Raw genomic sequence first — 57,671 nt, forward strand, 5'->3', positions numbered from 1 at the left:
CGGATAAATTTGCATCAAAAGCGGTCAAAAGAGCACGTTATTTCTACAGTTCTCTAAATTTATCTGCGAAAAGAGCCACTTTTTCCCAATTGGTGTACTCCACCTCTTTGGTCGTATCGGTTTCGCCACCCGTCATCGACATAATGAACCTAATCATAGTTCTGTCGAACCAGCTATAACGTGGGTAATAAAGTGCACCAGCAAAAACACCGATTAGCGTTGGTTTCCAAGGCGACTTAATTAGGAACTTGCGAATGTAGGCACTACCTTCAGGTGTATCCTTTCCTTGGTCCTCTTTACGAGCGGTTAGGTTTACGCAGAAAAATGCCACTTTATTTTGCTCCAATTGATTGAGGTTTCGCTCAATAAACTGGTATAGCTTTTTATTAAGATGGCCATAGCGAATAGAGGCGCCTATCAATACTCTGTCGTATTGGCTAAAGTCAATCGTCTCGACATTATGTAAATCCACCAGCTCACAATCGAAATCTGGAAGTTGTTCATCTATATAGTGGAGAATTTTTTTAGTCTGCCCTTCGCGGGAAGAGTATAGAAATAATGCTTTTGCCACGATTTCCCCTTAGCTACGCCAAAACGTCGGCGTAAGTAGAATAAGTAAGGTAAAGATTTCCAAACGACCAAACAGCATAGAAACTATTAATACCCATTTTGCTTTGTCGTTAACATCACCAAAGTGAAGCGCCACTTCTCCCAAGCCAGGACCGAGGTTGTTCAGAGTCGCAGCCACCGCCGAGAACGCACTGAGCTCATCCATTCCTGTTGCAATCAACCCCAACATACAAACCACAAATACCAATGCGTATGCAGAGAAGAAACCCCAAACCGCATCGACAACACGTTGCGGTAGGGCACTGCCACCTACTTTGATGGTGTAAACCGCGCGTGGATGGACTAAACGTTTTAGTTCACGCGCACCTTGTAAGGTAAGAAGCAGGATACGGATCACTTTCATGCCGCCGCCTGTTGAACCAGCACAACCACCTATAAAGGAAGAGAACAATAACAGCACAGGTAAGAAGAGCGGCCAATCCGCAAAACCTGTTGTCGTAAAGCCCGCTGTTGTGGATATTGATACGGTTTGGAACAGAGCCTGATCGAAAGCATCGTATGTCGATGTGTAAGAGTGATGTTTCAGTAATAATAGAAAGCAAATGATAAATAGCAGCACTTGAATGAACAAGAAGGCACGAAACTCAGGATCTTTCCAGTAATACTTGGGATGTACGCCACCTGATGCAAATGCAGCAAAGTGCAGTGTGTAGTTACATGCAGATATAAGCAGAAAAACCACGGTAATAAGATTAATCGCGTAACTATCAAAGTATCCGATGCTGGCATCGTGGGTAGAGAAGCCACCAATGGCAATGGTTGAAAAGCTGTGACTGATGGCGTCAAATGGCGTCATACCAGCTAACCAAAAAGCCGAAGCACAGGCGATAGTCAGGCTCAAATAGATGTACCAAAGCGCCTTAGCAGTTTCTGCTATGCGCGGCGTCACTTTAGTGTCCTTGACTGGACCTGGGATCTCGGCGCGGTAAAGCTGCATACCACCAATGCCAAGTACTGGCAAAATCGCCACCGCTAATACGATGATTCCCATACCGCCGAACCACTGCAGTAACTGTCGATAGAATAGAATCGCTTTAGGTAACTCATCCAAACCAACAATAACGGTCGCCCCGGTCGTCGTGAGAGCAGAAAACGATTCAAAAAACGCATCTGTCACTGAGACGTTCGGGTTGTCAGCAATGAGAAAGGGGATCGAGCCTGCACTGCCAAGTACTGTCCAGAATAAGACGACAATAAGAAAGCCATCTCGAGCTTTAAGCTCGTGCTTATACCTGCGGTTTGGGTACCAACAAACGGCCCCACAAAACAGCAGAACAAAAAATGTCGTGACAAAAGGCACACCAGCACCATCTCGATAGATCAGCGCAACGAGTGCTGGCGCAAGCATAGTGACACTAAAGAGTGCGAGCAGTAGCCCGACGATTCGAATAATTGAACGAAATTGCATGGATAAATTGACTAGCGAAGCTGTCCCTGTTGCTTCCTGTTTTTCATTATTGTCCGTCTAGCGGAGTGACAATTGCCTTTGCCCCGCTTTTATTGATGATTGCTTGGGTAAACGCGCTCACTTCTCGAAGCTCAATTTCCACCACTAATACCACCTGATCGCTGTATTCAGCCTCGACTTCTATTGCACCAAATTGCGGCATGATTGACTGTGCGATCGGCATAAACCCATAGTCTAACGTTAGTCTGAGCTTTGTGGTTATTTTTTTCTCAATAGTTTGAAGCAGCTTGAGCGCTTGTTGAACCCCACCCCCATACGCTTTAACCAAGCCGCCTGTACCTAACTTGATTCCACCAGAGTATCGCGTGACCACAGCCGTGATCTCCCCCACCCCAGATCCAGACAGCTGCGCCAGGATTGGTTTGCCTGCTGTTCCGGACGGCTCCCCATCATCACTAAAGCCCCATTTCATTGAATCTTCCGGGCGACCAGCAACAAAGCCCCAACAGTTATGTCTGGCATCAGCGTGTTTAGCTTTGATTTGATCAACAAATGCTTTTGCAGCTTCGATACTTGGCGTGTGTGCCAAATAAGTAATGAAGACGCTCTTTTTAATTTCTTCTTCAAATTGAGCGGGCTCTGCTGGGATCAGATAAGGCTTGTCATTCATAGGATTATGGATTCATGTCTATTTGCCTGAAGTCTATCACGAGTGTGATTTACCCGTCGCATAAGATCTGCCACAGCGCACAATGTTAAACACTTGTTTAAAAAATGTATTGAAATTAGACAATCCACGATCCAAACTAACTTTACTGGTCAAACCAGAACAAAAATAAAACGACTTCCTCGATACCTATTTGCCGAGGTACACGGCGTCGTTGAAATAGGTATACAGACAATCCACGATTGTATGTCATGGAGATAGACAATGATTTACCAAGCCGAAACCCTACAGGTAAAGGAAATACAAGATGGTATTGCAGAGCTAAGCTTCTGCTCTCCAAAATCCGTCAACAAACTCGACCTAGCGACATTAGAATCGCTAGATAAAGCTCTTGATGCGCTCATTGCCCATCAAGGCCTCAAGGGGTTGTTGCTCACTTCAGATAAAGACGCATTCATTGTAGGCGCAGACATTACCGAGTTTTTAGGTCTGTTTGCTAAAACGGATGCCGAGCTCGACCAATGGCTGCAATTTGCTAATAGCATCTTTAACAAATTAGAAGACTTACCCGTTCCGACCATCTCAGTGATCAAAGGCCACGCTCTTGGTGGCGGTTGTGAATGTGTGCTAGCAACAGACATGCGTATTGGTGACAAAACCACCAGCATCGGCCTACCAGAAACGAAACTGGGAATCATGCCTGGCTTTGGTGGTTGTGTACGCTTGCCTCGCGTTATTGGCGCAGACAGCGCAATGGAAATCATCACCCAAGGTAAAGCATGCCGAGCTGATGAAGCATTGAAAATTGGCTTACTCGATGCTGTTGTAGAGACTGATGCTTTATACGAATCAGCACTACAAACTCTTAACTCTGCAATTAACGAGAAACTTGACTGGCAAGCACGCCGAGCACAGAAAACATCTCCGCTAACGCTGAGTAAGCTTGAATCAATGATGAGCTTCACCATGGCGAAGGGTCTGGTGGCACAAAAAGCAGGTCCTCACTACCCTGCCCCAATGACAGCCGTTATCACGATTGAAGAAGGTGCTCGCTTTGCACGTAATGAAGCGTTAGACATTGAACGTAAGCACTTCGTGAAATTGGCTAAATCGGAAGAAGCAAAATCACTCGTTGGCCTATTCCTTAATGATCAATACATCAAAGGCATTGCGAAAAAAGCAGCGAAGTCAGCAAGTAAAGACACGCAACGTGCAGCCGTATTAGGTGCAGGTATCATGGGTGGCGGCATTGCTTACCAATCAGCGCTAAAAGGTGTGCCAGTCTTGATGAAAGACATCGCACAAGCGTCGCTCGACCTAGGCATGACTGAAGCATCTAAGCTGCTGAATAAACGCTTATCTCGCGGTCGCATTGATGGCTTTAAGATGGCGGGTATTTTAGCGTCAATCACACCGAGCTTACATTACGCAGGTATTGAAAACTCTGATGTGGTTGTTGAAGCTGTCGTTGAAAACCCGAAAGTAAAAGCAGCAGTTTTAAGTGAAGTTGAATCCCATGTCGGTGACGACACCGTTATCACCTCAAACACCTCGACGATTCCTATCAACCTATTGGCAAAATCACTAAAACGCCCAGAAAACTTCTGTGGTATGCACTTCTTCAACCCAGTGCATCGTATGCCTCTTGTTGAGATCATCCGTGGTGAGCACACCTCTGATGAAACCATCAATCGTGTTGTGGCGTATGCTGCAAAAATGGGCAAATCACCAATTGTCGTTAATGACTGCCCAGGGTTCTTCGTTAACCGCGTATTGTTCCCATACTTTGGCGGCTTCAGCATGCTACTTCGTGATGGTGCTGACTTTACGAAAATCGACAAAGTCATGGAGCGTAAGTTTGGCTGGCCGATGGGACCGGCGTACTTGCTTGACGTAGTCGGCATTGATACCGCGCACCACGCACAAGCTGTGATGGCTGACGGTTTCCCTGAGCGTATGGGTAAACAAGGTCGTGATGCGATTGATGCACTGTTCGAAGCAGACAAATATGGTCAGAAAAATGGTAATGGCTTCTACAGCTACACCATAGATAAAAAAGGTAAGCCGAAGAAAACCTTCTCCGAAGCGATCTTACCGGTACTTGCTGACGTTTGTGCCGATAAGCAGGACTTTGACGATCAGACCATCATTCAACGTATGATGATTCCAATGATCAACGAAGTGGTGCTGTGCCTACAAGAAGGCATCATCGCGACTCCGCAGGAAGCAGATATGGCATTGGTTTATGGTCTTGGTTTCCCTCCATTCCGCGGTGGCGTATTCCGCTATCTAGACAGCGTGGGTATTGCTGAATACGTTGAAATGGCAAAACAACACGCCGAGCTAGGTGCGATGTACCAAGTACCGCAAATGCTGATTGATATGGCGGCGAAAGGTGAAAGCTTTTACGGTGCACAACAGCAAGGTTCTATCTAAGGAGGGATTCTAAAATGACTAATCAAACAAGAAATGTTGTCGTAGTCGATTGTCTACGTACTCCAATGGGTCGCTCTAAAGGTGGTGCTTTCCGTCATACACGAGCAGAAGATCTATCTGCGCGCCTAATGAAAGGCATTCTTGCGCGTAACCCACAAGTGAACCCAAGCGAGATTGAAGACATCTACTGGGGCTGTGTACAGCAAACACTAGAGCAAGGCTTTAACGTTGCACGTAATGCCGCGCTACTCGCGGGCCTGCCGATTGAAATTGGCGCCGTGACTGTGAACCGCTTGTGTGGTTCATCAATGCAAGCGCTTCACGACGGTACACGTGCCATCATGACTGGCGATGCTGAAATCTGCCTAATTGGTGGCGTTGAGCACATGGGGCATGTGCCAATGAACCACGGTGTAGACTTTCACCCAGGTATGTCAAAGAACGTAGCAAAAGCTGCGGGCATGATGGGCTTAACGGCTGAAATGCTTGGTAAATTACATGGCATTAGCCGTGAGCAACAAGACGAGTTTGCCGCTCGCTCTCACGCTCGTGCGCACGCAGCAACCGTAGAGGGTCGTTTTAAAAACGAAATTCTACCAATTGAAGGCCACGCCGCTGACGGCACCCTGTTCACTCTAGATTACGATGAAGTGATTCGCCCTGAAACATCCGTTGAAGGTCTATCTCAACTTCGCCCAGTGTTCGACCCTGCAAACGGTACAGTAACAGCCGGTACATCATCGGCTCTGTCCGATGGTGCATCAGCGATGTTGATCATGAGTGAAGAGAAAGCTAATGAACTTGGCTTGAAGATTCGTGCACGTATTAAAGGCATGGCCATTGCGGGCTGCGATCCTTCTATTATGGGTTACGGTCCTGTACCTGCGACGAAAAAAGCGCTCAAGCGTGCCGGTCTTTCAATTGAAGACATGGATGTGGTTGAGCTAAACGAAGCATTTGCCGCGCAGTCTCTGCCGTGTGCTAAAGACTTAGGCCTGCTTGATGTTATGGATGAGAAGGTCAACCTTAACGGTGGTGCGATAGCATTGGGTCATCCACTAGGCTGTTCTGGTTCACGTATCTCAACAACGTTGATCAACCTAATGGAAGCGAAAGACGCGAAATACGGTCTGGCCACCATGTGTATCGGTTTGGGTCAGGGCATTGCGACAGTATTTGAACGACCATAACAGTTCAAGACGTTGTTGTAGTGATCGAGCCAACAATCATAAGCAAATGAACTAGTACTAAAATTTTTAGTATTACACTTAAGGGCGACAATTGATGTCGCCCTTTTTGTTTTACATCAAACATGCATGAAGAGCATACATTAAATGCTCAAGTTTCATTTTATTCATAGACAAAGAAGACATACACTTAGACCAGTTGATATCTTGCTGCATGTGACCCAGAGTCATGCTACCGCACAATCGGAGAACCTTATGTTTAATGCTCTAGTTCTAAATCAAGAAGACAAACGTACTATCGCTAACATCGAGCAAATCGATGAAACACAACTGCCTGAAGGCGACGTTCTGATTGACGTTGATTACTCATCGTTAAACTACAAAGACGGCCTTGCGATCACAGGTAAAGGTAAAATCATCCGTAACTTCCCGATGGTGCCAGGTATTGACTTAGCAGGTACGGTAGTAAGCTCAGAAGACGACCGCTACCAAGCTGGTGACAAAGTTGTCCTTACTGGCTGGGGCGTGGGTGAAAACCACTGGGGTGGTATGTCTCAGCGTGCTCGTCTAAAAGCAGATTGGCTAGTACCACTACCAAAAGGTCTAGACAGCAAGAAAGCAATGATGGTTGGTACTGCTGGCTTCACTGGCATGCTATGTGTTCAAGCACTGTTTGATGCAGGCATCAAACCTGAAAATGGTGAAATCCTTGTAACTGGCGCAAGTGGCGGTGTAGGCTCAGTCGCAGTAACGCTTCTAGCACAGCTTGGCTACAAAGTTGCTGCAGTGACAGGTCGTGTAGAAAAAAATGGCCCGCTACTTGAAAAACTAGGTGCTAGCCGCATCATCGACCGTACTGAATTTGAAGAACCAGCACGTCCACTTGAAAAGCAAGTATGGGCAGGTGCGGTTGATACTGTAGGCAGCAAAGTACTGGCTAAAGTATTGGCGCAAATGGATTACAACAGTGCAGTTGCAGCTTGTGGTCTTGCAGGTGGTTTTGATCTACCAACCACAGTGATGCCGTTCATCCTACGTAATGTTCGCCTACAAGGTGTGGACTCAGTAATGTGCCCAACAGAGAAACGTATCGCAGCATGGGAAAAGCTGGTCGAGCTACTACCAGACAGCTACTTCGAGCAAGCGTGTACTGAAGTTGCTCTTACTGAAGCACCGAAATATGCAGAAGACATCACCAACGGTCAAGTAACGGGTCGTGTGGTTATCAAGCTATAAACACTGACTCAGTGTAAACAGACGAAGAGTCGGCATTGCTGGCTCTTTTTTGTTAGCAGTTCAGTCCCATATCTTCGATACGTTTAGCTATCAGACGGCTACACTCTTCACGCACAATCGTTCTTAACCATTCTTGAGCGGGAGAATGCTCGCAACGCGCATGCCAAATCATCGAGTATTCAAACGGCGTGAATTGGAATGGTAACGGTTTCACCACCAAGTCATAACGCTCGGCAACCAGATACGCCAAGTCCGCTGGCACTGTGATGATAATTGGCAAGGTATCCATGATCGCCAATGCGGCTTCTAAATGATAAGCCCGCAGAACCATTTTACGCTTAGGTTTCTCCATCAAAGCTTGTTCGATCAGTGCCTTAACACCATCACTGATGGCGATCATGGCATGTGGATGACTCAGATAATCATCCAAGCTCATTTCTTTATTCGCTAATGGATGCTGTTTTGAAAGCATACACAGCACCCCCACTCGCCCCAACACTTCACTGCGTAGAGGCTCCACCGGGCCTGTCGGGCGACAAATCGCTAAGTCTGCACCTTCATAAGTGAGCTGATCTGATAAACGGTCGTGTTGCAGTGGTAAGAAGTTGAAAGACACATTTGGTGCTTCTTGGTAAATTCTCGGCAAAGCGAACGGTAATATCGTTTGCATGGCATAATCGGTGGTCACGATGTTGAAAGTCTGTACGCATTGCAATGGGTCAAACTCAACCGGAGATAACAACTGACGTAAAGACTCTAATGGCTCGCCCAATGAGCGATCGATCTCTAACGCTTTCTGAGTTGGGATCAAATGCTGTCCCTGACGAGTAAACAGCGGGTCTCCCAATAAGTCGCGTAGACGACCAAGCACACGACTCATTGCCGATTGACTCAAGTTCAGACGTGTTGCCGCCTTACTGACACTGTTTTCTTCTATCAGTACTCGCAACGCAACCAGTAAATTTAAATCTCGGCGATAGATATCTTCCAGTTCCACGAATTAGCCACTTATTTTGTATGTGTTTGGGTAAATTGTACTCTTTAGGCAAAAAAAATCCCGCCTTTCAGCGGGGAAGCCCAAGAAAAATGGGGATAGTGTCGGAATGAAGTGTCGGTAAAAAATAGGTGAGCGTTATTAAAAGCATTCTGATCCAAGCAAGAAGCGCTAATTTTCTTGCTCAGATGCGCCAGACCATCTGCGCATCTCGATCCAAATCCCAATAATAGTGGCAACCATGCCTACGAGAGGCGTCAAAGAGGTGTCAGCTGGCGTCCTAAGTACCAATGCACAGAACGAGATAAAACACAGCACTGAGTAAATCGTAAGTCTGTCTAACGCTGTTAACATTGCCTCTCCCTTGCCAGTTGTTACCAAATTGTTAATTTAAGGTAAAACAAAAAATTCGGTTTGCCAAGTGGTTATTGAATATTTTTTCAACGAAAGTAAAATTCAACGCTCAGTTAGTTACGAGAATCACACTATGAGCTTTAATCCTGAACTGGCAAACAAGACATTAGAGGCGCAAGGACTGCGCTGCCCAGAGCCAGTGATGATGGTCAGGAAGACAATTCGCAACATGCAAGATGGTGAGATTTTGCTGGTCAAAGCAGACGATCCATCCACGACTCGAGACATTCCGAGTTTCTGCCGCTTTATGGACCACCAATTAGTTGCGGCACAAACGGAGCAAGTTCCGTATCAGTACCTGATCAAGAAAGGATTGGAATAATCTGGTCGAACTAAAAACGGCAGCCAATATTGGCTGCCGTTTGTTTATTCGTCGTATTCGAGTGTGCGAACTTCTGATTGGAGCTTGTTAAGTTGTTTCTTCATTGCCCGCATCTCTTCATGCATAGGAATGATGTGAGCGACACGAATCCACGCTTCTACTGTCAATCCAGTAAGGACGAACGATCCTGCTACAATCGGTAACCACATATCAGTTAGCACCATCGCTAGTAAACACAGCGCTAAACCAAAAGTGAATAAATAACTCTGACTCTTCGGGGACATCCCCATGTAACGTGTAAGCATAAACTTGCCCTCTCGCTATCATTCACACCATTAAACTACCATGACAAGTATGACACTTATATGTCATCCGTCACGCAACGGAACGATTTAGAGTCAGAGTTTGAACTCGCGCAGCACGCCACTAATGATTGATAACTCACATCATTTCACGTGCAAAAAATCAGAACAGTGCAGCCCCTATTGCCAGAGCAATAAACAAAAATGCGGTGATTTTACGGATCAGCCCTAAAGGCATCTTGTCGGCCGACAATTTACCAATCAGGACCACAGGTACATTCGCCAGCAGCATACCGATTGTGGTACCGATAATCACCAAACTTAACGCATCCGCGTATTGCGCCCCTAAGATGGAAGTGGCGATCTGAGTTTTATCGCCTATCTCCGCAACGAAGAACGCGATAAAGCTGGCAATAAATGGGCCTCGATTAGAAATCTGCTCGTCATCATCCAGTTTGTCCGGGATCAGAACCCAAGCCGCCATCGCGACAAAACTGACCACCAGCACCCACTTTAAAATCTCAGGTGATAGATAGTCTGCGACAACCACACCTAACCATGCAGCCAAAGCGTGGTTGGCAATAGTTGCCAAAAAGATTGCTGCAATAATTGGGATTGGTTTTCGGTAACGACTTGCAAGTAATAGAGATAGCAATTGGGTCTTATCGCCAATTTCTGCTAACGCTACAGTAGTAATTGAAATAGCTAAAACGCTCACGACATGCTCATTGGGGCAGGGATTATTATTTTTAACCGAAGACAAACCTCACGCCCCTACCCCGGTTCGTGATGATTTGTCTAAGGTCTTGCTAAACTTGAAAGGCTTCAAGTCTCGAACGCCATGGTGATTTTGCACCAATTATGTTGACGGACGAACCAGATGAAACAGAAACTTCATCAGGTAAGCTACTCCCCAAAGACAGGCGCAATTCTAGCCACCTTTGTTGCGCTTCTCAAGAGCCAAAGCAGGCAAAAACTCCCTTTTAGGAAAAATACAGCAGATAACGCGGTAAAAATTCATTAAAGGAGAAAATCGCCCACGAATTAATCAAGATTAGCTCTACTCCCATGCTCAATATCTGGTTATACTAGATTGTTAATTTATTCAACCGTAATTACTCTTTATCGCCGTTGTTAGAGTTGAAAAACTCGGCATAGATGACGAATTAACGAGTAACAAGAGAATCGCGCGAACCTGACTTATGCAAAAATACGATATCAAAACCTTCCAGGGAATGATCCTCGCGCTGCAGGATTATTGGGCTCAAAATGGTTGTACCATTGTTCAACCGCTAGATATGGAAGTGGGTGCGGGTACCTCTCACCCAATGACCTGTCTACGAGCGCTTGGCCCAGAGCCAATGTCGACAGCTTACGTACAACCTTCACGTCGTCCTACTGATGGCCGTTACGGTGAAAACCCTAACCGTCTTCAGCACTACTACCAATTCCAAGTAGCGCTAAAACCATCGCCTGACAATATTCAAGAGTTGTACCTTGGCTCCCTTGAAGTTCTTGGTATTGACCCTCTTGTACACGACATCCGTTTCGTAGAAGACAACTGGGAAAACCCAACACTAGGCGCATGGGGTCTGGGCTGGGAAGTTTGGCTAAACGGCATGGAAGTGACCCAGTTTACTTACTTCCAGCAAGTTGGTGGTCTTGAGTGTAAACCAGTAACTGGTGAAATCACTTACGGTATCGAACGTCTAGCAATGTACATCCAAGAAGTAGACTCTGTTTACGACCTAGTTTGGAACATCGCACCAGACGGCAGCAAAGTGACTTACGGTGACATCTTCCACCAAAATGAAGTAGAGCAATCGACTTACAACTTCGAGCACGCAGACGTTGAATTCCTATTTGGCTTCTTCGAACAGTGTGAAAAAGAGTGTAAAGAGCTACTTGAGCTTGAAAAGCCACTGCCACTACCTGCTTACGAGCGCATCCTAAAAGCCGGTCACGCATTCAACCTACTAGACGCACGTAAAGCGATCTCAGTAACTGAACGCCAACGTTACATCCTACGCATCCGCAACCTGACGAAAGCAGTTGCAGAAGCATACTACGCATCGCGTGAAGCTCTTGGCTTCCCAATGTGTAAGAAAGAACAAGCGTAAGGGGTAGAGTAACATGGCAAAAGAATTTCTAATCGAGCTAGGTACAGAAGAGCTACCACCAACGCAACTTCGCACTCTAGCTGAAGCATTCGCAGCAAACTTCGAAGCAGAACTAAAAGGCGCTGAGCTTGCTCACGAAGGCGTGAAATGGTTCGCGGCACCTCGTCGTCTTGCACTTAAAGTAGCAGCACTAGCAGACAGCCAGTCTGACAAAGTTGTTGAAAAGCGTGGTCCTGCAGTTTCTGCAGCGTTTGACGCGGAAGGCAACCCAACAAAAGCAGCTCAAGGCTGGGCACGCGGTTGTGGCATCACGGTTGACCAAGCAGAACGCATGGTTACAGACAAAGGCGAATGGCTACTGTTCAAACAAGAAGTGAAAGGTCAGCCAACGTCTGAGATCGTCGTTGAACTTGCAGCGAAAGCACTAGCAAACCTACCTATCGCAAAACCAATGCGCTGGGGTAACAAAACAACTCAGTTCATCCGTCCAGTTAAGACGCTAACCATGCTAATGGGCAGCGACCTAATCGAAGGCGAGATCCTTGGTGTTGCTTCTGACCGCACTATCCGTGGTCACCGCTTCATGGGTGAGCAAGAGTTTACTATCGATTCTGCTGAGCAATACCCTGCGATCCTAGAAGAGCGCGGTAAAGTAATGGCAGATTACGAAGCGCGTAAAGCAATCATCCTAGCTGACGCACAAAAAGCGGCAGCAGCGGTTGGCGGTATCGCTGACCTAGAAGATGACTTAGTAGAAGAAGTAACGTCTCTGATTGAATGGCCAGTAGTACTAACAGCGAAGTTTGAAGAAGAGTTCCTAAAAGTGCCTTCTGAAGCGTTGGTTTACACCATGAAGGGTGACCAGAAGTACTTCCCTGTTTACGATGAAAACAAGAAGCTACTACCTAACTTCATCTTCGTATCGAACATCGAATCAAAAGAGCCTCGTTACGTAATCGAAGGTAACGAGAAAGTGGTTCGTCCTCGTCTTGCTGACGCAGAATTCTTCTTCAACACAGACCGTAAGCGTCCGCTTATCGACCGTCTGCCTGAACTAGAGCAAGCGATCTTCCAAAAGCAACTGGGTACGATCAAAGACAAAACAGACCGCATCACAGAGCTTGCTGGCTACATTGCTGAGCAAATCGGTGCTGACGTTGAGAAATCAAAGCGTGCTGGTCTACTAGCAAAATGTGACCTAATGACCTCAATGGTATTCGAATTCACGGATACTCAAGGTGTTATGGGTATGCACTATGCTCGCCACGACGGTGAAGCAGAAGAAGTTGCAGTCGCACTGAACGAGCAATACATGCCTCGTTTCGCAGGTGATGAACTGCCATCTAACGGTGTTTCAACTGCAGTTGCAATGGCAGACAAGCTAGACACTATCGTAGGTATCTTCGGTATTGGTCAAGCGCCTAAAGGCAGCGACCCATTCGCACTACGCCGCGCATCTCTAGGTGTACTACGTATCATCGTTGAATACGGCTACAACCTAGACCTTGTTGACCTAGTAGCGAAAGCGAAGTCACTGTTTGGCGATCGCCTAACCAACGACAACGTTGAGCAAGACGTTATCGAGTTCATGCTTGGTCGTTTCCGTGCTTGGTACCAAGACGAAGGCTTCAGCGTAGACATCATTCAAGCAGTTCTAGCGCGTCGCCCGACGAAACCAGCAGACTTCGACCAACGAGTTAAAGCGGTTTCTCACTTCCGTGAACTAGAAGCAGCAGAGTCTCTAGCAGCAGCGAACAAACGTGTAGGTAATATCCTAGCGAAATTCGACGGCGAACTAGCAGCAGACATCGACCTAGCACTTCTACAAGAAGACGCAGAGAAAGCACTAGCAGAAAGCGTTGAAGTAATGACGGAAGCGCTAGAGCCAGCATTTGCTACAGGTAACTACCAAGAAGCCCTAAGCAAGCTAGCTGACCTACGTGAACCAGTTGATGCATTCTTTGATAACGTAATGGTAATGGCAGACGACGAAGCACTTAAGAAGAACCGTCTGACACTACTGAACAACCTGCGTAACCTGTTCCTACAGATCGCAGACATTTCTTTGCTTCAAAAGTAATTCATTACTCTTCGAAGTGATTAAGAAATAAGTAAAAGGGAAGCAGATGCTTCCCTTTTTTGTTGCCTTCAAACCGATGAAGGTGACGCTTATTATTCATTTTGTGAACAAGACTAAAATTTGTAGGGTGAGACGCGTTTAACTTGTTGGTGTAGAGCTCGGATTGTAGAGGCACAGTTTTGCTATAACTGGACTGTTTATTCGGGGGAAGGACACAATGAAAAAAACAATTCTCGCACTCTCTATCGGTCTACTGAGCGCCTGCAGCCAGATACCAGAAAATGCCATCGTATTAAACGTTGGTGATGACACCGCTGTTTTTGAGGAAAACTCACAAGGCTTACTTGTCGCTGAGCAAAAACTCGAAAAAGGCAGTTATACCTTTACCATTGCTGACAGCAAGCAAAGCTGTGGCAGTAGCTTTGCCCTAGCAGAAGAAGATCGCATCAAATTCAATCGTCCATTAAAAATGGATAATTGCGCCACTGATGCACAAATGCCGCTGCGCATCTTCAAAGCCAATACCTATCAATTTACGCTCAATCCAACCACCAACGAACTGACGGTAAAAATTAAACCAAAACAAAGTCAGGACATCACCTACTCTTGCCCTGTCGCAACTGACACGCCAAAAACCATCAACGTTGCTCAAACTTTTAATGATGGCACTGTCGTTCGTGATGCCTTAACCGAACAAGAAACCACTGTCGCCAATGGCAGCGTCACCATGCAACCGGGTCCTATGAGCCAAGGTCTATTGCTGCTAGAAGAAGTTGAACAGCAAGCCGACAAACCGTTCAGTTGGGACAATGCGACGGTGTACTTCGTCATGACCGACCGCTTCTACAATGGCAACCCAGACAACGACAACAGCTACGGTCGCAGCAAAGACGGAAAATATGAGATTGGTACCTTCCACGGTGGTGACTTAGCGGGTCTGACGAAAAAACTCGATTACATCGAATCACTTGGTGTCAATGCTATCTGGATAACCTCACCACTGGAACAAATCCACGGCTGGGTTGGCGGCGGCGATAAAGGCGACTTTAAGCACTACGGCTACCACGGCTACTACCACCAAGATTGGACCAAGCTTGATGCCAACATGGGTACCGAAGATGAACTCAGAACCTTCGTCGATACCGCCCACAAGAAAGGCATCCGCGTGATTTGGGATGTAGTCATGAACCACACTGGCTACGCAACATTAGCAGACATGCAGGAATTCGGCTTTGGTCAGCTTTACCTTGATGACCAAGAAGCCAAAGAAGTCCTCGGTGAAAAATGGACCGACTGGCAGCCAAAATCAGGACAAAGCTGGCACAGCTTCAACGATTACATCAAATACGGTGATAGCGAAGCGTGGGATAAATGGTGGGGCAAAGATTGGATCCGCACCGACATTGGTGACTACGATGCTCCGGGCTACAACGATATCACCATGTCTTTGAACTACCTACCGGATCTCAAAACCGAATCGACTAAGAAAACCGGATTACCAAACTTCTTCCGCAATAAAGACACCAATGCGCAAGATGAGCTGCAAACCCCACGTGAACACCTGATTACCTGGTTATCCGATTGGGTACGTGACTACGGCATTGACGGCTTCCGTGTCGACACGGCCAAACACGTTGAAATGGAAGCGTGGGCAGAGTTGAAAGCCAGCACCACTCAAGCGCTTGCCCAGTGGAAGCAAAACAATCCAGACAAAGCACTAGATGACCTGCCATTTTGGATGACAGGTGAAGTGTGGGCACACAGCGTAGTGAAGAGCCCGTATTTCGATAACGGCTTCGATTCCATCATCAACTTCGAGTTCCAATCTGATGTGGCACCAAAAGCGCTGAAGTGTTTCGCTCAACTTGATAATGATTACCGCCGCTATGCAGAGCGCATCAATACCGATCCTGAGTTCAATGTGTTGAGCTACCTGTCTTCACACGATACACAACTGTTTTGGTCGGCACGCAGCCGCAGCTTTGATGACCAAGCACGTGCGGCAAATGCTCTGATGCTGGCTCCGGGTGCAGTACAGATCTATTACGGTGATGAGATAGCTCGTGATTTTGGCATTACTGGTTCAGACGCCCACCAAGGCACACGCTCAGATATGCCATGGGATAAGATTCATGGCGAGCGTGAAGATCTGCTGCAACATTGGCAAAAATTGGGTGAATTCCGTAAACGCCACCCAGCGGTTGCTCAAGGTAAGCACATCACTCGCAATCAAGAAGGTTACTACGCGTTCGAACGCCAATACCAAGACGACAAGGTACTGATTGTTTACACCGGTGAGTAAATCACACTCTCTCCACCAGCAAGGGAAGCATAAGCTTCCCTTTTTTATTGTTCTTTTTGCCATTTAGTCTCGTCCCTCTGGTCTGATGACGCACTTTTTTCTTTTTCGGCTTAATTCACACTTTGCGTTAATTACACATTGAGGTAAGGTCAAGGATTACTCGATAAGCCGATAAAACATCGGCATAAACATACACAAAGCAATCACAATGAATTAGGTATAAGTCAGCATGCAGTTCTCAAAGTTTGGTGAAAAATTTAATCAGTATTCAGGTATTACGCAGTTAATGGACGATTTGAATGATGGTCTGCGCACACCAGGTGCCATCATGCTCGGTGGAGGTAATCCTGCCGCCATTCCTGCCATGCTCGATTACTTTCACCAAGCCAGTGAGGAAATGCTCGCCAGTGGGGAGCTCGTCGCCGCCCTCGCCAACTACGATGGCCCGCAGGGTAAAGACGCGTTCGTCAAAGCGCTAGCTCAGTTATTCCGTGAAACTTACGGCTGGGATATTTCCGAAAAGAACATCAGCCTAACTAACGGCAGCCAAAGTGGCTTCTTCTACTTGTTCAACTTGTTGGCAGGTAAACAGCCAGATGGTTCGCATAAGAAAGTGCTACTACCTATCGCACCTGAGTACATCGGTTATGGTGATGCAGGCATTGATGAAGATATCTTTATCTCTTACCACCCAGAAATCGAGCTGTTAGATAACGGTCTGTTTAAATACCACGTCGATTTTGAGCAACTAACCGTCGACGACTCTGTTGCGGCAATCTGCGCGTCTCGTCCAACCAACCCAACGGGTAATGTACTGACAGACGAAGAAGTACGTAAACTGGACAAGCTAGCACGTGAGAACAACATCCCGCTGATCATCGATAACGCCTACGGTCTACCTTTCCCGAACATCATCTTTGAAGATGTCGAACCGTTCTGGAATGAAAACACCATCCTATGCATGAGCCTATCTAAACTTGGCTTGCCAGGTGTGCGTTGTGGCATTGTGATTGCGAGTGAAGAAATCACTCAAGCGTTAACCAATATGAACGGCATCATCAGCCTAGCGCCGGGCAGTGTTGGTCCAGCGCTGGCAAACCATATCATTGGCAAAGGTGATCTGCTTAAACTGAGTTCAGAGGTGATTAAGCCGTTCTACAAGCAAAAATCACAACGTGCGGTTGAACTGCTCCAACAAGCAATTACCGATGAGCGATTCCGCATCCACAAGCCGGAAGGCGCTATCTTCTTGTGGTTATGGTTTGATGAACTGCCAATCACAACAATGGAACTGTACCAACGCTTGAAAGCGCGTGGCGTATTGATTGTCCCTGGTGAATATTTCTTTATTGGTCAGCAAGACGAGTGGGATCACGCGCACCAATGCCTGCGTATGAACTACGTTCAAGATGATGAGATGATGCAAAAAGGCATTGCGATTATCGCTGAAGAAGTGGAAAAGGCTTACCGCGAAGGTAAATAGATGGATTGAACTCAGCCGTTCTTCTCTTTGAAATTACGGCTTTAAAATAGCGGATTTGAAAACCCCAAACTAAAAAGAGCGCCCATATGGCGCTCTTTCTCATTCTATAACTGGGTGGTTAACTGATTAGTTGTTCTCAATCAGGTTGTTACCACCGATAGCAATCTTACGTGGTTGCATGGCTTCAGGGATTTCACGAACTAAATCGATATGAAGCAGACCGTTTTCCATTGATGCACCCACGACTTTTACGTAATCCGCTAGCTGGAATTTACGTTCAAAATCACGTTCTGCAATACCTTGGTAAACGTAGTTTTTGCCTTCTTCGGCTTTACGTTCGCCCTTCACAATCAACATGTTTTCGTTTTGAGTCAGATCGAGCTGTTCTTCAGCAAAGCCAGCAACGGCCATAGTAATACGGTAGTTGTGCTCGTCTTTTTGCTCAATGTTGTATGGAGGGTAACCGCCAGAAGTATTTTTCGCTGTATTCGCTTCCATCAGGTTTAGCAGACGATCAAAGCCAATTGCATTACGGTATAGTGGTGAGAAATCTACATTACGCATAAATCTATCCTCTTAATTAAGCAATAGTCTTAGTTCAGATGAGTTCAATCCTACTGGCGTGTTTATGCAAAAACCAACGCCGAACTAAGAGATTCTTATCATTCCACTGGCCTTGGTTTGGCTCGGAGACATGATATTGAATCTAAAGGTTTAAGTTGTGTGCTAAAACGCCATATCCTCTTCTGAGCGATCTCGTTTTAGCGATTTCAGAGGGCTGGTCTTCTAGTCTCTAGCAAGCCAGTCACCCTCTTCATAACTAGATATAAGGTCGTCAAAAATGACTTTCAAGGGAAAAAACAAAAAATTTTTAAAGCATCCACTATCCCCTTGAACAGCTTAGTTCCTCATCACTTCGCGATCAGTGATAAAAAGCCCGCCGTTCTGGAGGGCTCAATCTACACTTTACTTGCGGGAGGATTTACGCGCTTTTACAACGCCCTTTTCTGCCGCCTTTTCCTGCTTTAGTTTGCGCTTTTCTTTTAGACTCAACTGCGGTTGTTTCTTTTCTTTCTTACTCATGACTTCACCTCTATTTATTGGCACAACAGACAACCACACAGCATTTTCTGAGCTGGTGGTTGCGATTGATGAACAATTTCAGTAATCACAAAGCAGCGTCGCTGATTAAAAATTTCCACTTCGAGCGCATCATTTTTAGCTCGACCTAATAGTCGAGACCCCAAATAAGAATCGACCGCGAGCATACCTGTCATGGGTTGCCCCTTGCGCGAGCTGACCAATGTCATGCGATATTGATAGGCGCGTTCAACATCCACTAAGCGAACCGTGTCCCCAACCGCAATACGAGTTCGGTTACGGCAATGGGCTTGTTGCTCGCAGGTTTCAAATAGCGATAACAACCTTAGTGGTGATTGATAGGTTAAAAAGCGACTGGTTAACCACCAAGTTCGCAGCGCCAAGCAGTACGCTGAGAACCAGCGTTCAAACATGATTATTTCCTTCTTAATGCCTTGTCTTACAAATAAATTCAGTGCATTGAACCGGAAGTGCATCACTTCCGGCTTAGTTCAGGAAAGTCATCACCATTTTCTTAGTCTCCTTATTCATCAGCTCTTCAGCACTATAGCGAGCAGAAAAAAGAAAGCAAAAACGCTCAAGCGAACAAAATGGCGAGAAAAAAAGAAAACAGAAATAAAATGGCAGGCTTGATCGGGTTGTTGGCAGTTAGTACCAGAAAAACATCCGCTTTAGCAGAAAGTGGCGATTTTAGCTGGTGGTAAAACAAAAAAAGCAGCGATTTCTCGCTGCTTTTTACTATCACGAACAGTGTCGTTATACGTCTAGGTTCGCTACTTTCAGTGCGTTCTCTTCGATGAAGTTACGACGAGGTTCTACTTGGTCACCCATTAGCGTAGTGAACAGTTGATCTGCGCCTACCGCATCTTCAATCGTTACCTGCATCATACGACGAGTTTCTGGGTCCATGGTGGTTTCCCAAAGTTGGTCTGGGTTCATCTCACCTAGACCTTTGTAGCGCTGACGGCTTAAGCCACGCATTGACTCTTTCACTAACCAGTCAAGCGCTTCTGCAAAGTTTGCCACTGGCATAGTACGCTCACCACGTTTGATGTACGCGCCTTCTTCCAGAAGTCCATCAAGTGCTTCTGATAGATCAGCCAACTTGCCGTACTCTTTCGAGTTTAGGAAGTCGATGCTAATTGCATGTTCGTGCGTCACGCCGTGAGTACGAACCACAATCTTAGGCAAGTTTAAGCCTAGCTCTTCGTGCTGCTCAACTTCGTAGCTGTACTGGCTTGCACCCACTTCTTTCGCATTCAGCTGTTCAATAAGCTGCTTCGTCCACGCTTCCACAACTGATGCGTCATGGCATTGCTCTGGCGTTAGGCGAGGAGTGTAAATCAACTCGTTTACCAAAGCACTTGGGTAACGACGGCTCATACGTTCCGCCAGTTTGATACCCGCATTGTACTGTTGAACAAGCTTCTCTAGTGCTTCACCAGCCAATGCTGGTGCTTCTGCGTTTACGTGTAGCGATGCATTGTCCAGAGCCAATGATACTTGGTATTGGTTCATCGCTTCTTCATCTTTGATGTACTGCTCTTGTTTGCCTTTTTTCACTTTGTATAGTGGTGGCTGAGCGATGTACACATAGCCACGCTCAATAAGCTCTGGCATTTGACGGTAGAAGAAGGTCAACAGTAGCGTACGGATGTGCGAACCATCGACATCGGCATCGGTCATGATGATGATGTTGTGGTAACGAAGCTTGTCCGGGTTGTACTCGTCACGACCGATACCACAACCTAGTGCGGTGATCAGTGTTGCTACTTCTTGAGAAGATAGCATCTTGTCGAAACGTGCTTTTTCTACGTTAAGAATCTTACCTTTTAGCGGTAGGATTGCTTGGTTCTTACGGTTACGGCCTTGTTTTGCGGAGCCGCCTGCCGAATCACCCTCCACTATGTATAGTTCAGAGAGTGCCGGATCTTTTTCCTGACAGTCTGCAAGTTTACCTGGAAGGCCAGCTAGGTCTAGTGCACCTTTACGGCGCGTCATTTCACGAGCTTTACGCGCTGCTTCACGAGCACGTGCTGCATCGATGATTTTCGAACAAACCATCTTCGCTTCTGTCGGGTTCTCAATCAAGAACTCAGACAGTTTTTCACCCATTGCAGACTCAACAGCTGATTTCACTTCAGAAGAAACCAGTTTGTCTTTTGTTTGGCTTGAGAACTTAGGATCAGGCACTTTCACCGAAACAACCGCAGTTAGACCTTCACGCGCATCGTCGCCTGAAGTCGCTGTTTTCGCTTTCTTCGAGAAACCTTCTTTATCCATAAAGCTGTTCAATGTACGTGTTAGCGCAGCACGGAAACCAGCAAGGTGAGTACCACCATCACGCTGTGGGATATTGTTGGTAAAGCAGAAGATGTTCTCTTGGAAACCATCGTTCCATTGCATCGCCACTTCAACTGAAATGCCGTCTTCACGCTCAGAGTTAAAGTGGAAGATTTTTTCGATGATTGGCGTTTTGTTGGTGTTTAGGTGATCAACGAACGCTTGAATACCACCTTCATACATGAAGTGATCATGTTTGTCCGCTTCACGTTCATCAACCAATTTGATCGACACACCAGAGTTCAGGAATGACAGTTCACGCAGGCGTTTCGCCAGAATGTCATAGTGGAACTCAGTGTTAGAGAACGTCTCGGCACTTGGCCAGAAACGAATTTGTGTACCGGTTTTATCCGTATCACCCACAACGGCTAGTGGCGCTTGAGGCTCACCATGGCGGTAGGTTTGCGTATGGATATGGCCACCACGATGAATCGTTAGCTCAACTTTCTCTGATAGTGCGTTTACTACTGAAACACCTACCCCGTGAAGACCACCCGATACTTTGTATGAGTTATCGTCGAACTTACCACCCGCGTGAAGAACCGTCATAATTACTTCTGCTGCAGAGACATTTTCCTCTGAGTGGATTTCTGTTGGAATGCCACGACCATCATCGCTAACGGAAACCGAGTTATCCTCATGAATTGTCACAACGATGTCTTTACAGTGACCTGCCAACGCTTCATCAATTGAGTTATCCACCACCTCGAAAACCATGTGGTGAAGGCCGGTGCCGTCGTCCGTATCGCCGATGTACATTCCTGGACGCTTACGTACCGCATCCAGACCCTTCAGTACCTTAATACTCGATGAATCGTAATTTTCAGACATGAGTTTCTCTCTTCTAGTTTGACTCTATCCTGCCATGTTCCACATGAAACAATTTACCGTTATCGTCCAACATATCGGCGATTTGGCTTTCAGTGATAGAGCTTACAAATACTTGTGCGCCCGTCTCTTTTAAGCAGTCAGCAAGACGCTTGCGACGTTGGCTATCTAATTCCGACGCGAAGTCATCAATTAGGTAAATGCATTGTTTACCGGCCATCTCTGTCAGGTGTTGCCCTTGCGCTACACGCAATGCACACACCATGAGTTTTAATTGACCGCGTGACAGAACATCTTCAACGGGCGTTCCGTTCACTTTAATGCGCAAATCAGCTTTGTTTGGGCCACTAAAGGTGTATCCCAATGCCTGATCACGCTCAAAATTCTTTTCTAGTATCTCGTGGTATGGAGTGTCTTTATCCCAGCCACGATAATACTTCAATTGGATCTCAAATTCTGGCAAAAATGTCTGACAGATAGTTTCTGCGACGGTTTTCATCTGCTCGATGTAACTTGCTCGCCATTGGCTGATGTTTTCAGCCAATCCTGCCATTTCCTGATCCCAATAACTGAGCTCACGATAACTATTGGCGGTTTTCAACAACGCGTTGCGCTGCTTGTTCAGGCGCTTGAACCTTCCCCATGCTTGATAAAAAGCGGGCTCGGTATGAAACACGCCCCAATCAATAAACGCACGACGATGTTTAGGGCCATCTGTCAGTAAATCAAACCCTTCTGGGTGTATCAACTGCAGAGGCAGAACTTGTGCCAACTGCGCTAATTTTTGTCCAGATTGACCGCCTATTTTAACCTCTGTTGAGCCATCACGCTGCTTATTAATGCCGATAGGTAGCTCAAATTGATCCGAGTTCAAAAAACGGCCATGAACAAACAGTTCGTCACACTCATTTTGTATCACTCGTCCGGTGAGAGAGCTCTTGAATGAGCGGCCATGCCCGAGCAGATAAACCGCTTCTAAGACACTGGTTTTACCGCTGCCGTTCGGCCCGATAAGAAAGTTAAAGCCTGCTGATAACTCAATATCACAGGCTTTAATGTTTCGAAACTGCTGAATGATGAGACGAGAAAGAGGCATTCAGTTGGCTTATAGACGAATTGGCATCACCACGTACATGGCACTGTCATCGTCGGCATTTTCAATCAACGCGCTAGCGTTAGCATCCGACATCGACACTCGTACATTTTCACAACGCAACGTGTTCAGAACATCAAGCACATAGCTTACGTTAAAGCCGATTTCGATGGCGTCACCTTCAAAGGTTACATCAAGCATCTCTTCCGCTTCTTCTTGTTCTGGGTTATTCGCGGTTATGCGCATTTCAGTATCAGCCAGATTCACACGCACGCCACGGAATTTTTCGTTGGAAAGAATAGCAGCACGAGAGAAGGCTTGGCGCAACTCGTCACAACTTGCTATTAGTGTCTTATTGGTGCTCTGAGGCAATACACGGCGGTAGTCAGGGAAACGACCATCAACCAACTTAGAGGTAAAAGTAAAGTTATTCACCTCAGCACGAACATTGGAGCTACCGATCTGAAGTACTACGGGCTGCTCTGGCGCATCCATCAACTTTACTAATTCTTGCACACCTTTGCGTGGCACGATGATTTGCTTCTGCGCAAAGTCCGCACCTAGCTGAGTTTGCGATACCGCCATACGGTGGCCGTCCGTCGCTACGCTGCGTAGCGTGGTGCCGTCAATTTCAAACAACATGCCGTTGAGGTAGTAACGAACGTCTTGATTCGCCATCGAGAACTGAGTTTTGTCGATCAGCGTACGTAAATCAGCTTGGCTCAGTGATACTTCCACTTCACTTTGCCAGTCTTCAATATTAGGGAAATCGTTCGCAGGAAGCGTTGCCAACGAGAAACGGCTGCGACCAGAGCGAACTTGTACGCGATCACCTTCTAATACAAATGTGATGATCGCATCGTCCGGTAAACCACGACAGATATCGAGAAACTTACGCGAAGGAACGGTAATGCTGCCCGCTTCAAAATCACCTTCTAGCGTCACTTTGCTTACTAACTCTACTTCAAGATCGGTTGCCGTCATCGACAATACGTTCTCTTCTACTTTAAGAAGTAGGTTACCCAGGATTGGCAGAGTTGGTCGGCCACCTAAAGCGCCCGAAACCTGCTGTAGCGGTTTGATTAAATGACTACGTTCAATGGTAAATTTCATGCTTGGCTCTTTACGCTGTCAGCTCAATAAATGATTTGCTTAGAATACCGTTATTCTAACCGATTACGAAGACAGGGTGCGAATCAAGTTAGAGTAATCTTCTTTAATGTCGTGGCTCTCTTCACGCAGCTGCTCAATCTTGCGACAAGCATGAAGTACGGTCGTATGATCGCGGCCCCCAAACGCATCGCCAATTTCAGGCAAGCTATGGTTGGTTAGTTCTTTTGCTAACGCCATAGCCAGCTGACGAGGACGCGCTACAGAACGAGAACGACGCTTAGACAGCAAGTCCGCTACTTTAATCTTGTAGTATTCCGCCACGGTCTTTTGAATGTTATCGATCGTCACCAGCTTCTCTTGTAGAGCAAGCAGATCGCGCAGCGCTTCACGAACAAAATCAATCGTAATTGGACGACCAGTAAAGTTCGCGTTCGCGATAACACGGTTCAGTGCACCTTCGAGCTCACGAACGTTCGAACGCAGACGCTTGGCAATGAAGAATGCCACTTCATCAGCAAGGTGGATTTGGTGATCTTCAGCTTTTTTCATCAAGATCGCCACACGCGTTTCAAGCTCAGGTGGCTCGATCGCAACAGTAAGACCCCAACCAAAGCGAGATTTAAGACGATCTTCAACGCCATTAATTTCTTTAGGATAACGGTCAGACGTTAGAATGATCTGCTGATTACCTTCCAATAGTGCGTTGAAGGTATGGAAGAATTCTTCTTGTGAACGTTCTTTATTAGCAAAGAATTGGATGTCATCGATAAGGAGCGCATCCACGCTGCGGTAGTAGCGTTTGAATTCTTCAATCGCATTGTTTTGCAGCGCTTTTACCATGTCTTGCACAAAACGTTCTGAGTGCATGTAGACCACTTTTGCGTTCGGGTTGTTATCCACAATCGCGTTGCCCACCGCATGCAACAAGTGCGTTTTACCCAAGCCCGTGCCGCCGTATAGGAACAGCGGGTTGTATGCTGCACCAGGATTATCCGATACCTGACGCGCCGCAGCCAAACCCAGTTGGTTCGACTTACCTTCAACAAAGTTATCGAACTTGTGTTTTGGGTTCATGTTTGAGCGGTGATTGATAGCCGCAATCGCTTGAGCGTCGTCATCCCAGGTTTTGTGTACTGGCTTACGCGCCTGTAATTGCGCAGGTGCAGATGACTCGGCAGCCACATCTGCAGGCGTACGTGTCGGCGCTGGTTTTGGTGCAGAGACAGGTCGGCTCCCCACTTCAAAACGTAAGTTAGGAATATCGCCACCGCAGTATTCCTGCAGTAAGCGAGTAATATTGTTCAGATACTTATCACGCACCCAGTCCAACACAAAGCGGTTTGGCGCGAATAGAGTGAGAGTATTGTCATTGAGCTCCGCTTGTAGCGGACGAACCCACATGCTGAATTCTGTAGCTGGTAGCTCTTCTTGAAGCTGCTGCAAACATTGCAGCCAAAGCGAAGATGACACGGTGCCCCCACTGAGTAATTGAATTATCGGAAAAGACTGGCAATTTTACCTGTTGATAACCAAGATCGCCAGCGATTGATCGACGATCCAGTGAATAAGATCCAAGTTATTCACAATTATTTCTGCAAACTTGATGAGATCAACACACCTTGCCCCAAATTTGCCCACACAACGATCCACAATTGGGCAAAATTAACAAGATCGAGCGATTGGTGATAAGTCTGTGTATTATTTTATTCCCAATGCTGATTTTGTCGATCATTTCGCTAGGTTCAGTTCGCATTTTCGTCACATTTAACATTCTTCTTCTATTATCTAATAACTCACAGGTCTAGGTTATTGCTCTTGGTTATTTATTTAATTGAGCTAACTAACAGTAGTATTTCCAACCATAAAATTATGGAGATGTATTATGAAAAACTGGATTAAGGTTGCCGTTGCAGCCATTGCACTGTCGGCAGCAACCGTACAAGCCGCTACTGAAGTCAAAGTTGGTATGTCAGGTCGCTACTTCCCGTTTACTTTTGTAAAGCAAGACAAGCTACAAGGCTTTGAAGTCGACATGTGGGATGAAATCGGTAAACGTAACGATTACAAAATCGAATACGTAACAGCCAACTTCTCTGGTTTATTTGGTCTTTTAGAAACAGGTCGTATCGATACGATCTCCAACCAAATCACCATGACTGATGAGCGTAAAGCTAAATACCTATTTGCTGACCCTTACGTTGTAGATGGCGCACAAATTACCGTGCGTAAAGGCAACGACAGCATCAAAGGTGTTGACGATCTTGCGGGCAAAACCGTTGCGGTGAACCTAGGCTCTAACTTTGAGCAACTGCTGCGTCAATACGACAAAGACGGCAAGATCAACATTAAAACGTACGACACAGGTATCGAACATGACGTGGCGCTCGGTCGTGCAGACGCGTTTGTAATGGATCGTCTTTCTGCGTTAGAGCTGATTAAGAAAACTGGCCTTCCTCTGGAATTGGCAGGCGAACCGTTTGAGACCATTCAAAACGCATGGCCTTTCGTTGACAACGAGAAAGGTCGTAAGCTGCAAGAAGAAGTAAACAAAGCACTGGCTGAGATGCGCGCAGATGGTACAGTAGAGAAAATTTCCGTGAAGTGGTTTGGCGCTGACATCACGAAATAAGAACTCTTTGTACTTTAGGCCGCAAAGTGGTATCACTCTCGGACTAAAATAAACTTACGTAAAGGTGGAACTTGTTTTCCACCTTTTCTTTTCTCTAGCCTTTAGGTAAGCCGTATGGGATTTGACTTTAATTACATGTTGGAACTGCTGCCGATATTGCTGAAATATCTTGGCACAACCATGGAAATGGCGACATGGGGATTGGTGTTTTCGCTGATTTTATCCGTCATTTTAGCCAATATTCGCGTATTTAAACTGCCAGTTCTGGATCAATTAAGCCAACTGTACATCAGCTTCTTCCGTGGCACCCCACTGTTGGTTCAGCTTTTCCTGCTTTATTACGGCTTACCGCAAATTTTTCCATTGATGGTCGGTATCGACGCCTTTTCAGCAGCGGTTATCGGTTTAACGCTGCACTTTGCCGCTTATATGGCGGAAAGTATTCGTGCCGCCATTATTGGCATTGATCGCAGCCAAATGGAAGCGAGCTTATCGGTCGGTATGACGACATCCCAAGCAATGCGCCGAGTGATTTTACCTCAAGCAACGCGTGTCGCACTGCCTTCATTGATGAACTATTTCATCGATATGATCAAGTCAACGTCTCTCGCTTTCACGCTTGGTGTGGCCGAAATCATGGCGAAAGCACAGATGGAAGCCTCATCAAGTTTCCGTTTCTTTGAAGCTTTCCTTGCGGTTGCTCTTATTTACTGGGGCGTGGTGGTAATTCTGACTCGCGTACAAATCTGGGCAGAAGCAAAACTGAATAAGGCGTACGTACGATGATTAAGTTAGAAAATATTCACAAACGTTTTGGTGAGACTGAAGTGCTGAAAGGCATCGACCTCGATATTAAGCAAGGTGAGATCATCGTGATTATCGGCTCAAGTGGTACGGGTAAATCAACCTTGCTGCGTACGGTGAACTTTCTAGAACAAGCAGATGAAGGTCGTATCACGATAGATGACATCTCCGTTGATACTCAAAAACACACTAAAGCCGAAGTATTAGCGCTGCGTCGTCGAACTGGCTTTGTGTTCCAAAACTATGCCCTGTTTGCCCATATGAATGCGCGCCAGAACATTGCCGAAGGTCTAGTGACCGTTCGAGGTTGGAAAAAAGCCGATGCTCTCAAACGAGCGCAACAAATTCTGGATGACATCGGCCTTGGGGATAAAGGCGATAGTTATCCAGCGGCATTATCTGGCGGCCAACAACAACGCGTGGGTATCGGCCGAGCGATGGCGCTGCAACCAGAACTGCTGTTGTTTGACGAACCAACTTCTGCGCTGGATCCTGAATGGGTCGGTGAAGTTCTCTCATTAATGAAGAAGTTAGCTAATCAGCATCAAACCATGCTGGTGGTGACGCACGAGATGCAATTCGCGAAAGAAGTCGCTGATAGAGTGATCTTCATGGCGGAAGGCAATATCGTTGAGCAAGGTTCTCCACAGGATATCTTCGATAATCCACAAGATCCTCGTTTGAAAAAATTCCTTAACCAAGTAGGAATAGAGTAACGATCAAGCATCAGGATCGATTGATCCTTGAGATTTTACTCACACTACGTATAATCGCCCGGCCGGAATTTCGTACTCATTGAGTCATTGACACATTATGTGAGTGTGATTACAATTCCGCCTCTTTGTTGAGAGGCGTCGGTTGTCCTTCTCTATATAAAGAGCTTCTTTATATAAGAAAGCAAATACCCACGCCGGGTTTAACAAGAACCTAAAACTACTGATCAGTAAAGGTAATTATCATGAAACGCACTTTTCAACCTACAGTTCTAAAGCGCAAGCGTACTCACGGCTTCCGTGCTCGCATGGCAACTAAGAACGGTCGTAAAGTTATCAACGCACGTCGTGCAAAAGGCCGTGCGCGCCTATCAAAATAATCGCTAGTTTATTTTGAACACGTACGCGTTTAATCGGGAGTTACGTTTGTTAACTCCCGAGCATTATCAAAACGTCTTCCAGCAAGCTCATCGAGCTGGCTCGCCTCATTTCACCATCATTGCTCGCAATAACAAACTTTCTCACCCACGATTAGGTTTAGCGGTTCCCAAAAAGCAAATCAAAACGGCTGTCGGTCGTAACCGATTTAAGCGTTTGGCTCGTGAAAGCTTTCGTAACAATCAACATCAGCTTCCAAACAAAGATTTTGTTGTGATTGCAAAGAAAAGCGCGCAAGATTTAAGCAATGAGGAAATTTTTAAGTTGTTTGATAAGCTATGGCAACGCCTGTCTCGCCCTTCACGTGGATAGCCATTGGGCTCGTTTATCTGTATCGCTGGTTTATCAGCCCTTTGATTGGTCCTCGTTGCCGGTTCACACCAACCTGTTCCACTTACGCGCTAGAAGCTTTGAGAGCTCACGGTTTTGTAAAAGGATGTTGGTTATCAGGCAAACGTCTATTAAAATGCCACCCTTTGAATGAAGGGGGGTATGACCCCGTTCCACCAGTCCAAAAACAAGACAGAGATAACTAACGATGGATTCTCAACGTAATATCCTGCTCATCGGTTTGGCCCTGGTTTCTTTTTTGCTGTTTCAACAATGGCAAGTTGCAAAGAATCCAGAACCTCAAGCAGTTGAACAGGCTCAATCAAGCAGCACTCTACCTGCACCATCTTTTGCTGATGAACTTGACCCAGTTCCTGGTCAACAGCAAGCTTCTGCAAAAACTATCACAGCAACGACTGATGTTTTAACTCTGTCGATCGACACCGTTGGTGGCGATGTGGTACATGCCAACCTTAACGAATACTCTGCTGAGTTAGATTCATCAGATTCCTTTGTTCTGCTTAAAGACGCTCAAGGTCACCAATTTATCGCTCAAAGCGGTCTAGTGGGTCCTCAAGGTATCGACTTGAGCAGCACAAATCGCCCTCACTACAACGTAAGTGCAGACAGCTTCACAATGGCTGACGGTCAAGATGAACTTCGCGTTCCGATGACATTCACTGCAAACGGCATCGAATACACCAAAACTTACATCTTTAAACGCGGCAGCTACGCGCTTAATGTTGAATACGATGTAGTGAACAACTCAGGCAACAACGCAACATTTGGTATGTACGCTCACCTACGTCAAAACCTAATGGACGATGGTGGTAGCATCACAATGCCTACTTACCGTGGTGGCGCATACTCAACAGAAGATACGCGTTACAAGAAGTACAGCTTTGATGATATGCAGGATCGCAACCTGTCTCTTAACCTAGCCGATGGCCAAGGTTGGGCAGCAATGATTCAGCACTACTTTGCCGCAGCTTGGATCCCACGTAACGAACCAGGTACTAACCTATACACTCGTGTAATTGGCAACCTAGGCGACATCGGCGTTCGTATGCCGAACAAAACTATCGCAACAGGCGATCAGGCTAAGTTTGAAGCAACACTTTGGGTTGGTCCAAAACTGCAAGATGAAATGGCAGAAGTGGCACCTAACCTAGACCTAGTAGTGGACTACGGCTGGTTATGGTTCATTGCGAAGCCTCTTCATATGTTGCTTTCATTCATCCAGAGCTTTGTTGGCAACTGGGGTGTGGCAATCATCTGTCTGACCTTCATCGTTCGTGGTGCAATGTACCCACTAACAAAAGCGCAATACACGTCTATGGCGAAAATGCGTATGCTTCAGCCTAAGCTGCAAGCTATGCGTGAGCGCATCGGTGATGACCGTCAGCGCATGAGCCAAGAAATGATGGAACTGTACAAGAAAGAGAAAGTGAACCCACTAGGTGGTTGTTTACCTCTTATCCTACAGATGCCTATCTTCATCGCGCTTTACTGGGCACTAATGGAATCGGTTGAGCTACGTCACTCTCCATTCTTCGGTTGGATTCATGACCTTTCAGCGCAGGACCCTTACTACATCCTGCCTCTACTGATGGGTGCGTCAATGTTCCTAATCCAGAAGATGAGCCCGACAACGGTAACGGATCCAATGCAGCAGAAGATCATGACCTTTATGCCGGTTATGTTTACCTTCTTCTTCTTGTTCTTCCCATCAGGTCTCGTTCTGTACTGGTTGGTGTCGAACATCGTAACGCTTATCCAGCAAACTATGATCTACAAAGGATTAGAGAAAAAAGGCTTACACAGCAAGTAACCTTTTAGGAAATGATTGAGAAAGGCGGCCAAAAGGTCGCCTTTTTGTTTTTGGCTGATTACAATTCAGCTAATTAATTGTAATGGCTCCCTAGGTATCTTCCCTATAGCCCAGCTCAAAAGGCAAAATTATGACTACAGATACGATTGTCGCTCAAGCGACCGCGCCTGGTCGTGGCGGTGTCGGTATTATTCGTGTTTCTGGCCCTAAAGCCAACCAAGTGGCGTTAGAAGTCACTGGCAAAACACTAAAGCCCCGCTACGCAGAGTACCTGCCGTTTAAGTCAGAAGATGGCACTGTGCTTGATCAGGGCATCGCACTGTACTTCCCTAACCCACACTCATTTACAGGTGAAGACGTACTTGAGCTGCAAGGCCATGGCGGCCCTGTCGTGATGGATATGCTGATAAAACGCATTCTAGGTATAGATGGTATTCGAGCTGCTCGCCCTGGTGAGTTCTCTGAACGCGCATTTCTGAACGATAAACTCGACCTCGCTCAAGCCGAGGCGATCGCAGACCTCATTGATGCCAGTTCTGAAGAAGCAGCAAAATCGGCACTGCAATCCTTACAGGGCGCATTTTCAGGCCGCATTAATACCTTAGTTGAGTCGCTGATTCATTTGCGTATCTATGTTGAAGCAGCCATCGACTTCCCTGAAGAAGAGATCGACTTTTTGGCCGACGGTAAAGTGGCTGGTGACCTACAAGCCATCATCGACAACCTAGATGCGGTGCGCAAAGAAGCTAACCAAGGCGCTATTATGCGTGAAGGGATGAAAGTCGTGATTGCGGGTCGTCCAAATGCGGGCAAATCAAGCCTACTGAACGCGCTATCGGGTAAAGAATCTGCAATCGTAACCGACATCGCAGGAACCACGCGTGATGTACTGCGTGAGCATATCCATATTGATGGCATGCCACTACACATCATTGATACAGCAGGTTTGCGTGATGCTTCCGATGAAGTAGAGAAAATCGGTATCGAACGCGCGTGGGATGAAATAGCCCAAGCAGACCGCGTGTTGTTCATGGTGGATGGCACGACAACCGATGCCACCGATCCGAAAGATATCTGGCCAGATTTTGTGGATCGCCTACCAGACAACATTGGCATAACGGTGATCCGTAATAAAGCGGATCAAACGGGTGAAGATATGGGGATCTGCCACGTCAATAACCCTACTCTTATCCGTTTGTCAGCGAAGACTGGTGCAGGGGTTGAAGCTCTGCGCGATCATCTCAAGGAGTGTATGGGCTTCTCTGGCAACAGTGAAGGTGGGTTTATGGCTCGTCGTCGTCATCTCGATGCATTAGAACGTGCCGCACAGCACCTTCAAATAGGCCAGGAGCAGCTTGAAGGCTATATGGCAGGTGAAATATTGGCTGAAGAGCTACGCATCACCCAACAACATCTCAATGAGATTACCGGTGAGTTCAGTTCTGACGACTTACTGGGACGAATCTTCTCTTCATTCTGTATCGGGAAGTAAATAATCGAACGCGCGGTGCTGAGCTTAACTCACACCGCGTTTCTTTTTGTACGGCAAGCCATCCATGAGCTTTAGCCGTCGCATTCAATAAGGAAGAAGTATGATCCACATTATTACAGGCAGCACGTTAGGTGGCGCAGAATACGTAGGGGATCACCTGAGTGATCTACTCAACGAGAATGGATTTGAAACAACGATCCACAACCAGCCTTCCCTCAGTGATATCGAAAATCAAGGTACGTGGTTGGTGATCACCTCTACACATGGAGCTGGTGAGTATCCTGATAATATCCAACCTTTTATCGCAGCATTACAAAATACACCGCCAAAAATGACTGATGTAAAATTTGCGGTGATTGCGATTGGTGACTCTAGCTACGATACGTTCTGTGCCGCTGGTCAACACGCTTATGATTTATTAGAGGATATTGGTGCAACCCCTCTCGCAGATTGCTTTAAAATCGATGTACTGAGCCATGATGTGCCAGAAGACGCCGCAGAGATGTGGTTAAAAGAGAATATCGAACGTTTTTAAACTCACGACTTTCCCTTCAACAGAGTCGAAATTCGGCTCTGTTTTCTCCCATGTGAATAACTCCCACCAAATTATTTTGTTTAACCGCTCAAAAACCAACCAAACAGACTGTGGATAACTACAATAAGATCCAGTGATTTTCCTTTAGTTATCCCAATAACAACTTTGATCAATTTTACCCCCTGTGTATAACCACCACTTTTGATCCCAGGTAATCCTCGATCTGATCCAATCATGATCACAAGATATGATCCAAAGAAGATCCATGATCTTGTTGATCATTTTTAGGTTATCCACAGAAACGGTCGATCCTAATAGTAGATCTAATAAAAGATCATATATATAGATCTTATATATATTTATCTTGAAGCTTAAAACGGATAAAACGAGAAAACGTTTTTCTCTCTGGCATAAAGCAGGTAAAATACGGCTCCTTTATCTGTCCATTAAATCCCTTTGAATACCTGAGGTCAGTTCATGCTTTATCACGAAAACTTTGACGTCATTGTTGTCGGTGGCGGACACGCAGGAACGGAAGCCGCGCTCGCATCTGCACGCACAGGACAAAAAACGCTTCTCCTTACCCATAACATCGATACATTAGGCCAGATGTCTTGTAATCCGGCGATCGGTGGTATTGGTAAAGGTCACTTAGTAAAAGAAGTAGATGCTATGGGCGGTTTGATGGCTGAAGCCATCGACCATGCAGGTATTCAGTTTCGTACACTAAATGCCTCCAAAGGTCCTGCAGTACGAGCAACTCGAGCTCAAGCCGATCGCGCTCTGTACAAAGCGTACGTTCGTAATGCATTAGAAAATGCGCCTAACTTAACGTTGTTCCAGCAGTCAGTTGATGATCTGATTGTTGAACAAGATCGCGCAGTTGGTGTGGTAACTCAAATGGGACTTCGCTTTCATGCGAAAGCCGTTGTGCTAACCGTGGGTACCTTCCTTGGTGGTAAGATCCACATAGGTATGGAAAGCTCGTCTGGTGGTCGTGCCGGGGATCCACCATCGATCGCATTAGCGGATCGACTGCGTGAACTGCCGTTCCGTGTGGATCGTTTAAAAACAGGTACTCCACCGCGCATTGATGCTCGTACTGTTGATTTTTCAGTGCTAGAAGCTCAGCACGGTGATAACCCAACGCCTGTATTCTCGTTCATGGGCAAACGTGAACAGCATCCGCGTCAGATTCCATGTTTCATCACCCACACCAATGAACAAACTCACGATGTGATCCGCAGTAACTTGGATCGCAGTCCAATGTACGCAGGTGTGATTGAAGGTATTGGTCCTCGTTACTGTCCGTCTATTGAAGACAAAGTGATGCGTTTCGCTGACAAAAACAGCCACCAAATCTTCATTGAGCCAGAAGGCCTAACCACGCACGAGTTATACCCTAATGGTATCTCGACCAGCTTGCCATTTGATGTGCAAGTACAAATCGTGCGCTCAATGAAAGGGTTTGAAAATGCACACATCGTTCGCCCAGGTTATGCGATTGAATATGATTTCTTCGATCCACGTGATTTGAAGCAAACGTACGAGACGAAGTTCATCCATGGTTTGTTCTTTGCTGGCCAGATTAATGGTACGACTGGCTACGAAGAAGCCGCAGCGCAAGGCTTGATGGCGGGCCTAAACGCAAGCTTGTTTAGCCAAGACAAAGAAGGCTGGAGCCCACGTCGTGACCAAGCTTACATGGGCGTGTTGATTGATGACTTATCGACCATGGGTACCAAAGAGCCGTACCGCATGTTCACTTCTCGTGCGGAATACCGCCTGCTACTTCGTGAAGATAACGCCGATTTACGTTTAACGGAAAAAGCGCGCGAGCTAGGCTTGATTGATGATGTTCGTTGGGCTCGCTTTAACGAGAAAATCAACAATATGGAAACGGAGCGTCAGCGTTTGAAAGCAACGTGGATGAATCCGAAGTCAGAGGGTGTTGATGAGTTGAACAAGCTGCTGAAAACCCCAATGGCCCGTGAAGCGAGTGGTGAGGATCTTCTGCGTCGTCCAGAGATCACTTATTCGCAACTGACGCAACTTGAAGCGTTTGCTCCTGTTCTTGAAGATCAGCAAGCGGCTGAGCAAGTTGAAATTCAAGTGAAATACGATGGTTACATCAAGCGTCAGCAGGAAGAGATCGAAAAATCACTGCGTCACGAAAATACCAAGTTACCTGCTGATTTGGATTACCGCGATGTAAAAGGTTTATCAAACGAAGTCGTTGCTAAACTGAGCGAGGCCAAACCAGAGAGCATCGGTATTGCATCACGCATTTCTGGTATTACGCCTGCTGCAATTTCTATTCTACTTGTTCACTTGAAAAAGCATGGTTTGCTGAAGAAAGGTGAGGAAGAATAATGAGCGCATTGCGAACAAAGCTGGATTCACTGATCGCGAAAACCGATTTGGAAGTGTCAGAACAGCAACGAGAGCAGTTAGTTGGTTATGTCGAACTGCTCGACAAATGGAACAAAGCGTACAATTTAACATCGGTACGTGATCCGCTTGATATGTTAGTGAAACATATTCTTGATAGTATCGTTGTAAGCGCACACCTGCCCGGTGAGCGCTTCATTGATGTTGGTACTGGTCCGGGGTTACCGGGCATCCCTTTGGCAATCATGAACCCTGAGAAAACCTTCTTTTTGCTCGACAGTCTTGGCAAACGCATCCGTTTTATCAAGCAAGTTGTGCACACATTAGGGCTGAAAAACGTGACACCAATTCAAAGTCGCGTCGAAGAATTCCAGCCTGAAGAAAAATTTGATGGCGTTTTGAGTCGAGCTTTTGCTTCAATGACAGACATGGTGGAATGGTGCCACCATTTGCCGAAACAAGAGCACGGGGTGTTTCTAGCGCTGAAAGGACAGCACCCTAAAGATGAAATGGATCAGCTTCCTGAATGGTGCAGTGTGACAGAGATCATATCTTTGGCTGTTCCTGAGTTGGAAGGTGATCGTCATCTAGTAATCTTATCGCGCAAGGAAAATTAGCGAGGTAATCGTGGGTAAAATTGTAGCAATCGCCAACCAGAAAGGTGGGGTCGGCAAAACAACAACGTGCATTAACTTAGCGGCTTCGATGGCGGCAACAAAGCGCAAGGTTTTGGTGATCGATCTCGACCCGCAAGGCAATGCTACGATGGCCAGTGGCGTGGATAAGTATATGGTCGACGCCACCGCATACGATCTTTTGGTTGAAGATACACCGTTCGATCAAGTCGTTTGTACCCAAACAACAGGGAAGTATGATTTGATCGCGGCGAACGGAGACGTGACCGCGGCAGAAATCAAATTGATGGAAGTTTTCGCTCGTGAAGTGCGTCTAAAAAATGCATTGTCGTCAGTTCGCGATAACTATGATTTCATCTTTATTGATTGTCCTCCTTCTCTAAACCTTCTTACAATCAATGCGATGGCGGCAGCTGACTCTGTGCTGGTGCCGATGCAATGTGAATACTTTGCGTTAGAAGGTTTAACTGCTCTTATGGATACAATCAGCAAGTTAGCGGCTGTTGTGAATGAAAACCTAAAAATCGAAGGTTTATTGCGTACCATGTACGACCCACGCAACCGCTTATCGAATGAAGTATCCGATCAACTTAAAAAACACTTTGGGAATAAAGTTTACCGTACTGTCATTCCACGTAATGTTCGTTTGGCTGAAGCGCCAAGTCACGGTAAGCCTGCAATGTACTACGATAAGTACTCCGCAGGTGCCAAAGCGTATCTTGCTCTAGCGGGCGAAATGCTCCGCCGCGAAGAAATCCCAGTTTAACTCTAACCTAAGGAATTCAATCCCATGTCTAAGCGTGGTCTCGGAAAAGGACTGGATGCGTTATTGTCGACCAGTTCGTTTGCTCGTGAAAAACAGCATATTGCATCGCATAGCCAAGAATTATCGGCAGACGGTGAGTTAACCGATTTAGCGATTGGTCAATTGCAGCCGGGCGTATACCAACCGCGTAAAGATATGGCGCCTGAAGCGCTAGAAGAACTAGCGGCTTCGATTCAATCACAAGGCATTATTCAACCAATCGTGGTTCGCCAGGTCGAAAATGGTCAGTTTGAGATCATCGCAGGTGAGCGCCGCTGGCGTGCTGCAAGGCAGGCGGGTTTAAAGCGCGTGCCGTGTTTGGTGAAAAAAGTTGAAGATCGTGCCGCCATCGCCATGGCGTTGATTGAAAACATTCAACGTGAAGACTTGAATGTGATTGAGGAAGCCCAAGCGCTTGAGCGTCTACAAGATGAATTCACGCTGACACATCAGCAAGTGGCCGATGTGATTGGTAAATCAAGAACGACGGTGAGTAACCTATTACGTCTGAATCAGTTGGAAGTTGATGTAAAAGGTCTGGTTGCAGATAAAAAATTGGAAATGGGTCATGCTCGAGCTCTGTTAGCGTTAGAAGGCGAACAGCAAGTCGAAGTAGCTCAACAAGTGGCTAAGAAGCAAATGACTGTTCGCCAAACCGAACAGTTAGTAAAAAAGTGCTTAGCCCCACAAAATGAGCAAAAAGGGCAACAAGAGGATACCGAAGCCGAGCAAATGTCGCATAAATTGAGTCAGCTGCTTGATGCAAAAGTTTCTCTTACCCGTTCTGCAAACGGAAAAGCGAAATTGACGATAAGTCTTGATGAGCCTCACAAATTGGACCAACTAATTGCCAAGCTTGAGGCCTAGATGAGATAATTGATTTAGGTCAATTAATCTAATTAATCGAATTTTGTGCGAAAGTTGTCGTTTTGTAAACAAAACTGTAAGTTTTTGATGCAATCGAATTGCTTTACGTTGAACTGAACGTATAATTTTCGCCAATTTCCCAGCACAGAGAGTTAAGTGCGAAGTGGATATTACTAGAGGTACGAATACATGGTAGCTGCGTTAGCTAGACCAGGACGAGAGCTCGCAAGGCAATTGTTAATGATCCAGTCTGGCGCGGTTATTTTTGTGGCAGCAGGAATGGCGGTAGCCATAAATCCTGACTGGGGATTTTCAGCGCTGATTGGCGGAGGCATTTTTGTTGTTGCCAATGCAGTATTCGCGCTGTGTGCTTTCATGTTTAGTGGAGCTCGCGCTGCCAAGCGCATCGCTGCTTCCTTCTATACGGGTGAAGTACTGAAAATTCTCATCACGGTTGCACTGTTCTATGTTGCCTACATGTATATGCAGGTGGAACTTGTTCCCCTCAAACTAACCTATTTGCTGGTACTAGGTATTAATATCTGTGCACCAGTGCTATTCATTAACAACAAAAAATAGGATGAGTTATGGCTGCGCCAGGTGAAGCGCTAACATCGTCCGGTTACATTGCCCACCACCTTTCTAACCTATCGCTATACAAGTTGGGTTTAGTAGGGTCGGAGACAAGTTTCTGGAACGTACATATCGATAGCCTGTTTTTTTCTTGGTTTACTGGTTTAATTTTCCTCGGAATTTTTTACAAAGTAGCAAAGAGAACAACAGCGGGTGTACCGGGTAAGCTTCAGTGTGCTGTAGAAATGATCGTTGAATTTGTCGCCGATAACGTCAAAGACACGTTCCATGGACGCAACCCACTGATCGCGCCTTTAGCACTGACTATCTTTTGTTGGGTATTTTTGATGAACGTGATGGACTTAGTTCCTATCGACTTCTTACCATACCCAGCAGAGCATTGGCTAGGTATTCCTTACCTTAAGGTTGTACCGTCTGCTGATGTGAATATCACCATGGCTATGGCTCTAGGCGTTTTTGCATTGATGATTTACTACAGCATCAAAGTAAAAGGTCTAGGTGGATTCGCAAAAGAACTTGCACTACATCCATTCAATCACCCACTGATGATTCCGTTTAACCTACTAATTGAAGTGGTATCGCTATTAGCGAAACCTCTATCACTTGGTATGCGTCTATTCGGTAACATGTTCGCGGGTGAGGTTGTATTCATTCTTTGTGCGGCAATGCTACCATGGTACTTACAATGGATGGGTTCACTACCGTGGGCAATCTTCCATATCTTGGTTATTACGATTCAAGCCTTCGTATTCATGATGTTGACAATTGTTTACCTGTCAATGGCACACGAAGATCCTGATCATTAATTTTTTTAAAGCTTTTTATTTGGGCACTAAGCCAACAACTATAAATTGGAGATAGTAATGGAAACTTTACTGAGCTTTTCTGCAATCGCCGTAGGTATTATCGTCGGTCTTGCTTCTCTTGGTACAGCGATTGGTTTCGCACTGCTAGGTGGTAAATTCCTAGAAGGTGCTGCACGTCAACCAGAAATGGCTCCTATGCTACAAGTTAAGATGTTCATCATCGCGGGTCTACTTGATGCGGTTCCAATGATCGGTATCGTAATCGCGCTACTATTCACTTTCGCAAACCCATTCGTTGGTCAACTAGGTTAATCACCTTTAACTCGGGACGGGCGATTATCGCTTGTCACTGATTAACACTAAGTCCAAATAGAGGGGTAGCTGTTGTGAACATAAACGCAACTCTGCTAGGTCAAGCAATCTCGTTCGCACTATTTGTGTGGTTCTGCATGAAGTATGTATGGCCACCATTGATGCAAGCGATCGAAGAGCGTCAGAAGAAAATTGCTGATGGTCTTCAAGCAGCAGAACGTGCTGCGAAAGACTTGGATCTAGCACAAGCCAACGCTTCTGATCAATTGAAAGAAGCGAAGCGCACAGCAACTGAGATCATCGAACAAGCGAACAAGCGTAAGTCTCAAATTCTTGATGAAGCTCGCGAGGAAGCTCAGGCAGAACGCCAGAAAATCCTAGCGCAAGCAGAAGCAGAACTTGAAGCTGAACGCAATCGTGCACGCGATGAGCTGCGCAAACAAGTTGCTACTCTGGCTGTAGCTGGTGCTGAGAAAATCCTTGAGCGTTCTATCGATAAAGATGCGCAAAAAGATATTCTCGACAACATTACTGCAAAACTTTAAGTCTGGGGGCGCATATGTCTGATTTGACTACTATCGCACGCCCCTATGCTAAAGCAGCCTTCGACTTTGCTTTAGAGAAAGACCAGTTGGACCAATGGGGCCAAATGTTATCTTTTGCTGCTGAAGTGGCCAAAAACGAACAAATGAACGAACTACTAACGGGTTCGGTTTCTGCTGACAAAATGGCAGAAATTTTTGTTGCAGTTTGCGGCGAACAAGTTGATGCGCACGGTCAAAACCTTTTGAAGGTAATGGCTGAGAATGGTCGTTTAGCGGCCCTTCCTGATGTTTGCACGGAGTTTTTTACTCTGAAAAAAGAACATGAGAAAGAAATTGATGTTGAAGTAATTTCAGCAACAGAGCTTTCTGATGAACAACTTGCAAACATTGGCAGCAAACTTGAAAAGCGTCTTGAACGCAAAGTGAAGCTGAATTGCAGTGTAGATGAGACCCTACTTGGTGGGGTTATTATTCGAGCCGGAGACCTAGTCATCGATGACTCAGCGCGTGGTCGTTTGAACCGCCTGAGCGATGCATTGCAGTCTTAATGGGGATTGGAGCATGCAACTTAATTCCACGGAAATTAGCGATCTGATCAAACAACGTATCGAATCTTTCGAAGTTGTTAGTGAAGCTCGCAACGAGGGTACTATCGTATCGGTAAGCGATGGTATCATCCGCATCCACGGCCTAGCGGACGTGATGCAAGGTGAAATGATTGAATTACCGGGTGGCCGTTATGCACTGGCACTTAACCTTGAGCGTGACTCGGTTGGTGCGGTTGTAATGGGCCCATATGCTGACCTTAAGGAAGGCATGAAAGTTACAGGTACTGGCCGCATTCTTGAAGTGCCAGTTGGTCCAGAACTACTAGGCCGCGTAGTAAACACGCTGGGTGAGCCTATCGATGGTAAAGGTCCAATCGAAGCGAAAATGACTTCGCCTGTAGAAGTGATCGCACCAGGTGTAATCGACCGTAAATCGGTAGACCAACCTGTGCAAACTGGTTATAAGTCAGTTGACTCAATGATCCCAATCGGTCGTGGTCAGCGTGAGCTTATCATCGGTGACCGTCAGATTGGTAAAACAGCACTGGCGATCGACGCGATCATCAACCAGAAAGACTCTGGTATTTTCTCTATCTACGTAGCAATCGGTCAGAAAGCATCGACTATCGCTAACGTTGTTCGCAAACTAGAAGAGCACGGCGCACTACAAAATACTATCGTTGTAGTTGCATCAGCTTCTGAATCTGCAGCGCTTCAATACCTAGCGCCTTACGCAGGTTGTGCGATGGGTGAATACTTCCGCGATCGCGGTGAAGACGCACTGATTGTTTACGATGATCTATCTAAGCAAGCGGTAGCTTACCGTCAGATCTCTCTACTACTTAAACGTCCACCAGGCCGTGAGGCATTCCCAGGTGACGTATTCTACTTACACTCGCGTCTACTAGAGCGTGCAGCTCGTGTAAACGAAGAGTACGTAGAGCGTTTCACTAACGGTGAAGTGAAAGGTAAGACTGGTTCTTTGACTGCTCTTCCTATCATCGAAACTCAAGCAGGTGACGTTTCAGCATTCGTACCGACTAACGTAATCTCGATTACCGATGGTCAGATCTTCCTACAAACTGAGCTATTCAACGCTGGTGTTCGTCCAGCTGTTGACCCTGGTATCTCAGTATCTCGTGTAGGTGGTTCAGCTCAGACGAAAATCATCAAGAAACTATCAGGTGGTATCCGTACAGCACTAGCTGCATACCGTGAACTAGCGGCATTTGCTCAGTTCTCTTCTGACCTTGATGACGCAACGAAGAAACAGCTAGACCATGGTCAAAAAGTTACAGAACTAATGAAGCAGAAGCAGTACGCTCCAATGTCTGTATTTGACCAAGCTCTAACTATCTTCGCGGCAGAGCGCGGTTACCTTGATGATGTAGAACTTAACAAAGTTCTAGATTTCGAGGCGGCTCTACTATCGTACGCTCGCGGTCAATACGCTGAACTAGCAGCTGAGATCGACAAGTCTGGCGCTTACAACGATGAAATCGAAGCTCAGTTGAAGAAACTGACTGACGACTTCAAAGCAACCCAAACTTGGTAATTAGGTCGGTGGCAGTTTCTGCCACCAACTAACGGAGAGTAACGATGGCCGGCGCAAAAGAGATACGTAATAAAATCGGTAGTGTTAAAAGCACTCAGAAAATTACGAAAGCGATGGAAATGGTAGCAGCTTCAAAAATGCGTCGTTCTCAAGATGCAATGGAAGCTTCTCGTCCATACGCTGAAACAATGCGTAAAGTGATCGGTCATGTGGCTAACGCAAACCTAGAGTACCGTCATCCGTACCTAGAAGAGCGTGAAGCTAAACGTGTTGGTTACATCATCGTTTCGACAGACCGTGGTCTGTGTGGTGGTTTGAACATTAACGTGTTCAAAAAAGCCGTTACAGACATGCAAGCATGGAGAGAGAAAGGTGCTGAGATTGAGCTAGCCGTTGTTGGCTCAAAAGCAACAGCTTTCTTTAAACATGGTGGCGCAAAAGTTGCGGCACAGGTTTCTGGTCTTGGAGATAATCCAAGCCTACAAGACCTAATCGGCTCTGTTGGCGTAATGCTGAAGAAATACGATGAAGGTGAACTGGACCGTCTATATGTAGTATTCAACAAGTTTGTAAATACTATGGTTCAGCAACCAACGATCGATCAATTGCTACCTTTGCCTAAATCGGACAGCGAAGAGATGCAGCGTGAGCATTCATGGGACTACATCTATGAGCCTGAACCAAAACCTCTACTGGATACGCTATTAGTGCGTTACGTAGAGTCTCAGGTATACCAAGGTGTGGTTGAGAACCTTGCTTGTGAGCAAGCGGCTCGAATGATTGCGATGAAGGCTGCAACGGATAACGCAACCAGTTTGATTGACGATTTGGAACTTGTGTACAACAAAGCCCGTCAGGCTGCGATTACACAAGAACTATCAGAAATCGTTGGTGGTGCAGCTGCGGTTTAAGCTTAGGTAAAACGAAATAGTTTAGAGGATTAACGATGGCTACAGGTAAGATCGTACAGATCATCGGTGCGGTAGTCGACGTAGAGTTCCCACAGAGCGATGTACCTAGTGTATATGACGCTCTAAACGTAACGGACTCAAAAGAGCGTCTAGTTCTTGAAGTTCAACAACAGCTAGGCGGTGGCGTAGTTCGTTGTATCGTAATGGGTAGCTCTGATGGTTTACGTCGTGGAGTAGAAGTGGTTAACACTGGCGCTCCAATTTCAGTACCAGTAGGTACTAAAACTCTAGGTCGTATCATGAACGTCCTAGGTGACGCGATTGACGAGCGTGGTGAAGTGGGTGCGGAAGAGGTTTACTCTATCCACCGTAGTGCACCAAGCTACGAAGAGCAATCAAACGAAATTGCACTTCTAGAAACGGGCGTTAAAGTAATCGACCTAATTTGTCCATTCGCTAAGGGTGGTAAAATCGGTCTATTCGGTGGTGCAGGTGTAGGTAAGACCGTTAACATGATGGAACTTATCAACAACATCGCACTACAGCACTCAGGTCTATCAGTATTTGCTGGTGTTGGTGAGCGTACTCGTGAAGGTAACGATTTCTACTACGAGATGCAGGAAGCGGGCGTTGTAAACGTTGAGAAGCCTGAAGAATCAAAAGTAGCGATGGTTTACGGTCAGATGAACGAGCCACCAGGTAACCGTCTACGTGTTGCACTGACTGGTCTAACAATGGCAGAGCGTTTCCGTGACGAAGGTCGTGACGTACTACTGTTCATTGATAACATCTACCGTTACACACTTGCAGGTACAGAGGTATCAGCACTACTAGGTCGTATGCCTTCTGCGGTAGGTTACCAGCCAACTCTTGCAGAAGAGATGGGTGTACTTCAGGAGCGTATCACGTCAACGAAATCAGGTTCTATCACGTCTGTACAGGCAGTATACGTACCTGCGGATGACTTGACTGACCCGTCTCCAGCAACAACGTTCGCGCACTTGGATGCAACGGTTGTACTTAACCGTAACATCGCTGCAATGGGTCTATACCCTGCGATCGACCCGCTAGATTCAACATCTCGTATGCTTGATCCACTAGTCGTTGGTCAAGATCACTACGAAGTTGCTCGTGGTGTTCAGCAGACTCTTCAGCGCTACAAAGAGCTGAAAGATATCATTGCTATCCTAGGTATGGACGAGCTATCTGAAGAAGATAAGCAAGTTGTATCTCGTGCACGTAAGATTGAGCGTTTCCTAACTCAGCCTTACCACGTAGCAGAAGTATTTACTGGTGACCCTGGTATTTACGTACCTCTAAAAGAGACTCTACGTGGCTTTAAAGGTCTACTAGCTGGTGAATACGACGACATTCCTGAGCAGGCATTTATGTACTGCGGTAGCATCGACGATGCTATTGAGAATGCGAAGAAGCTATAAGGCTAACTAGGAGGCGATATGGCAGCAATAACCTTTCACCTAGACGTAGTAAGCGCTGAGAAGAAAATCTTCTCTGGTCGTGTTGAAACGTTTCAGGTGACCGGTAGCGAAGGTGAACTTGGTATTTTCCATGGTCACACACCGCTGCTGACCGCTATCAAGCCTGGTATGGTGCGTATTGTGAAACAGCACGGCCACGAAGAAATTATTTATGTTTCTGGTGGTATGGTAGAGATTCAGCCTGGTACAGCGACTGTACTAGCTGATACAGCTATCCGTGGTGAAGAGCTAGACGCAGCGAAGGCAGAAGAAGCCAAACGCCGCGCTGAGGAGCAAATCCAGAATCAGCATGGTGACATGGACTTCGCACAAGCGGCCAGTGAACTGGCTAAAGCCATTGCTCAGCTACGAGTTATCGAGCTGACAAAAAAGCGTCGCTAAGCTCAATTAGCAACGTTGCATGAAAAAAGGCGGCCAATTGGTCGCCTTTTTGATTAATTTTAGTTGGAAATTTACCTTACTCCATTAACTATTTTAAAAGAGCTGTTTAAAATAACGGCCAATTAACATAAAACGTCAATAGGTTATCAATGAAATTCAGTGCTGTGATTCTTGCAGCGGGTAAAGGTACCCGTATGCATTCGAACATGCCTAAGGTGCTACACACTTTGGCAGGTAAGCCAATGGCAAAACATGTGATTGATACATGTACAGGTCTAGGTGCACAAAATATCCACTTGGTCTTTGGCCACGGTGGTGATCAAATGCAAACCACTCTTGCAGAAGAGCCTGTAAATTGGGTGCTTCAAGCGGAGCAGTTAGGGACAGGTCATGCGGTTGATCAAGCGTCTCCGAAGTTTGAAGACGATGAAAAAGTACTGGTGCTTTACGGTGATGTTCCACTGATTTCAGCTGAAACGATTGAAAACCTATTAGATGCACAGCCAACAGGCGGTATTGCACTACTAACAGTGATTCTAGATAACCCGACAGGCTACGGTCGTATTATCCGTAAGAATGGTCCTGTTGTTGCGATCGTTGAGCAAAAAGATGCAACAGAAGAACAAAAACAAATTAAAGAGATCAACACTGGCGTGATGGTTGCGACTGGTGGGGATCTTAAGCGTTGGTTGTCTGGCTTAAACAACAACAACGCACAAGGCGAATACTACCTAACTGACGTTATTGCAGCTGCACACGATGAAGGTCGTGCCGTTGAGGCAGTACACCCAGTCAATGCCATTGAGGTGGAAGGGGTCAACGACCGCGCACAGCTTGCTCGTCTAGAGCGTGCTTTCCAGTCAATGCAAGCTCAGAAACTACTAGAGCAAGGTGTCATGCTACGCGATCCAGCACGCTTTGATTTGCGTGGTGAGTTACAGTGCGGTATGGACTGTGAAATCGACGTGAATGTTATCATCGAAGGTAAAGTTTCACTGGGTGATAACGTGGTTATCGGTGCGGGTTGTGTACTGAAAGATTGTGAAATCGACGACAACACCATCGTTCGCCCTTACAGTGTGATTGAAGGTGCAACGGTTGGTGAAGAATGTACGGTTGGTCCATTTACTCGCCTTCGTCCTGGTGCTGAAATGCGTAACGATTCCCATGTGGGTAACTTCGTTGAAGTGAAAAATGCGCGCATCGGAGAAGGTTCAAAAGCGAACCACCTAACTTACTTAGGTGATGCAGAGATCGGTCAACGTACTAACATCGGTGCAGGTACTATCACTTGTAACTACGATGGTGCGAACAAGTTTAAAACTATCATCGGTAATGATGTTTTTGTTGGTTCTGATAGCCAGCTGGTGGCGCCTGTCACTATCGCTGATGGCGCAACCATCGGTGCAGGCACGACACTAACAAAAGATGTTGAAGAAGGTGAGTTAGTAATTACTCGCGTCAAAGAGCGCAAAATTACTGGCTGGCAGCGTCCTGTAAAACAGAAATAAGCAATACCTGCACTCTATCGCTATATTGTCAAAGCCGTTCAACAAGAGCGGCTTTGTTGTTTCTAGCTCAGGCTTCATCGTTAGTAACTAGGAATAGCAATACGGTTTTCGAGCCAACGAACGGCTTGAGATACAAATAGGATGAGTAACAAGTACTCCAAAACGAGGAAGGTATAAATCTCTAAGGGTAAGTACTCATTCACCACCAGCTCATTAGCACGGCGAGTGAGATCGCTTAAACCAATCACGCTGACTAAAGAACTCATCTTGAGAATGTAGACAAATTGATTGCCCAGTGGAGGGAGGATTTGTCGAAATGCTTGGGGAAGAATTACCAAGCGCATCTTTTGCCAATAGCTTAAGCCCAAAGATTCAGCCGCTTCATGTTGGCCACGGCTGATAGCTTGTATCCCACCGCGAAACACTTCCGCCATAAACGCACTCTCAGCGATAGTCAGTGCAATAACACCCGCCCAAAAGTGATTGAGTGAGACATCCAATAGTGTAGGCATGCCGTAATACACCCAAAGTAGTAAGACTAAAACTGGCACTGAACGGATCACCTCGACATAAATACGGTTTATCCACTTCAGAGAGGCAGAGTCCGACAGAGCGGGTAAGGCAACGATCAGGCCCAAGCTCATCGCAAATAACATACTGAGGAGTGATACCTGAATGGTGTCATTAAACCCAGCGATTAAAAACTTTAGATTGGTGAGCCCTTGATCCGTCGAAGGGTCAAGTACATACCAGCCCCATTGATAATCAGAACAACCAGTGAGTAATAGCAGTGAAAACAGCCATAGAGTTCGAAACGTCACATTTACTCCCTGAATTAACTAAAAAACTTCCTTTGTTACTGCTATGTTATCAGTAGAGCTCTAATAAAGGTTAATTATTAAACCGTATAAGGTCATTATTTTTAAGGGAATAAAAATGAGAAAGATTTTACTAGTGCTAGGAATGTGTTTGCTTGCTGCGACTCAAGTCGCTCACGCTGAAAGCCGTCTTCAATCCATTTTAGACAATGGCGTACTCCGAGTTGGAACGACGGGAGATTGGAATCCGATGACGATGAAAGACCCCGCGACAAACAGTTATCGTGGCTTCGATATCGATGTAACAACAGAACTTGCTAAAGATCTCGGTGTAAAAGTGGAGTATGTGCCCACGGATTGGAAGACGCTAGTTAATGGCATTACCGCCAACAAATACGATATTACTGGCAGCGCATCTCTGAACATGTCGCGCGCGAAAGTAGCTGGATACAGCCAGCCATATTTCTACCTTGCCTTTGTACCTGTGGTGCAAAAGAAAGATCTCGCCAAATTCTCTGATTGGGCGGATTTTAATAAACCAGAAGTAAAAGTCGCGGCGACGTTAGGTACGGTACAAGAAAAAATGGTGAAAGAGTTCTTCCCGTCTGCTCAGCATATTGTTATTGAAGCGCCAGCGCGCGACTTCCAAGAACTACTAGCTCGCAGGGCCGATGTATCGGTGACGTCCAATGTGGAAGCAGCGACGTTGGTGGATAAGTTTAAACAGTTGGCGATAGTGCCAGTGGCCGCACCGCGTAAACCAACCCCAATTGCTATGTTGTTGCCGCAAGACGATCAAGTATGGATTAATTATATCAATCACTGGGTAGAGTTGAAAAAGACTCAAGGCTTTTTTAAGCAGACTGCCAAGAAGTGGGGGTTGAAAAGCTTATAAACAGAAAGAGCCGCATTGCGCGGCTCTTTTTATTATCTGAACAATTAAAGTTCGTCTTCACTCACGACTCGGGCGTTGTCAGGAGTCGTAAAGTGCTTGGATAATTCGCGATTCGACAGAATGTATCCCATCCACAGCCCACCCATACAGATGATGATTGCGATGCCAGTAACCATCTGAGCTTGGCTTGCCATTGCGGCTACCAATGCACTTGAGAAGCTACTTACACAGATTTGCAGGCTGTTTTGCAGACCTGCTGCTGTTGCAGGGCTCTGTTGTGCGCTGGCCAGTGCACGGTTTACCACTATTGGGTACAGCGCGCCGTTAGCAACGGCAATCAAACAGAATGGCGCAAGAATAGGCCAAATCGATGACAGCTCCCACTGTGAAGCAATGAAAATCATTAATGCCGCGACACTAAATAGGCCAATCAGTTGGCGCAGAACCTTTTCATCACCAAATTTTCGAACGCCTACTTTACCTAAGTAGCCACCAGCCATAAACGCGATGGTTTGTGGGATAAAGCTCAAACCAATATCTTTTGCTTCGTAGCCCAGTTGCGCCATGATTTCTGGCATCCCAGTTAGGTAAGCAAAGAATGCAGCCGAAGCCGTCGCAAACATAAACACGTTGCCAAGGTATTTTTTAGAACTCAGCAGCGCTTTGATGTCGGCAGACATACTGGTTTGTTTGATTTCTGCTTTCTCGTCTTTTTGGGCCATGGTCGCAAAGACCAAAAAGACACCAACCAGTGTTAGCGTAATAAAGATACTGTGCCAGCCGAAGTTATCTGCCAACACAACCCCTAATTGAGGTGCTAGTGCTGGTGATAGCGCGACGAGTGGCATGATTGTCGCAAAAATTTGTTGGCTACTGCTTGAGTAGCGTTTAATGACCATAGCCTGCCAGATCACGGCTGGTGCACACACACCGATAGCTTGGATAAAGCGCAGTGTGAGTAGTTGCCATACTTGATCACAGAAAGCCAAACCGAATGACGCGATAGTAAATAGCACCAACCCGGCTGCGAGTGTATTACGATGGCCAAATTTATCGGATGCCAATCCCCACATTAGCTGGCCAATCGCCATACCAACGAGGAATACCGTTAAAGAGAGCGCAATTTGCTCAGGGCCTGTTGCAAAGTCGATTTCCATCGCTTTGAATGCTGGCAGATACATATCGGTAGCAACGAAGCCAAGCATCGATAATGCTGCCAGATAAATGAGCTGTAGTTTTGAGATTTTCATGATTCAACCAGTCAAATTATTTAATCATTTTTTAATCAACATCAGTTGGCGCCAACCCTGATTTATTTACCTTATTATTCTATTTTTCGATTTTGAGAAAATAAAACGCTAAAATTGTTGGTTATCAATCAAATTTTTTGAAAGGTTAAATCATGTTCTCTAAAGCGTCTTTGGAAATGCTGGATACGGTTGCCCGTTTAGGCAGTTTCACCGCTGCGGCTGAGGTATTGCATAAAGTCCCCTCAGCCATCAGCTATGGAGTAAGGCAGGTCGAGCAAGATTTAGATGTGGTGCTGTTTCGACGTTTACCAAGGAAAGTCGAGCTAACTCCAGCGGGTGAACTTTTTATGGCCGAGGCGCGCTCTTTGCTGCGTCAAATGGAAGAGGTGAAAGCACAAACGCGGCGAGCGGCTCAAGGATGGAAAAGCACGTTAAAGCTGACCTTAGATAACGTGGTGAAGTTAGAAAAACTCAAACCTTTGGTGGAAGATTTTTATCGCGAGTTTGAATTTGCTGAATTGCAGATCAATATGGAGGTCTTCAATGGTTCTTGGGAAGCCATAGCACAAGGTCGAGCCGACATTGTCGTTGGCGCGACATCTGCGGTTCCCGTTGGGGGAGATTTTGAAGTCAAAGATATGGGCGTATTAGATTGGGCATTTGTAATGTCACCCGCTCATCCTTGCGTTCGACAACAAGTGCTTACTGAAGCATTTGTGAGTCAATTTCCGGCGATCTGTCTTGATGATACTTCGAACGTGCTGCCAAAACGCCATACTGGCCATTATCCGCAACAGCGCCGATTATTATTGCCCAATTGGTATAGTGCGATTGAATGTTTAAAAAATGGGGTGGGCGTGGGTTACATGCCACGTCATATTGCAACACCCTTAATCAATGATGGTGTACTGGTGGAGAAGGTCATGCCGGATGATAAACCGCTCAGTCACTGCTGCTTAGTATGGCGCAAAGATGATAATCATAAATTGATCCAGTGGATGGTGGACTATCTTGGGTCGCCTAATCAGCTACATAAAGATTGGTTACAGTCATAAAAAACACCTCGCTAATGCGAGGTGTTGTCTTTGATATATTTGAAATGTGGCGTTTTATGACAAGAAAAACTTATACGATGGGTTGTCTGTCTCATCTTTGCATTGATAGCCAAGTTCACGTAAATGTGCAGAAAACTGAGCTAAATCGCTTTCATCTAACTCGAAACCACATAAAACACGTCCGTAGTCAGCGCCGTGGTTACGGTAGTTGAACAAGCTGATATTCCAATGAGTACCGAGTGTGCTTAAGAACTTGAGTAGCGCTCCCGGATATTCTGGGAATTCAAAGCTGTATAGGCGCTCTTTAAGCGGCTTAGACGGCTTACCACCAATCATGTAGCGCACGTGCAGCTTCGCCATTTCATCATCAGACAAATCAACCACTGGGTAGCCACCATCACGTAAGTCGTGAATGATATGTTCTAGCTCTTCCTGACCGCCTTGCAAACGCACACCGACAAAGATATTTGCCAATGCGTCATCGTTGTAGCGGTAGTTAAACTCCGTTACGGCGCGGCCGCCAATGAGGTTACAGAACTCAAAGAAGGCACCTTGACGCTCAGGAATGGTGACGGCAAGCAAACCTTCACGTTTCTCACCAAGCTCGCAGCGTTCAGAAACATAACGTAAGCCATGGAAGTTAGTGTTGGCACCAGACAGCACAGTACCTAAATTCTTACCTTGCAGTTTGTTTTGCTCAGCAAACTTCTTCAAACCCGCCAGAGCAAGCGCGCCAGAAGGCTCTGCAATCGCACGGGTGTCTTCAAAGATGTCTTTTACTGCTGCGCAGATTTCATCGCTAGAGACTGCAATATGGCCATCAATGTACTTTTGGCATAGACGAAACGTCTCTTCACCAATGCGTTTTACTGCAACGCCATCGGCAAACATGCTGACCTGGTCTAATACTACTGGTTCACCTGCATCCAATGCCGCTTTGAGGCATGAAGAATCTTCTGGCTCGACCGCAATCACTTTGATTTCTGGCATTAGCTGCTTCACGAGTACCGCAACACCGGCAGCCAAACCGCCACCACCGACAGGGACGAAGATGTAATCAAGGTGACCATTTTGCTGCAGCATTTCCATGCCTATGGTGCCTTGACCTGCAATCACCAGTGGGTGATCGAAAGGAGGGACAAATGTGTACCCATGCAGATCAGAAAGGCGTTCCGCTTCCGCTTTTGCCTCATCAAAGTTACTGCCGTGCAGCACCACATTGCCACCAAAGCTGCGTACCGCATCGACTTTGATGTCTGGTGTGGTTTTTGGCATCACGATAGTGGTCTTAATGCCAAGCTTAGTACCAGAAAGCGCCATGCCTTGTGCGTGGTTACCTGCCGATGCTGCAATGACACCAGCGGCTTTTTGTGCTTCAGATAAACTCGCCACCATGTTGTATGCACCGCGCAATTTGAACGAGTGTACGGGTTGGCGATCTTCACGCTTGATTTGCACATTGTTGCCAATACGAGCAGCAAGGCGAGGCATCTCTTGCAAAGGTGTGACAGTCGCGACTTCATACACAGGAGCACGCAAGATCTGGCGCAGATAATCTGCGCCAGTTTGGTTCACTTGTTTTTCGGGTTGAGCTTCCATCATTGCTAGCCCTCTAGCTTCGACTTGTCTCGTACTGCACCCTTGTCAGCACTGGTTGCCATACTCGCGTACGCTTTGAGTGCAAATGAAACTTCACGTTGGCGGTCAACTGGTTTCCAGCCTAGTTCGTCTTGTTTTGCACGGCGCTCAGCAAGTTCTTGTTCAGACACTTGGAGTGAAATTGAACGGTTTGGAATATCAATTGCGATCATATCGCCTTCTTTTACCAGACCAATTGCACCGCCGTTTGCTGCTTCAGGAGAGGCGTGACCGATTGACAGACCTGATGTGCCGCCAGAGAAACGGCCGTCAGTCAGAAGTGCACACTCTTTGCCAAGGCCCATCGATTTTAGATAAGTGGTTGGGTAAAGCATTTCTTGCATGCCCGGACCACCTTTAGGGCCTTCGTAACGGATAATTACCACGTCGCCAGCTTTTACTTTGCCACCCAAGATGCCTTCTACGGCGTCTTCTTGGCTTTCAAATACTACGGCTGGGCCAGTGAATTTATGAATGCTCTCATCCACACCAGCAGTCTTAACGATACAACCATCTAATGCGATATTGCCTGATAGAACGGCTAGGCCACCTTCTTGGCTGAAAGCATTGTCTTTGGCACGAATACAACCTTCAGCGCGATCATCATCAAGTCGATCCCAGCGACAATCTTGTGAGAATGCTTGTGTAGTACGAATACCTGCAGGACCTGCGCGGTAGAACTTGAGTACTTCTTCGTCTTCAGTTTGGATGATGTCGTATTTCGCCAGCTGCTCTTTCATCGAAAGGCCAAGCACGGTGCGCGCATCATTGTGTAGAAGACCTGCACGGTCAAGCTCACCAAGGATAGCCATTACACCACCAGCGCGGTGCACGTCTTCCATGTGATATTTCTGGGTAGATGGTGCCACTTTACATAGGTGTGGTACTTGGCGTGATAGGCGATCGATATCTTCCATATCGAAATCCACTTCACCTTCTTGCGCCGCGGCAAGTAGGTGCAAAATGGTGTTGGTTGAGCCACCCATTGCAATATCCAGTGCCATTGCGTTTTCGAAGGCATCAAACGTAGCGATGTTGCGCGGCAGTGCTGATTCGTCATCTTGCTCGTAGTAACGACGAGTCAGTTCAACGATGCGACGACCTGCATTAAGGAACAGTTGTTCACGGTCAGCGTGCGTTGCCAGCATAGAACCGTTACCTGGTTGAGAAAGACCCAGTGCTTCCGTTAGACAGTTCATTGAGTTTGCAGTGAACATGCCTGAACACGATCCACACGTTGGACATGCGCTGCGTTCGATCTGCTCGCTTTGCTCATCAGACACTTTTGGATCCGCGCCTTGGATCATCGCATCTACAAGGTCTAGTTTGATGATCTGATCAGAAAGCTTGGTTTTACCCGCTTCCATTGGACCACCAGAAACAAAGATAACCGGGATGTTGAGACGCATAGATGCCATCAACATTCCCGGAGTGATTTTGTCACAGTTAGAGATACATACCATGGCATCGGCACAGTGCGCGTTGACCATGTACTCCACAGAGTCTGCGATAAGTTCGCGTGAAGGCAGTGAGTACAGCATGCCGCCGTGACCCATTGCGATACCATCATCAACCGCGATGGTGTTGAATTCTTTTGCGATGCCGCCGGCTTTTTCGATTTCACGCGCTACAAGCTGGCCCATGTCTTTCAGGTGTACGTGACCCGGAACAAATTGAGTAAACGAGTTTACAACGGCGATGATTGGTTTACCGAAGTCTTCTTCTTTCACACCCGTTGCACGCCACAGTGCTCGTGCACCCGCCATGTTACGACCATGTGTGGTGGTAGCTGATCTATATTTTGGCATTTCCTAATCCTTCTTACTTCTGTTCTGGGTACACATAGTCTAACCAGCCCCACTTATCTTCCGTGGTGCCGTCAAATAGGCCAAAGTAGGCTGCTTGTAGTTCTTTAGTGATAGGGCCGCGCTTACCAGTGCCCACTTCAATCTTGTCGATGGTTGCCACTGGTACAATCTCAGCCGCAGTACCTGTCATGAAGACTTCATCGGCAAGGTAAAGGGCTTCACGAGCAATGTTCGCTTCACGTACTTCGTAGCCTTTATCGCGTGCAATTGTCATGATCGAGTCACGAGTGATGCCCGGTAGAATCGCGCTAGTTGCTGGTGGTGTGGTGATTACGCCATCTTTGATAACGAAGATGTTTTCACCAGCCCCTTCCGATAGGTAACCATCTACGCTTAGCGCAATACCTTCGTCGTAACCGTGACGACGCGCTTCACCACCAACCAGTAGTGAAGATAGGTAGTTACCGCCTGCTTTAGCTGCAGTTGGGATGGTGTTTGGCGCAGCGCGGTTCCAGCTTGAAATCATCGCATCGACACCTTTTTCTAGCGCTTCTTCGCCTAAGTAAGAGCCCCAAGGAAATGCTGCAATGATTAGATCCATCTCAGTGCCAACTGGTGGACATACGCCTAAGCCAACATTACCGACAAAACCCAATGGACGAATGTAAGCGCTGTCGAGTTTGTTTTGGCGCAGTGTTTCGCGGGTCGCTTCCATGATTTCTTCTACAGAGAAAGGGATCGGAAAGCGGTAAATCTTGGCAGAATCTTTTAGACGTTGTGCATGCTCACGGTGACGGAAGACAATTGGGCCTTTTGGTGTGTTGTAACAGCGCACGCCTTCAAACACGGATGTACCATAGTGCATTGCGTGAGTCAGAACGTGAACGTTCGCCTCTGCCCATGGAACCATCTCACCATTAAACCAAATGAAATCTGCAGTTTTCGTTGCCATTTGTTGCCTTCCTTATGCACTTACGTGTTGTTGTAAGTTGTGATTTGGCAGTTCATCGTTGCGGATTTTTAGCACCTCAACCTTACGAACGTCCCACAACTTCTCTATTTGATTGATCAAAAACGAGATTGGTCGATCGCTGTCGACGATGATCTCGACGCTGGCTACTTTGCTTTCGTGGTTTTGCGTAGCAGCGACTTGTTTGATCACGAAGCCTCGGTGACGAATCACACGTAGAACGCGCTCCAACAGTACCGGTTTGTCATCGGCTTTGATGTCGAGTAAATATCTGTCCATGCGATTGTCTCCTATGTATTTTCCAACATATCACTGTTTGATGCGCCAGGTGGCACCAATGGCCACACGTTTTCTTCTTCATCAATCAAAACGTGAAGCATGTAAGAAGTTTCACTCGCTAGCATCTCTTTGAGAGCAGGTTCGACTTCTTCTTTCTTGGTGATGGTTTTACCCGGGATATCGAACGCTTTTGCTAACATCACGAAATCTGGGTTGTCATCAAGAATGGTTTCACTGTGGCGACCGTCAAAGAACAACGACTGCCATTGGCGAACCATGCCAAGACGTTGGTTATTAAGAAGGACAATCTTCACTGGAATCTGACGACGCTTCAGCGTGCCCAATTCCTGAACGTTCATCATAAATGAACCGTCACCTGTAATAAGAATAGACTGATCATCAGGACGTGCGACTGCAGCGCCCATCGCTGCTGGCAAGCCAAAGCCCATGGTGCCAAGGCCAGCAGAAGTGATGAAATTTTGTGGTTCGCGTGGCTGGATATGTTGCGCTGCCCACATCTGGTGTTGACCGACGTCGGTCGAGACAATTGAGCTATCTGGCATCATGTCAGACAGTTGTTTAAGCAATAGCGGTGCGTAGATTAACTCGCCCGGGTGGTCGTAACGCCACTTAAAGCCGCTGCGCAGACTTTCACTGTGATGAACCCACGGTGAAATATCTTGAGTCAGCTCTAGCTGAGGAAGAATGGTGTTGATGTCGCCACGTAATGGTGCGTTGGCGTGGCGCAGTTTATGAATCTCCGCAGCATCAATGTCGATATGAATCACTTTCGCATTTGGTGCAAACGTGTCGAGCTTACCCGTCACACGGTCATCAAAACGCGCGCCAACCACAATCAATAGATCGGCTTCTTGAACCACTAGGTTGGCGGCTTTGGTGCCGTGCATACCCAACATACCAAGATAGTGAGGATCATGGCGTTCAATGGTACCGAGACCTTTTAATGTGCTAACTGCAGGCATTGGGTTTAAGCGAAGAAATTCGCGTACTGCATCGGTTGCTTTCGCAAGTTGCACGCCACCACCAACATACAACACTGGGCGAGTAGATGCTGCCAGCACATCTTGCGCACGTTTGATATCTTCAGCGCTGACATCTTCGATTGCTGGTGCTATGTATGGAGGAAGAAGGTCTGTGGGTGCTTGAGCGAGTTGAACATCTTTGGCGATATCGACAATGACTGGACCCGGACGACCGGTTTTTGCGACTTCAAAGGCTTCGGCAAGTGTCGGAGCTAGATCTTCAATTTCGGTCACGAGATAGCTGTGCTTAGTACAGGCTAGGGACATTCCGATCACATCCATTTCTTGGAATGCATCGGTACCGATATGAGAGCTAGCTACCTGGCCTGTGATGGCAACTAGAGGTACGGAGTCAAGGAAAGCGTCGGCAAGGCCGGTAACAAGGTTAGTGGCTCCTGGGCCGGAAGTTGCCATGCACACAGCAACGTCTTGAGTGGAACGAGCCATCCCGATAGCTGCCATAGCGGCCCCTTGCTCGTGACGGCATAGGATGTGTTCCACCCCACCGTCATACAAAGCATCATAGATTGGCATGATGGCCCCGCCGGGGTAGCCAAAAACGGTTTCGATGCCTTGCTGTCTTAAAGCGGCTACGACAAGTTGTGCACCAGTCATCGTAAACCTCCTTTGCTACGTTGTGGCTCGTAGCGATTGCCATATTTATTGCACTTCATGTGCACTCCCATTCTTCCCGTTAAACTGTCCGAGGGTTAGACAGATGACAACTTGTAGTTGTAAAAAAACCCCCGGACTTTTCAGTGCGGGGGTTTTCTGTAATTTGTGGTTACCTTTCGCCCACAATACCCCGCGCGGTGCCAATAATGACCACGATAATCAGGGCTAGCAGTGCGTTGATATGAGCGAAAAGGTTCATCTGTCTGTCGTTCTTTTTTCGTTAAAAAATGTTGTGTAATGTTCTACGAAATTGTTTGCGTCATTAGTGGTATCACACAATTCCGCTGCATGACAAGCAAAAAGTCATTCTTTTTTCACATTAACTCTCAATTGGGACGCGGTATATAACATAACCAACTAGATAAAACATTTGTTTACAGAGTGTTCAAAAAAATTGAGGAACGTATGGGGCTGGCAATCATTCATAGTCGAGCAAGCGTCGGGGTGCAAGCGCCATCGGTTAGTGTAGAAGTTCATATCAGCAACGGCATGCCAGGGTTTACCTTAGTAGGCTTGCCAGAGACAACGGTAAAAGAGTCCAAAGATCGCGTACGCAGTGCGATCATTAATTCTAATTTTCAATTTCCTGCTAAGCGGATCACCGTGAACTTGGCTCCGGCAGATCTACCCAAGGAGGGAGGACGTTTTGATCTTCCTATTGCATTGGGAATTTTGGCCGCTTCGGAGCAAATCGCGACAGATAAGCTCAAAAACTACGAATTTGTGGGTGAGTTAGCACTATCTGGTGGTCTGAGACCTGTAAAAGGTGTGCTGCCTGCTGCGCTGGAAGCCAGTAAGATTCAACGTCATTTGGTCGTCCCACATGTGAATGGCGATCAGGCGGCGCTGGTGGGGAAGGAACAACATAAATCGGCCCAATCATTACTGGAAGTATGTGCCGAGCTTTGTGGTCAACATCGACTGAATCTTTTTCAAACGCCTAAGCGAAAAACGATCGAAAAACATGGTCGAGACTTACAAGATATTATTGGCCAACAACAAGGTAAGCGAGCACTGGAGATTGCTGCCGCTGGAAACCACAACTTACT

At 46.5% G+C, this 57,671-nt stretch carries 54 protein-coding genes (1 of these 54 running past the window's edge); 34 read left to right on the forward strand and 20 right to left on the reverse strand.

What is annotated here, in order from left to right:
• Nucleotides 1-43: 43 nt before the first annotated feature.
• From hemG to R7P36_RS20185, 3 genes are read right to left on the reverse strand one after another with little or no spacing between them, the layout of a single operon-like run.
• Nucleotides 44-571, reverse strand: coding sequence for a menaquinone-dependent protoporphyrinogen IX dehydrogenase (gene hemG / locus R7P36_RS20175; protein WP_005378894.1), 528 nt, complete (start codon nucleotides 569-571; stop codon nucleotides 44-46).
• Between the two features lie 9 nt (nucleotides 572-580).
• The gene (locus tag R7P36_RS20180; RefSeq protein WP_005378893.1) at nucleotides 581-2,038 is read right to left on the reverse strand and encodes a TrkH family potassium uptake protein; all 1,458 of its coding nucleotides are present in this window, start codon (nucleotides 2,036-2,038) and stop codon (nucleotides 581-583) included.
• A gap of 46 nt (nucleotides 2,039-2,084) precedes the next feature.
• Nucleotides 2,085-2,708, reverse strand: a complete 624-nt coding sequence (locus tag R7P36_RS20185; protein ID WP_005378891.1) for a YigZ family protein — start codon at nucleotides 2,706-2,708, stop codon at nucleotides 2,085-2,087.
• A gap of 261 nt (nucleotides 2,709-2,969) precedes the next feature.
• Between R7P36_RS20185 and fadB the strand changes: the two genes are divergently transcribed.
• From fadB to R7P36_RS20200, 3 genes are all read left to right on the forward strand, one after another.
• Complete coding sequence (gene fadB / locus R7P36_RS20190; protein ID WP_053304063.1) at nucleotides 2,970-5,141, forward strand: fatty acid oxidation complex subunit alpha FadB; 2,172 nt, start codon at nucleotides 2,970-2,972, stop codon at nucleotides 5,139-5,141.
• 14 nt (nucleotides 5,142-5,155) lie between these two features.
• The gene (gene fadA, locus R7P36_RS20195) at nucleotides 5,156-6,331 is read left to right on the forward strand and encodes an acetyl-CoA C-acyltransferase FadA (RefSeq protein WP_006743176.1); all 1,176 of its coding nucleotides are present in this window, start codon (nucleotides 5,156-5,158) and stop codon (nucleotides 6,329-6,331) included.
• 252 nt (nucleotides 6,332-6,583) lie between these two features.
• A complete protein-coding gene (locus R7P36_RS20200) occupies nucleotides 6,584-7,564 on the forward strand; it encodes an MDR family oxidoreductase (RefSeq protein WP_213900061.1) in 981 nt (326 codons plus the stop codon).
• A 52-nt stretch (nucleotides 7,565-7,616) separates the two neighbouring features.
• Here R7P36_RS20200 and R7P36_RS20205 read toward each other — a convergent pair whose 3' ends face one another.
• Entirely contained in the window at nucleotides 7,617-8,561 is a 945-nt protein-coding gene (locus R7P36_RS20205; protein WP_017821924.1) for a LysR family transcriptional regulator, read from the reverse strand.
• A gap of 168 nt (nucleotides 8,562-8,729) precedes the next feature.
• Nucleotides 8,730-8,912 carry a hypothetical protein gene (locus R7P36_RS20210; protein ID WP_005378880.1) on the reverse strand — a complete coding sequence of 61 codons (183 nt, stop codon included), beginning with the start codon at nucleotides 8,910-8,912 and terminating at the stop codon, nucleotides 8,730-8,732.
• Between the two features lie 133 nt (nucleotides 8,913-9,045).
• Here R7P36_RS20210 and tusA point away from each other — a divergent pair, with 133 nt between their 5' ends.
• The gene (gene tusA, locus R7P36_RS20215) at nucleotides 9,046-9,294 is read left to right on the forward strand and encodes a sulfurtransferase TusA (protein ID WP_033906598.1); all 249 of its coding nucleotides are present in this window, start codon (nucleotides 9,046-9,048) and stop codon (nucleotides 9,292-9,294) included.
• A gap of 44 nt (nucleotides 9,295-9,338) precedes the next feature.
• Here tusA and R7P36_RS20220 read toward each other — a convergent pair whose 3' ends face one another.
• Entirely contained in the window at nucleotides 9,339-9,599 is a 261-nt protein-coding gene (locus R7P36_RS20220; protein WP_005378878.1) for a hypothetical protein, read from the reverse strand.
• 160 nt (nucleotides 9,600-9,759) lie between these two features.
• Nucleotides 9,760-10,314, reverse strand: coding sequence for a TMEM165/GDT1 family protein (locus R7P36_RS20225; RefSeq protein ID WP_005378877.1), 555 nt, complete (start codon nucleotides 10,312-10,314; stop codon nucleotides 9,760-9,762).
• Between the two features lie 484 nt (nucleotides 10,315-10,798).
• Here R7P36_RS20225 and glyQ point away from each other — a divergent pair, with 484 nt between their 5' ends.
• The 4 genes from glyQ (at nucleotide 10,799) to R7P36_RS20245 (ending at nucleotide 17,581) form a co-directional block, all read left to right on the forward strand.
• Nucleotides 10,799-11,716, forward strand: a complete 918-nt coding sequence (glyQ, locus tag R7P36_RS20230; protein WP_005383818.1) for a glycine--tRNA ligase subunit alpha — start codon at nucleotides 10,799-10,801, stop codon at nucleotides 11,714-11,716.
• Nucleotides 11,717-11,729: 13 nt separating this feature from the next.
• Nucleotides 11,730-13,796, forward strand: coding sequence for a glycine--tRNA ligase subunit beta (gene glyS, locus R7P36_RS20235; RefSeq protein WP_161441312.1), 2,067 nt, complete (start codon nucleotides 11,730-11,732; stop codon nucleotides 13,794-13,796).
• A 217-nt stretch (nucleotides 13,797-14,013) separates the two neighbouring features.
• Nucleotides 14,014-16,098: an alpha-amylase gene (locus R7P36_RS20240; protein ID WP_213900060.1), complete on the forward strand. Its 2,085-nt coding sequence runs from the start codon at nucleotides 14,014-14,016 to the stop codon at nucleotides 16,096-16,098.
• Nucleotides 16,099-16,327: 229 nt separating this feature from the next.
• Nucleotides 16,328-17,581, forward strand: a complete 1,254-nt coding sequence (locus R7P36_RS20245; protein ID WP_025768941.1) for a valine--pyruvate transaminase — start codon at nucleotides 16,328-16,330, stop codon at nucleotides 17,579-17,581.
• 126 nt (nucleotides 17,582-17,707) lie between these two features.
• Here the strand turns inward: R7P36_RS20245 and R7P36_RS20250 are convergent, their stop codons facing one another.
• The 6 genes from R7P36_RS20250 to dnaA all read right to left on the reverse strand — a co-directional run bounded on the left by R7P36_RS20250 (nucleotide 17,708) and on the right by dnaA (nucleotide 25,529).
• Nucleotides 17,708-18,145, reverse strand: a complete 438-nt coding sequence (locus tag R7P36_RS20250) for an Hsp20 family protein (protein WP_005378857.1) — start codon at nucleotides 18,143-18,145, stop codon at nucleotides 17,708-17,710.
• A gap of 533 nt (nucleotides 18,146-18,678) precedes the next feature.
• On the reverse strand, nucleotides 18,679-19,095 hold the full coding sequence (locus tag R7P36_RS20255) for a GreA/GreB family elongation factor (RefSeq protein WP_017821918.1): 417 nt from the start codon (nucleotides 19,093-19,095) through the stop codon (nucleotides 18,679-18,681).
• A gap of 343 nt (nucleotides 19,096-19,438) precedes the next feature.
• Nucleotides 19,439-21,856 carry a DNA topoisomerase (ATP-hydrolyzing) subunit B gene (gyrB, locus tag R7P36_RS20260; protein ID WP_005378841.1) on the reverse strand — a complete coding sequence of 806 codons (2,418 nt, stop codon included), beginning with the start codon at nucleotides 21,854-21,856 and terminating at the stop codon, nucleotides 19,439-19,441.
• A gap of 13 nt (nucleotides 21,857-21,869) precedes the next feature.
• Nucleotides 21,870-22,949, reverse strand: a complete 1,080-nt coding sequence (gene recF, locus R7P36_RS20265; RefSeq protein ID WP_005378839.1) for a DNA replication/repair protein RecF — start codon at nucleotides 22,947-22,949, stop codon at nucleotides 21,870-21,872.
• A gap of 9 nt (nucleotides 22,950-22,958) precedes the next feature.
• Nucleotides 22,959-24,059, reverse strand: a complete 1,101-nt coding sequence (gene dnaN, locus R7P36_RS20270; protein WP_005394106.1) for a DNA polymerase III subunit beta — start codon at nucleotides 24,057-24,059, stop codon at nucleotides 22,959-22,961.
• Nucleotides 24,060-24,122: 63 nt separating this feature from the next.
• On the reverse strand, nucleotides 24,123-25,529 hold the full coding sequence (dnaA, locus tag R7P36_RS20275; RefSeq protein ID WP_005378835.1) for a chromosomal replication initiator protein DnaA: 1,407 nt from the start codon (nucleotides 25,527-25,529) through the stop codon (nucleotides 24,123-24,125).
• Nucleotides 25,530-25,941: 412 nt separating this feature from the next.
• Here dnaA and R7P36_RS20280 point away from each other — a divergent pair, with 412 nt between their 5' ends.
• From R7P36_RS20280 to glmU, 23 genes are all read left to right on the forward strand, one after another.
• Complete coding sequence (locus R7P36_RS20280; RefSeq protein WP_005378831.1) at nucleotides 25,942-26,688, forward strand: amino acid ABC transporter substrate-binding protein; 747 nt, start codon at nucleotides 25,942-25,944, stop codon at nucleotides 26,686-26,688.
• A gap of 114 nt (nucleotides 26,689-26,802) precedes the next feature.
• Nucleotides 26,803-27,474, forward strand: a complete 672-nt coding sequence (locus tag R7P36_RS20285; RefSeq protein ID WP_005378829.1) for an amino acid ABC transporter permease — start codon at nucleotides 26,803-26,805, stop codon at nucleotides 27,472-27,474.
• Nucleotides 27,471-28,208, forward strand: a complete 738-nt coding sequence (locus R7P36_RS20290; protein ID WP_005378827.1) for an amino acid ABC transporter ATP-binding protein — start codon at nucleotides 27,471-27,473, stop codon at nucleotides 28,206-28,208. The genes R7P36_RS20285 and R7P36_RS20290 overlap by 4 nt, the downstream gene beginning before the upstream one ends.
• Before the next feature lie 242 nt (nucleotides 28,209-28,450).
• The gene (gene rpmH / locus R7P36_RS20295) at nucleotides 28,451-28,585 is read left to right on the forward strand and encodes a 50S ribosomal protein L34 (protein WP_005378825.1); all 135 of its coding nucleotides are present in this window, start codon (nucleotides 28,451-28,453) and stop codon (nucleotides 28,583-28,585) included.
• Between the two features lie 46 nt (nucleotides 28,586-28,631).
• The gene (gene rnpA / locus R7P36_RS20300) at nucleotides 28,632-28,955 is read left to right on the forward strand and encodes a ribonuclease P protein component (protein ID WP_005394102.1); all 324 of its coding nucleotides are present in this window, start codon (nucleotides 28,632-28,634) and stop codon (nucleotides 28,953-28,955) included.
• Nucleotides 28,922-29,179, forward strand: coding sequence for a membrane protein insertion efficiency factor YidD (gene yidD / locus R7P36_RS20305; RefSeq protein WP_005378822.1), 258 nt, complete (start codon nucleotides 28,922-28,924; stop codon nucleotides 29,177-29,179). Before rnpA ends, yidD begins: the two co-directional genes overlap by 34 nt.
• Nucleotides 29,180-29,181: 2 nt before the next feature.
• Entirely contained in the window at nucleotides 29,182-30,804 is a 1,623-nt protein-coding gene (gene yidC, locus R7P36_RS20310) for a membrane protein insertase YidC (RefSeq protein ID WP_318122292.1), read from the forward strand.
• Between the two features lie 130 nt (nucleotides 30,805-30,934).
• Nucleotides 30,935-32,296, forward strand: a complete 1,362-nt coding sequence (mnmE, locus tag R7P36_RS20315) for a tRNA uridine-5-carboxymethylaminomethyl(34) synthesis GTPase MnmE (RefSeq protein ID WP_005383836.1) — start codon at nucleotides 30,935-30,937, stop codon at nucleotides 32,294-32,296.
• 100 nt (nucleotides 32,297-32,396) lie between these two features.
• Nucleotides 32,397-32,831 carry an FMN-binding protein MioC gene (gene mioC / locus R7P36_RS20320; protein WP_005378900.1) on the forward strand — a complete coding sequence of 145 codons (435 nt, stop codon included), beginning with the start codon at nucleotides 32,397-32,399 and terminating at the stop codon, nucleotides 32,829-32,831.
• 477 nt (nucleotides 32,832-33,308) lie between these two features.
• Nucleotides 33,309-35,204, forward strand: coding sequence for a tRNA uridine-5-carboxymethylaminomethyl(34) synthesis enzyme MnmG (mnmG, locus tag R7P36_RS20325; protein WP_137282464.1), 1,896 nt, complete (start codon nucleotides 33,309-33,311; stop codon nucleotides 35,202-35,204).
• Nucleotides 35,204-35,839 carry a 16S rRNA (guanine(527)-N(7))-methyltransferase RsmG gene (gene rsmG, locus R7P36_RS20330; RefSeq protein WP_005378902.1) on the forward strand — a complete coding sequence of 212 codons (636 nt, stop codon included), beginning with the start codon at nucleotides 35,204-35,206 and terminating at the stop codon, nucleotides 35,837-35,839. The genes mnmG and rsmG overlap by 1 nt, the downstream gene beginning before the upstream one ends.
• Nucleotides 35,840-35,849: 10 nt before the next feature.
• Nucleotides 35,850-36,623 (forward strand): ParA family protein, encoded by a 774-nt coding sequence (locus R7P36_RS20335; RefSeq protein WP_005383838.1) that lies wholly within the window; start codon nucleotides 35,850-35,852, stop codon nucleotides 36,621-36,623.
• Between the two features lie 24 nt (nucleotides 36,624-36,647).
• Nucleotides 36,648-37,529 carry a ParB/RepB/Spo0J family partition protein gene (locus R7P36_RS20340; protein WP_005383840.1) on the forward strand — a complete coding sequence of 294 codons (882 nt, stop codon included), beginning with the start codon at nucleotides 36,648-36,650 and terminating at the stop codon, nucleotides 37,527-37,529.
• A 189-nt stretch (nucleotides 37,530-37,718) separates the two neighbouring features.
• Entirely contained in the window at nucleotides 37,719-38,108 is a 390-nt protein-coding gene (locus tag R7P36_RS20345; protein ID WP_005378921.1) for a F0F1 ATP synthase subunit I, read from the forward strand.
• Between the two features lie 8 nt (nucleotides 38,109-38,116).
• The gene (atpB, locus tag R7P36_RS20350) at nucleotides 38,117-38,929 is read left to right on the forward strand and encodes a F0F1 ATP synthase subunit A (RefSeq protein ID WP_005378922.1); all 813 of its coding nucleotides are present in this window, start codon (nucleotides 38,117-38,119) and stop codon (nucleotides 38,927-38,929) included.
• Nucleotides 38,930-38,986: 57 nt separating this feature from the next.
• Entirely contained in the window at nucleotides 38,987-39,241 is a 255-nt protein-coding gene (gene atpE / locus R7P36_RS20355) for a F0F1 ATP synthase subunit C (protein WP_002540812.1), read from the forward strand.
• Between the two features lie 74 nt (nucleotides 39,242-39,315).
• Nucleotides 39,316-39,786 (forward strand): F0F1 ATP synthase subunit B, encoded by a 471-nt coding sequence (atpF, locus tag R7P36_RS20360; protein ID WP_005378929.1) that lies wholly within the window; start codon nucleotides 39,316-39,318, stop codon nucleotides 39,784-39,786.
• 14 nt (nucleotides 39,787-39,800) lie between these two features.
• Nucleotides 39,801-40,334 (forward strand): F0F1 ATP synthase subunit delta, encoded by a 534-nt coding sequence (atpH, locus tag R7P36_RS20365; protein ID WP_017635596.1) that lies wholly within the window; start codon nucleotides 39,801-39,803, stop codon nucleotides 40,332-40,334.
• A gap of 13 nt (nucleotides 40,335-40,347) precedes the next feature.
• Entirely contained in the window at nucleotides 40,348-41,889 is a 1,542-nt protein-coding gene (atpA, locus tag R7P36_RS20370; protein WP_005378931.1) for a F0F1 ATP synthase subunit alpha, read from the forward strand.
• A 44-nt stretch (nucleotides 41,890-41,933) separates the two neighbouring features.
• Nucleotides 41,934-42,800, forward strand: a complete 867-nt coding sequence (atpG, locus tag R7P36_RS20375) for a F0F1 ATP synthase subunit gamma (RefSeq protein ID WP_005378932.1) — start codon at nucleotides 41,934-41,936, stop codon at nucleotides 42,798-42,800.
• A gap of 35 nt (nucleotides 42,801-42,835) precedes the next feature.
• Nucleotides 42,836-44,239, forward strand: a complete 1,404-nt coding sequence (atpD, locus tag R7P36_RS20380) for a F0F1 ATP synthase subunit beta (RefSeq protein WP_005378933.1) — start codon at nucleotides 42,836-42,838, stop codon at nucleotides 44,237-44,239.
• An 18-nt stretch (nucleotides 44,240-44,257) separates the two neighbouring features.
• Nucleotides 44,258-44,680, forward strand: a complete 423-nt coding sequence (locus R7P36_RS20385) for a F0F1 ATP synthase subunit epsilon (protein ID WP_005378937.1) — start codon at nucleotides 44,258-44,260, stop codon at nucleotides 44,678-44,680.
• A gap of 149 nt (nucleotides 44,681-44,829) precedes the next feature.
• Nucleotides 44,830-46,191, forward strand: a complete 1,362-nt coding sequence (glmU, locus tag R7P36_RS20390; protein WP_053304044.1) for a bifunctional UDP-N-acetylglucosamine diphosphorylase/glucosamine-1-phosphate N-acetyltransferase GlmU — start codon at nucleotides 44,830-44,832, stop codon at nucleotides 46,189-46,191.
• An 80-nt stretch (nucleotides 46,192-46,271) separates the two neighbouring features.
• On the opposite strand, the gene R7P36_RS20395 is transcribed toward glmU, so the two are convergent.
• Nucleotides 46,272-47,012, reverse strand: coding sequence for an amino acid ABC transporter permease (locus tag R7P36_RS20395; protein WP_064354428.1), 741 nt, complete (start codon nucleotides 47,010-47,012; stop codon nucleotides 46,272-46,274).
• A 115-nt stretch (nucleotides 47,013-47,127) separates the two neighbouring features.
• Here R7P36_RS20395 and R7P36_RS20400 point away from each other — a divergent pair, with 115 nt between their 5' ends.
• Nucleotides 47,128-47,904: a transporter substrate-binding domain-containing protein gene (locus tag R7P36_RS20400; protein ID WP_213900058.1), complete on the forward strand. Its 777-nt coding sequence runs from the start codon at nucleotides 47,128-47,130 to the stop codon at nucleotides 47,902-47,904.
• Between the two features lie 44 nt (nucleotides 47,905-47,948).
• On the opposite strand, the gene punC is transcribed toward R7P36_RS20400, so the two are convergent.
• A complete protein-coding gene (punC, locus tag R7P36_RS20405) occupies nucleotides 47,949-49,154 on the reverse strand; it encodes a purine nucleoside transporter PunC (RefSeq protein WP_005378946.1) in 1,206 nt (401 codons plus the stop codon).
• Nucleotides 49,155-49,306: 152 nt separating this feature from the next.
• On the opposite strand from punC, the gene punR reads away from it, so the two are divergent.
• On the forward strand, nucleotides 49,307-50,209 hold the full coding sequence (punR, locus tag R7P36_RS20410; protein ID WP_005378948.1) for a DNA-binding transcriptional activator PunR: 903 nt from the start codon (nucleotides 49,307-49,309) through the stop codon (nucleotides 50,207-50,209).
• Between the two features lie 54 nt (nucleotides 50,210-50,263).
• Here the strand turns inward: punR and ilvA are convergent, their stop codons facing one another.
• From ilvA to ilvG, 5 genes are read right to left on the reverse strand one after another with little or no spacing between them, the layout of a single operon-like run.
• Nucleotides 50,264-51,811, reverse strand: coding sequence for a threonine ammonia-lyase, biosynthetic (ilvA, locus tag R7P36_RS20415; RefSeq protein ID WP_053308106.1), 1,548 nt, complete (start codon nucleotides 51,809-51,811; stop codon nucleotides 50,264-50,266).
• Between the two features lie 2 nt (nucleotides 51,812-51,813).
• The gene (gene ilvD, locus R7P36_RS20420; RefSeq protein WP_053308105.1) at nucleotides 51,814-53,655 is read right to left on the reverse strand and encodes a dihydroxy-acid dehydratase; all 1,842 of its coding nucleotides are present in this window, start codon (nucleotides 53,653-53,655) and stop codon (nucleotides 51,814-51,816) included.
• Between the two features lie 13 nt (nucleotides 53,656-53,668).
• Nucleotides 53,669-54,607, reverse strand: a complete 939-nt coding sequence (ilvE, locus tag R7P36_RS20425; RefSeq protein WP_005378953.1) for a branched-chain-amino-acid transaminase — start codon at nucleotides 54,605-54,607, stop codon at nucleotides 53,669-53,671.
• Between the two features lie 12 nt (nucleotides 54,608-54,619).
• The gene (gene ilvM, locus R7P36_RS20430; RefSeq protein ID WP_005378958.1) at nucleotides 54,620-54,904 is read right to left on the reverse strand and encodes an acetolactate synthase 2 small subunit; all 285 of its coding nucleotides are present in this window, start codon (nucleotides 54,902-54,904) and stop codon (nucleotides 54,620-54,622) included.
• Between the two features lie 11 nt (nucleotides 54,905-54,915).
• A complete protein-coding gene (ilvG, locus tag R7P36_RS20435; protein WP_005378960.1) occupies nucleotides 54,916-56,562 on the reverse strand; it encodes an acetolactate synthase 2 catalytic subunit in 1,647 nt (548 codons plus the stop codon).
• Between the two features lie 465 nt (nucleotides 56,563-57,027).
• On the opposite strand from ilvG, the gene R7P36_RS20440 reads away from it, so the two are divergent.
• A protein-coding gene (locus tag R7P36_RS20440) for a YifB family Mg chelatase-like AAA ATPase (protein ID WP_005383862.1) crosses the window boundary here: on the forward strand, nucleotides 57,028-57,671 show its 5' end (the start). 880 nt of this gene lie beyond the right edge of the window; the window shows 644 of its 1,524 coding nt (coding positions 1-644); the start codon lies at nucleotides 57,028-57,030; the stop codon falls past the right edge of the window.

This window comes from Vibrio sp. 397, from assembly GCF_033339395.1.
Taxonomy (GTDB): Bacteria; Pseudomonadota; Gammaproteobacteria; order Enterobacterales; family Vibrionaceae; genus Vibrio; species Vibrio alginolyticus.

Coding starts and splice junctions, on each gene's coding strand:
- atpE (WP_002540812.1), top strand. CDS start 38,987: ATGGAAACTTTACTGAGCTTTTCTGCAATCGCCGTAGGTATTATCGTC.
- R7P36_RS20285 (WP_005378829.1), top strand. CDS start 26,803: ATGGGATTTGACTTTAATTACATGTTGGAACTGCTGCCGATATTGCTG.
- mnmE (WP_005383836.1), top strand. CDS start 30,935: ATGACTACAGATACGATTGTCGCTCAAGCGACCGCGCCTGGTCGTGGC.
- fadA (WP_006743176.1), top strand. CDS start 5,156: ATGACTAATCAAACAAGAAATGTTGTCGTAGTCGATTGTCTACGTACT.
- punR (WP_005378948.1), top strand. CDS start 49,307: ATGTTCTCTAAAGCGTCTTTGGAAATGCTGGATACGGTTGCCCGTTTA.
- rpmH (WP_005378825.1), top strand. CDS start 28,451: ATGAAACGCACTTTTCAACCTACAGTTCTAAAGCGCAAGCGTACTCAC.
- punC (WP_005378946.1), bottom strand. CDS start 49,154: ATGAAAATCTCAAAACTACAGCTCATTTATCTGGCAGCATTATCGATG.
- yidC (WP_318122292.1), top strand. CDS start 29,182: ATGGATTCTCAACGTAATATCCTGCTCATCGGTTTGGCCCTGGTTTCT.
- R7P36_RS20200 (WP_213900061.1), top strand. CDS start 6,584: ATGTTTAATGCTCTAGTTCTAAATCAAGAAGACAAACGTACTATCGCT.
- mioC (WP_005378900.1), top strand. CDS start 32,397: ATGATCCACATTATTACAGGCAGCACGTTAGGTGGCGCAGAATACGTA.
- R7P36_RS20245 (WP_025768941.1), top strand. CDS start 16,328: ATGCAGTTCTCAAAGTTTGGTGAAAAATTTAATCAGTATTCAGGTATT.
- fadB (WP_053304063.1), top strand. CDS start 2,970: ATGATTTACCAAGCCGAAACCCTACAGGTAAAGGAAATACAAGATGGT.
- glyQ (WP_005383818.1), top strand. CDS start 10,799: ATGCAAAAATACGATATCAAAACCTTCCAGGGAATGATCCTCGCGCTG.
- rsmG (WP_005378902.1), top strand. CDS start 35,204: ATGAGCGCATTGCGAACAAAGCTGGATTCACTGATCGCGAAAACCGAT.
- mnmG (WP_137282464.1), top strand. CDS start 33,309: ATGCTTTATCACGAAAACTTTGACGTCATTGTTGTCGGTGGCGGACAC.
- R7P36_RS20280 (WP_005378831.1), top strand. CDS start 25,942: ATGAAAAACTGGATTAAGGTTGCCGTTGCAGCCATTGCACTGTCGGCA.
- ilvA (WP_053308106.1), bottom strand. CDS start 51,811: ATGATGGAAGCTCAACCCGAAAAACAAGTGAACCAAACTGGCGCAGAT.
- atpD (WP_005378933.1), top strand. CDS start 42,836: ATGGCTACAGGTAAGATCGTACAGATCATCGGTGCGGTAGTCGACGTA.
- R7P36_RS20290 (WP_005378827.1), top strand. CDS start 27,471: ATGATTAAGTTAGAAAATATTCACAAACGTTTTGGTGAGACTGAAGTG.
- R7P36_RS20345 (WP_005378921.1), top strand. CDS start 37,719: ATGGTAGCTGCGTTAGCTAGACCAGGACGAGAGCTCGCAAGGCAATTG.
- R7P36_RS20210 (WP_005378880.1), bottom strand. CDS start 8,912: ATGTTAACAGCGTTAGACAGACTTACGATTTACTCAGTGCTGTGTTTT.
- R7P36_RS20385 (WP_005378937.1), top strand. CDS start 44,258: ATGGCAGCAATAACCTTTCACCTAGACGTAGTAAGCGCTGAGAAGAAA.
- ilvG (WP_005378960.1), bottom strand. CDS start 56,562: ATGACTGGTGCACAACTTGTCGTAGCCGCTTTAAGACAGCAAGGCATC.
- atpH (WP_017635596.1), top strand. CDS start 39,801: ATGTCTGATTTGACTACTATCGCACGCCCCTATGCTAAAGCAGCCTTC.
- yidD (WP_005378822.1), top strand. CDS start 28,922: ATGGCAACGCCTGTCTCGCCCTTCACGTGGATAGCCATTGGGCTCGTT.
- R7P36_RS20250 (WP_005378857.1), bottom strand. CDS start 18,145: ATGCGTAATGTAGATTTCTCACCACTATACCGTAATGCAATTGGCTTT.
- recF (WP_005378839.1), bottom strand. CDS start 22,949: ATGCCTCTTTCTCGTCTCATCATTCAGCAGTTTCGAAACATTAAAGCC.
- R7P36_RS20180 (WP_005378893.1), bottom strand. CDS start 2,038: ATGCAATTTCGTTCAATTATTCGAATCGTCGGGCTACTGCTCGCACTC.
- atpA (WP_005378931.1), top strand. CDS start 40,348: ATGCAACTTAATTCCACGGAAATTAGCGATCTGATCAAACAACGTATC.
- R7P36_RS20400 (WP_213900058.1), top strand. CDS start 47,128: ATGAGAAAGATTTTACTAGTGCTAGGAATGTGTTTGCTTGCTGCGACT.
- ilvM (WP_005378958.1), bottom strand. CDS start 54,904: ATGGACAGATATTTACTCGACATCAAAGCCGATGACAAACCGGTACTG.
- ilvD (WP_053308105.1), bottom strand. CDS start 53,655: ATGCCAAAATATAGATCAGCTACCACCACACATGGTCGTAACATGGCG.
- gyrB (WP_005378841.1), bottom strand. CDS start 21,856: ATGTCTGAAAATTACGATTCATCGAGTATTAAGGTACTGAAGGGTCTG.
- glmU (WP_053304044.1), top strand. CDS start 44,830: ATGAAATTCAGTGCTGTGATTCTTGCAGCGGGTAAAGGTACCCGTATG.
- glyS (WP_161441312.1), top strand. CDS start 11,730: ATGGCAAAAGAATTTCTAATCGAGCTAGGTACAGAAGAGCTACCACCA.
- R7P36_RS20185 (WP_005378891.1), bottom strand. CDS start 2,708: ATGAATGACAAGCCTTATCTGATCCCAGCAGAGCCCGCTCAATTTGAA.
- ilvE (WP_005378953.1), bottom strand. CDS start 54,607: ATGGCAACGAAAACTGCAGATTTCATTTGGTTTAATGGTGAGATGGTT.
- R7P36_RS20255 (WP_017821918.1), bottom strand. CDS start 19,095: ATGTTTGAACGCTGGTTCTCAGCGTACTGCTTGGCGCTGCGAACTTGG.
- R7P36_RS20220 (WP_005378878.1), bottom strand. CDS start 9,599: ATGCTTACACGTTACATGGGGATGTCCCCGAAGAGTCAGAGTTATTTA.
- atpB (WP_005378922.1), top strand. CDS start 38,117: ATGGCTGCGCCAGGTGAAGCGCTAACATCGTCCGGTTACATTGCCCAC.
- R7P36_RS20240 (WP_213900060.1), top strand. CDS start 14,014: ATGAAAAAAACAATTCTCGCACTCTCTATCGGTCTACTGAGCGCCTGC.
- R7P36_RS20340 (WP_005383840.1), top strand. CDS start 36,648: ATGTCTAAGCGTGGTCTCGGAAAAGGACTGGATGCGTTATTGTCGACC.
- tusA (WP_033906598.1), top strand. CDS start 9,046: ATGAGCTTTAATCCTGAACTGGCAAACAAGACATTAGAGGCGCAAGGA.
- dnaN (WP_005394106.1), bottom strand. CDS start 24,059: ATGAAATTTACCATTGAACGTAGTCATTTAATCAAACCGCTACAGCAG.
- atpG (WP_005378932.1), top strand. CDS start 41,934: ATGGCCGGCGCAAAAGAGATACGTAATAAAATCGGTAGTGTTAAAAGC.